This window comes from Nocardia altamirensis NBRC 108246 (assembly GCF_001612685.1).
Taxonomy (GTDB): domain Bacteria; phylum Actinomycetota; class Actinomycetes; order Mycobacteriales; family Mycobacteriaceae; genus Nocardia; species Nocardia altamirensis.
Genome location: NZ_BDAY01000002.1, coordinates 1 through 57,671, shown reverse-complemented (window position 1 = coordinate 57,671; position 57,671 = coordinate 1). Strand labels below are relative to the sequence as shown.

Genomic DNA, 57,671 nt, shown 5'->3' with positions numbered 1-57,671 from the left:
GGGCGACCACGGCACTCGACTACCGCAACGCCTTGTTCTCGGATCTACACGGGCCGCTTGCTTCGGTGCCGCCGCACCCGCCGCACCCGCCGCGCCTGCTCACCGTCGAGCGACTCGTCGCCGTTGACGATGCCGGGGCAACTGTCCGATCGAAGCCGAAACAGCCCGCACCAGCCGCATACCCGCCGACGCACACTCCAATCGGCCGACGCTCGGCAACCTACTGTCGTTGGCATGGCGACCCCTGATTTCATCCACACTATCCGCGCCGCCGCCGGTCCCCAACTGCTGTGGCTCCCCGGCGTCAGCGCGCTGGTCTTCGATGACGACGGCAGGCTGCTGCTCGGGCGCCGCGCCGACACCGGCAACTGGGCGATCATCGCGGGCATGCCCGAACCCGGCGAACAGCCCGCCGCCTGCGCGGTACGCGAGGTCTACGAGGAGACCGCCGTGCGCTGCGTCGCCGAACGCATCGTCCTCGTCCGGGCCATGCCGCCGCACACCTACCCGAACGGCGACATCTGCCAGTTCATGGATATCGCCTTCCGCTGCCGCGCGATCGGCGGCACGGCCGCGGTGAACGACGACGAATCGCTGGAAGTCGCGTGGTTCGACCTGTCGGACCTCCCGCACCTGCCCGAGTCCGACCTGCTGCGCATCCGGCACGCATGCGTGGACGGACCGACCTGGTTCGAACCCGCGCCGTGAACCCTGACGGTGCGCTGAATTCGGACAGGAGTTCGGTATTCTGCAGCGAGTTTCCCCGCGTGCATTCCTGAGCGACATCGTTCTGCCGAACTTCGAGGGGAGTATCCGTGCGTCGGCTCGGTGCGTTGATGATCGTTGCGCTGTGCGCGCTCGGGTCGGCCCCATCGGCCACTGCCGAGCCTGCGATTTCGGCGGTCGCGCCGACCCGTCAGCTGCTGTATCCGGAAAGCAGCTTTTATCCACGCCTGATTCGGCTGCAGCACAGCGGCGCGGCCAACGGCACCATTGTGGCCAGCGTCAACACGCTGCAACAACAGGGCGCAATCGTGGCGAGTACGGACGGCGGCAAGACTTTTCAGCAGCGCGGCACCATTACCGACCCGATGGCGACCAAGGGTGGACAGCTCTGCTGTGCGGCACTCTTCGAGCTGCCGACGGCGATCGGCGAGTTACCGGCGGGGACGCTGCTGTGGGCCGACACGGTGTTCGTCGACCTGTTCGAAGTCGTGCTGCGCCACGTCGAACAACGACTGTGGGCAAGTACCGATCACGGCGCGCACTGGAAGTTCGTGTCCACCATCGCCGAATCCAACAGCGTGTACTCCCCCACCGACTGGGGACCGATCCTGCCGAGCGCGTGGGAGCCGAGCTTGTCGATGGCGGCGGACGGGCAGCTCGTCGCCCACTACTCCGATGAAACCGACAACCTCAGGCACAGCCAGAAATTGGTGCAGGTCCGCTCGCCCGATGCCGTGCACTGGGTGAACCAGACCGACACCGTGGTGAGCGACGTCCGCACGGTCCGGCCAGGCATGGCGAATGTCATCACGCTGCCGGACGGCACCTATTTCATGAGTTACGAGATCTGCAAGACCGACCGGATTCACCAGTGCCTGGCCTATTTTCGCCGCTCCACCGACGGCTGGAACTACGGCGATCCGCGATTCCTCGGCACGATGGTGCGTATCGGCGCCGGCGGCGGCTATACCCAGCACGCACCCTTCCCTGCCTGGAGCCCGGGGCCCGGCCCGAACGGCACCATCCTGCTGTCTGGCCAGATGGTGTCGAGCGTGGACGGCACGATGACGGCGAACACCGGCCGAACCATCCTTGCCAACGACAGCTTGGGCAAGGGCCGCTGGTACGAGATCCCCGCACCTGTCACGATCGACGACATCACCGATGCCCCGTGCAAGAACTACAGCTCGGCGTTGTTGCCCGCACCGGACGGCAGCTCGGTTTTGGAGGCCGCGACCGATCTCGACAGCGACGGGGTCTGCATGGCCTATTACGCGTCGGGCCCGCTGATCGGCCCTGCGGCGCCCGGCAAGTAGCGCCTACTTGGCGATGGTGAAACTGGACCCGTTCTTGGCGAGCGCACCGGGGTGCACCTCACCGTTCGTCGCACCGATCGAGTAACCCACCGTCTTGTAGGCCGACAACGGTTTTCCGTCGAGCTTCACATTGCTGAATTCGACCGGGCTGAACGACGGCAGCGAACTGTTGAGCTGGCCTTCGAGAATGACTTCCGCGGTCTGCACGGGTGCGTCGGTCTTCGCGACGGTGGTCCGCGTCCATTTCTGGGTCTTGTTGGTCAAGGTCATCGTGTAGGCGGCGCCGTCGAAGCTCACCTCGGCCGCGATCTTGTCTCCCGGCGCCGACGAGACGTCTTGATAGATCACCGGATTCGCCGGATACGCTTCCCACAGCGCCATCCGGTACACCTCTTGCGTGCAGGCCGCAGCGCCCTGGGCCGAGCCGGTGCCGAGGACTCCGCACGCTCCCGTCGCGGCGTTGCCGAGGTGCAGATTCGACGTCTGGGCGGCCCGTACCGCGTTGCGGAACCATTCCGGGTTGTTGACGATGGTCGCGCTCGCCAGGTTCACGATCGCCAGGCCGGGCAGCGAGGCGAGCGTGCCTGCCGCGCTCACACACATCGCCTCGGTACCGGTCTGCATCAACGGCAATGCGGGCTTGCCGTCGACCAGCGTCCCGTTCAAACCGACCCAGGCCACGACCCGCTGAATCACGCCGGTGTCGGTGCACGACACCTCAGGCTCGACCCATTCCGCGGAAATACTCTTGAATTTCCCGAAGACCACATACCCCGCCCAGTTGGTGCCGCGAACGGTGGCCGGACCACCGTCCGGCGCCTTACTCGGCGGGGCTTTCGGCGCCATATTCGGTGTGGTTGTCGCCGTCCCGGCATCGGCGTGCGGCGCGTTCTGCGCTATTGCGGACGACGGCGAAATCAGCACTGCCACGAGCGCCCCCACCACCGACGCGGTGATACGCCTTCGAATTCGCGTCCGACTCGGGGATGTCTTCATGACAGCAACAATAGCCGAAAAGCATGGTAGACACGTCGCAACGCGCAGCGGCATTTACGCAGGTAGCAACCACTTTTCGAGAGGTGCAGCGGCAGCTGACCTGCATCACAGCATGATCACCCTTCCGCGTGTCGCTCAGTCACAGCGCGTTCGGTATGCGTGCCCTTACCCAGGCCGCCGCCGACCGAAACTCGGCGTTCGAATCTAATTCATTCTCGATCACTTCGGAGTGGCAGCATCACAGCGCCGAATATTAATGATTTCCTGAATTGGCACTACCGGCTTCGAGGTTCAACCATCGGATACGGAAGGACGGAATCGCCGATGCGGTATGTCATTCCTACGATCGCGGCAGCCGTTTGTGCGGTATTTCTCGGCATGGCTCCCGCACACGCCGTCGCCACGGATTGCCACGCTCCGGACGCGCCCGCCATTTGTGCGAAACCGTCGGCACTCACGAATGCCTACTCCGCCGGTTCGACGCTCTCGATCCCCAAGGCCACGGTCAGAGCGATCGCCATGGGCATCGTGCCGCCCCATCATTTCTGGGCGTTCGACAACATCATCACGCGAGAAAGCAGCTGGAATGTCTTCGCGCGCAATCCGGAAAGCGGGGCCTACGGACTCGGCCAGGCGCTACCGCCGGAGAAAATGAGCACGCACGGGCTCGACTGGCCGTTCAATCCGGTGACACAGATCCGCTGGACCTACGACTACATGAACAAGCGTTACGGCAGCCCGATCGGCGCATGGGAATTCTGGCAGGCCCATCACTGGTACTGACCGACCTACCGTGAATCACCGTCCTGGCACCGGAATTTCCTGCCAGAACCCGCAGCGATGTTCCTTGGCGACATCCGTGGTGGTGAGAGCGTCCGGCTTCAGAACGAGCGATTGATCGCCGGTGTGCCGCGGCCAGTCGGGCAGCCCGCGGCCGTTCGGATCGCCGGTGCGCACGAACGCCGACCAGTACCGAACCATCTTGTCCGACAGGTCACGCTGCGCCTGGCTCGCAGGCGCGCGTTCCGCGCCCATGTCGAACAGATACGGCAGTTCGAACGCGTGCGACGCGCCGAGCGGGAACGGCGTCGGCCCGCCGAAGACCGGGGCGGCGTTGCGGTCGGCGAATTCGTAGGCATAGACCGGACCGGTCCGGATCATGGACTTCGCCGCGTCGGCGATCGGGCACGCGAAGGTGTTGTCGGTCAGCACTGCCGACCAGGCCAGCGCGGGCTGCGGATAGCCGGTCAACGGGTACAGCGCGGCCACCGCGTCGGCGTGCACGCCGAACTCCTGGAGCAGCTGGGGATATCGCTCCGCGGTCACCTGCGGCTCGAGCGCGAACAGGGTGCCCTCGTCGCTGTTGACGCCGATCAATACCGGCACCTTGGCCGCCTTGCCTGCCCGGAACGCGGCGAGCGGCGCCTCAGGCAGCAGGGGTTGCCCGAAGATCGGCCCAGGCAGTTCCGGCCCGGATCCGGTGTACCGCAACGGTGTCGCCGCCACTTGCTCGGCCGGCGCCGCGCGCAAGCATTGCGCGGCCGCCGGTTCGGCACATCCGAGGGTCTGCGCGTATTGCTCGCTGGCGGTGACCGCGGTCTGCCGATCGGCCTGCAGCTGGCACGGCCCGCTCTGCAGGATCGCGCCGTGGAAAAGGCGATCCGAGGCGGGCGACACCAGGTGATCGCACACCGACATCGCACCCGCCGACTCCCCGGCGATGGTCACCTTGGCCGGGTCACCGCCGAAGGCGGCGATGTTGTCGCGCACCCAGCGCAACGCCGCCTGCTGATCGAGCAACCCGAAATTGCCGACCTGGCCGTTGTCGTACGCCAGTGCCGGATGCCCGAGGAAACCGAGCGCGCCGAGCCGGTAGTTGATCGTGACCACCACCATGTCACCGGCGTTCACCAACCGGGTCGGGTCGTACAGGCTGCCGCTGCCACTGATGAATGCGCCGCCGTGAATCCACACCATGACCGGCCGGTGCTGCGCGGCGGTGGTGCGCGGCGTCGACACGTTCAGGAACAGGCAGTCCTCACTGCCGCTGAGCTGCCCCTGCCCGAACGACCGCTGCGGGCACTGCGCTCCAGGCTTCGTCGCGTCGCGCTCCTGCGACCAGATCGCCGGGGCCACCGGTGGTTTCCAGCGCAACTCGCCCACCGGCGGTGCGGCATAAGGAATTCCGGAGAACACCCGCGCACGGTCGGTCAGCGTGCCGCGCACCGGTCCGAATTGCGTATCGACGACAGTCGATTCGGTCGCCGGTCGCTCTGCCGCGCCACCGCACGCGGTCACCGCGCCGATGACCGCAACGACGACGGCGAATACCGCGGCCAGCTGCCGCAGGCGCGCGCCGGGGGTCGTCTTGCCGGAGTCGGGGCGGTCAGTTCTCATCGCGAAATCTCCCTGTCGACCCAACTCCCTCATACCCCCTGGAGTCTACGGGCGGCGTGCCCCTTATCTTCTTTGTCGGCCGGTGGACGTGCGCATGACGACTCTTCCACCTTCCCAACCACACCGCAACCGATCGGTCGCACTTATTGGGATAGGATTGTCGACATGACGAACAGGCTTCCGGTCGCCGATGGCCGCCGCGCGCGCGGTGAACGGTCACGGAGCACAGTGCTCGACACCGTCGTCGCCCTTGCGTCCGTCGACGGCCTCGACGGGCTGAGCATGGGCCAGGTCGCCGCGGCCGCAGGCGTGAGCAAATCCGGCCTGTTCTCGCTCTGGCGCGACAAGGAAGAGCTGCAGTTGGCCGCCGTCGAACGGGCCCGGCAGCAGTGGGCGGAACTGGTGGTGCGGCCCGCCCTGCAAGCGCCGCCCGGAATCCTGCAACTGTGGCGACTGCACGAGTCACGCCTGGCGTTCTACACCGACAAGGTGCTGCCCGGCGGTTGCTTCTTCGTGGCCATCCAATCCGAGTTCGACGACCGGACCGGACTGGTACACGACCTGCTCCGCCAACACGCCAAGGAGTGGGACGAGTACGTGCAGTCGATCATTCGCGGCGCGATCGACGCCGGACAGCTGCGGCCCGACACCGACCCCGGCGTCCTCTCCTACGAAATCGACGCACTCGGCTTCGCCGCGGTGACCCGGGCTCGCCTGCTCGACCCCGACTCCGCGTACGCCCATGCACGCGCGGCCGTGCTCGGCATACTGCGGGCCTGTGCGACCGATCCGTCGATCCTGCCTGCGTCTTGATCCCGCAATCGATCCGCGAACTGTGCACTGCGACAACGACGTCGCCGATCTCAACGGCCCCTTGACAGCTGGTTCCGCACAGGGGGCCGTCAGGGCGTAGTGTTTTCCCCAGAGTTTCCCTGCCGCGACTGGGCAGAAGAGGTGATGCGAACGGTGCAAGCTCGAACAACAGACCCGTTCGTCCATCCGGCACTGTTCTACAGCGACAGCGCGGAGTACCTTGCGGGCACCATCGGATTCATCAGAGCAGGCCTCGCCAACGATGAACCGGTCGCCGTCTCGGTCCCCGGCCCCAATCTCGCGCTGATCCGCGCCGAACTCGGCGCCGATGCCGAACACGTCAAGCTCATGGACATGACGGTCGAGGGCCGCAATCCCGGCCGCATCATCCCCGGCGTGCTGCGCGCCTTCGCCGACACCCACCGGGACGGTCGGGTCAGGATCATCGGCGAACCCATCTGGGCGGGCCGCTCGGACACCGAGTATCCCGCGTGCGTCCAGCACGAAGCGCTGATCAACGCCGCGTTCGCGGGGCGCGAAGTCTCCATCCTGTGCCCGTACGACCTCGACCGGCTCGACCCGATCGTGCTGGCCGACGCGCACGCCACCCATCCGACCCTGATCGACAGCAGTGGCGAACGTGCCAGTGCCGCATACGATCCCGATCACATCGTGGCCACGTACAACCGGCCGTTACCGACACCGCCCGCCGATGCCGAGACCATCACCTTCGATGCCACCGCCCTCGCAGCCACCAGACATCGCGCCGTCGACTACGCGCGCGAGGCAGGCATGACCGAGGAGCGCATCATCGATCTCGAACTGGTCGTCGCGGAGACGACGACCAACTCGGTGGTGCACGGCGGCGGCAGCGGCACCCTCGCACTGTGGGTCGAGGGCGCACAGGTGCGGTGCCAGGTCCGCGACGCGGGCCACATCACCGATCCGCTGGCCGGTCGTCGCCCGCCGGAGCCGTTTCAATTCGGCGGCCGCGGTTTACTTCTGGTCAACCATCTGAGCGATCTGGTCCGCATCTGCACCGGCGTGGACGGCACGACCGTCCAGACGGATCTCCGCCTCTCCTGACGGCGCGGCGACCAATTGCCTTCCGGCAGTTCACTTACCGGTGAAATTGGCCTTGCGTCGCTCGATGAACGACTGAATACCCTCGGCGCCGTCGGCCGTGGCGAAGAGCTTGGTGACGTCGCCGACCAGATGTTCGGCCGCGGCCGCGTTGCCTTCGTCGCGCGCCCGATGCGCGGAGGCGAGGATGGTGCGCACACCCAATGGCGCTGAGTCCTCGGCAATTTCGGTCGCCAGCGTCCGCGCCGCGGCGAGTGCCGTTGCGGCGTCGGGGGTCACCTGCTGCACGAGCCCGATCCGGTAGGCCTCGGCGGCGTCGAACTCGGCGCCGCTCAGCACCCAGCGCATCGCGTTGCCCCAGCCCGCTTCACGCCAAAAGCGCAGTGTCGCACCGCCGAACGGATAGATGCCACGCTTGACCTCCAGCTGACTGAACCGGGTGCCCTCGGCGGCGATCCGGATGTCGGCGGCCAGCAGCAGCTCGATGCCCAGCGTCATGCACCAGCCCTGTGCCACCGCGATCACCGGCTTGGTCCAGCGGTAGTCCAGCCGCCACGGATCGACCCCGTCGTCGGGGTAGGTGATCGCGCCGCCCGCCAGGGCAGGCGCGACGTCGACCAGGTCCAAGCCTGCGGTGAAGTGCTCGCCGTGCCCGAACAGCACGCCGACGCGCAGATCGTCGTCGTTCTCCAACAGCGCGTAGGCGCGCGAGAGCTCGGCGAGCATCTCCAGGGTGAAGGCGTTGCGCTTGTCCGCGCGGTTGAGTCCGATGAGCAGAACGTGTCCGTCGCGTTCGACGGTGACGGTGTCAGCCATGCGGCCCAGTCAACCGCAGAATTATGGTGTATGCAATAACCTAGAGGGATACGACCTGGTCAGCGACGTTCACGAGCTCGTTTCCACTCCGGTCGACGCCCCTGTCAGCTGCCGGAAGACCTCGGCGATGTATTCGATGCGGGCGTCCTCCAGCTCGGGGCGCGGATAGGTGACACGGAAGATCGCCTCGCCGTCGAACATGTGCGCCATCGACGTGGCCAACAAGCGGGCGACCTCGGCGGGCACCAGCGGCGTCAGCGCCGCGATCGCCACGCTCTCGACATCGTCGATCAGCGCGCGGGCGACCGGAGCGAGCCTGGCCCGCAGTTCCGGTTCGGTGCGCGCCGCCACCAGCAGTTCGAACCACACCGCGTTGGTCTCCTCGCGGATCCGATTGCGCCCGCGGTGCAGGATATGGGTGAGATCCAGTGGGCGGTCGTTATTTTCGCGTTGGCGAAGATTGTCGAAGGCTTGCATGTGCCGACGACCGACCTCCTCGGCCGCGGCGACGACCAAATCGGTGCGCGAGTCGAAATGCCGGAAGATGCCGCCCTTGGATACGCCTGCGCGGCGGCTGATCTCGCCGAGCGAGGCATTGTGGTAGCCGACCTCGGCGATCGCCTCGATGGTGGCCTCGACGAGCTTGGCGATGGTGGCCGCACGACGCTGCGCCTGCGTGCGACGTGGCACCGGCGTTGCCTGCCTAGTGGATGCCGACCGTTTGGATTGATCGCTCACCGGGCCTTGGCCTCGAGGAATCGTCCAGTGCGGGTGGTACCGAGAACCGGTGCCGCCGTGCCGTTTCCGAAAACATAAGTGCCGCCGACGAAGACGGCCGAGACAGCGCCGTCGTTGCGATTGACCATGCGGGACAGGTTGTCATACTGGGCGACCGGGCTCTCCGCGTAGTCATCGAGTGAGGCGTCCAGCTTGGCCGGATCGATGACCACCAGGTCGGCGCGGTCGCCTTCGCGCAAATGCCCGGCATCCACCCCGTACCAGTCGGCCAGCTCACCGGTCAGCCGGTGCACGGCGCGCTCCAGCGAGATGAACCCACGACCCGCTTGCTCGGCATCGCGCGCGTGCCGCAGGAACCGCAGCCCGAAGTTGTAGAACGCCATGTTGCGCAGGTGCGCGCCGGCATCGGAGAAACCGAGCTGCACACCGGGATCCGCGCCGAGCTTGGCCAGGAACTCCGGCCGATGGTTGGAAATGGTTGTGCGCCACCGCATTTTGGTGCCGTGCGCAAGCACCAGATCGAGGAATGCGTCCACCGGGTGCAGGCCACCGCGATCGAGACCGACCTGCCCGAAGGTCTTGCCGATCACCGAATCATCCGGGCAGGAGACGATCTCGGCATCGAAGAAGTCGCGGTGCCAGACCCGCACGCCGAACTTGGCTTCGTAGTCCTGGCGGAACCGGCGCCGGTAGTCCTCGTCGCGCAGCAGCGCGTTGCGTTCGATTTCGTCGGCCAGATGCAGCGCCGCCGCGCCGGATCCGAACTCCTCGAAGATCACCAAGTCGATGCCGTCGGCGTACACCTCGAACGGCACCGGCAGGTGCTGCCAGCGGAAATCGCCGCCGAGCGCGTTCAAAGCCCGCGCGATCGGCCCCATGATGTGCACGACCGCAGGGGTCGCCTTGATGTCCGCGGCCGAGAGCAACGTGGTCTTCAACCGCTTGCGGAAGATGCCGAGGGTGCTCAGGGTCATCGCGGCGAGACTGCGCGGCGAGCCGACGTCGGGGCCCGCCTGCAGCACTCGATCGCGACGCCGCAGAATCGCGTTGAGGCGGCGGCGCTCCCTGGCCTTCGCGTAGGTCGACGGCAGCGTCCGCGATCGGCAGGTCTCGCCGTCGAGTTTGTCGAACATCAACTGCTGGGCCGACATTCCGACGAATCCGGCATCGAGGGCCTCGTTCAGCGCCGCCTCCATCGCCGCCATTTCCTGCTGCGTCGGGCGAACCTCCTTGCGGGTGGCCCGATCCAACCCCATCTGTGCGGTCCGGATATCCGAATGACCGAGCAATGCCGCGATATTCGGCCCCAACGGCAGCTGCTCCAGCGCGGCGACATACTCGTGCGCCGAGTTCCACGTCTTGATCTCGTCGATGGCCTCGATGACGTGCTTGCGCGGGATCGCCTCGACCCGCCCGAACAGGTCACCGGCATCGGTGCCCCCGACGTGCACAGTCGACAGCGAACAAGACCCGAGCAGCACCGTCGTGATGCCGTGCCGCACCGACTCGGTGAGCTCCGGCGTCTTGAGCACCTCGATGTCGTAATGGGTGTGGATATCGACCATGCCGGGCACGACCCACTTGCCCGCGGCGTCGATGACCTGCGCGCAGCCGGTCTCGTCGAGCGGCGCGACCGAGACGGCAACGACCCGATCGCCGCGCAATCCCAGGTGACGGATGGCCGATGCCGAGCCCGCGCCGTCGAACCAGCGGCCGGCTTTGATGATCGTGTCGTAGCTCACTCCAATATTGCAACCGATCGGTTGCTAACCGTCAAGACTCGATGGCTATCGATCGAGACCGGCCACGACCCACCCGCATAGCGATTCGATTGCCATAATTCCGGCCAAACCTCGCCTCGGTCGCGACATTTGGCACATACCACTCCCTATCAGCGAAATCTCACACCAGACGGTTGAGAGGAATGTTTTGCCCCACCGTAACTCAACGCTCTTTCGGCAGAAATCTCCGGCTGCCAGATTTTATTTCGGACAACCGTAGGAACAAGGGAGCGCGGATGGTCGCGAGTGATGCACCGGTCACCGACCGTTGCCGCAGTCCGAGGTGGAACCGATGCCCAAACTGGTCGATCACGATATGCGACGGCGGGCCATCACCGCTGCGGTCTGGCGGCTCATCGCCGCGCGCGGGATCGACCGGGTCACCATGCGCGATATCGCCACCGAGGCCGGATTCGCGAACGGCTCACTGTCGCATTACTTTTCCGGCAAGGACGACATACTGCGACTGGCGTTCCAGCATGTCTTCGAAGCCACCAATATCCGGATCGCCGCGCGCCTCGGCCGGGCGACCGGCCTTGCGGCGATCCGCGTCTTCTGCCGGGAAGTGTTGCCCATCACCGACGAAACCCTGCTGGAGGCGCGCATCGCGACCTCGCTGTGGCAGCGCGCGATGTACGACGCGCAGATGTACGACATCAATGCCCGCGCCATGCGGGAATGGCGCGCACTGCTGACCGAATTCTTCGGTCAGGCAAGGCAAGCCGGCGATATCGGCGCCATCGACGTCGGCACGGTTGTCGAGCAATTGCTGAACATGATGATGGGCGCGCAAATCCTCGGCGTGCTCACGCCGGACATCACCACCGCCCGGCGGCAGCTCGACATGCTCGAGTCCTTTCTGGACGCACTCCCCCACCCCGCCTGAACACCACAGGGCGCACGCACCGGAGGGCCACATGCCCACACGCACACCACAAGCTCCCGATCATCCGCTCTCCTTGCCGACCGAGGACGAGATCGCCGAGGTCCGCGCCGTCGTCGCCGCGGCGGGATTGATCGCTGCGACAACCCGTTTCGTCTACGTCGGGCTCGAAGAGCCGGACAAATACGCGGTATACGACCGGCCCGACGACGCACCGCTGGATCGCCGGTTCCGCGTGCTGTTGCACGACACCGAACGCCCGAACGCCCTCGATCTGGTCGTGTCGCTCGGCAGCCGGACGGTGCGCACCTCCCGCACCCTCGACCCGGTCGTCGACGGCCAATTACCCATACTCGACGAGGAATTCGAACTGGTCGAGGCGCTGCTGGTCGACCACCCGGACTGGCTTACCGCGCTGGCGGCACGCGGGCTCGACGTCGCCGAGGTGCGGGTGGCACCGCTGTCCGCGGGCGTCTTCGACTACCCGGACGAGACGGGCCGACGCATTCTGCGCGGCTTGGCCTTTCACCAACAGCACGCGAAGGACCATCCGTGGGCCCACCCGATCGACGGGCTTGTCGCGTTCATCGATGTGCTGAGCCGCGAGGTCCTCCGGGTGCTCGACACCGGTCCGGTCGCCGTGCCGCAGGAATCAGGGAACTTCGACGACCCGGCGGTCACCGGCCCGCCGCGCACCAGCCAGCGGCCGATCGAGATCACCCAGCCCGACGGCCCGAGCTTCACCGTGCACGGCAACCGCGTCGAGTGGGAAAAGTGGTCGGTGCGGGTGGGTTTCGACGCCAGAGAGGGTCTTGTCCTGCACCAGATCGGTTTTCGCGACGGCGACCGGGTGCGGCCGATCCTGCACCGCGCCTCGATCGCGGAAATGGTGGTGCCCTACGGCGACCCGTCGCCCGTGCGATCGTGGCAGAACTACTTCGACACCGGCGAATACCTGGTCGGCCGCTACGCGAACACGCTGGAGCTCGGCTGCGACTGCCTCGGCGATATCACCTATTTCGACACGGTCATCGCCGATGAAGCGGGCAGGCCACGCACCCTGCGCAACGCGATCTGCATGCACGAGGAGGACTTCGGCGTGCTCTGGAAGCACACCGATCTGTGGACCGGGTCGCGCGAGGTCCGCCGCCAGCGCAGGCTGGTGATCTCCTTCTTCACCACCATCGGCAACTACGACTACGGCTTCTTCTGGTACCTGTATCTCGACGGCACCATCGGCTTCGAGGTCAAGGCCACCGGTGTCGTCTTCACCGCCGCCTACCCCGGCGCCGACCACCCGTATTCCTCGCAGATCGCACCGGGTCTCGGCGCGCCGTATCACCAGCACCTGTTCAGCGCGCGCCTGGACATGATGATCGACGGGCACCACAACCGCGTGGAAGAGGTGGAAAGCGCCCGGCTGCCGATCGGCCAGGACAACCTGCACGGCAACGCCTTCACGCTGCGCCGCACCACGTTGGCCAGGGAATCGCAGGCCAAGCGATCGGCGGACAACCGGACGGGACGCACCTGGCACATCAGTAATCCGCAGGTGCGCAACCGGCTCGGCGCCCCCGTCTCGTATGCGCTGTATCCGGAGGGCAAGGAAACGCTGCTCGCCGCCGACGACTCCGCCATCGCCAAGCGGGCCGCGTTCGCCACCAAGCATCTCTGGGTCACCCGCTATGACCCGGAGCAACGGTATGCCGCAGGCGATTTCGTCAATCAGCACCCCGGCGGCGCCGGGCTGCCCGAGTACGCAGCCGCGGATCGGGCCATCGACAACGAAGACGTGGTCGTGTGGCACACCTTCGGCCTCACGCACTTTCCGCGACCGGAGGACTGGCCGATCATGCCGGTCGACTACACCGGCTTCGTGCTCAAACCGGTCGGCTTCTTCGACCGCAATCCCACCCTGGATGTGCCGCGCGCCGACGCCGGGCACGCCGATCCGTCAACCAGTTGCTGCCACGGAGCCTCCGATGACTGAAAAATCCACTGCCACTGGCCGATTACGTGGCTCGATCGGGGTGTCGGGCGTCGTGTTCCTCGTCATCGCGGCGGCCGCGCCGTTGACCGCCCTCAGCGGTGCGTTGCCGCTCATGATCGGTCTCGGCAACGGAGCAGGCGCACCGACCGCCTACCTGGTCGCCGCCGCGGTGCTGCTCGTTTTCAGCGTCGGCTACGCCGCGATGAGCAGCCACGTGAGCGATGCGGGTGCCTTCTATGCCTACGTGCGCCTTGGGCTCGGCACCGAGATCGGTTTGGGCGCAGCAGGATTGGCGCTGTTGACCTATACCGCCATTCAAGCGGGCATCTACGGACTCGCGGCCTCGACCGTCGAGAACCTCGTCGTCCACTACGGTGGCCCCGAACTACCTTGGTACCTCTACGCTTTCGCACTGATCGGCATCGTCGCAGCACTCGGCTACCGCAATATCGAGCTCGGCACCAAAGTGCTCGGTGTACTGCTGATCGCCGAAATCGGCATCGTCGTCGCCCTCGCCGCCGTGGTGCTCGTCCGAGGCGGCGCACACGGCATCGACACCGTCTCCTTCACACCGTCGGCGTTCTTCGACGGGTCTCCCGGCGTGGCACTGATGTTCGCGATCGCCTCGTTCATCGGGTTCGAGGCCACCGCGATCTACGGCGAGGAGACCAGGAACCCACGGCGCACCATCCCGCGCGCCACCTACATTGCGGTCGGCACCATCGGCGGGTTGTACGCGGTGGTCAGCTGGGCGGTCGTGCTCGCGTTCGGCAGCGACGGCGTCGCCGCGGCGGCAGGCGACGATCCCGAGGGATTGACCTTCGCCGCGGCACGCATGTTCCTCGGCGAGACCGCCGCCGACACCATGTCGATCCTGTTGGTGACCAGCCTGTTCGCCGCCGTGCTCGCGATGCACAACGTGGTGTCGCGCTACGGCTACACGCTGGCCCGCGACGGCATCGGCCACCCCGCGTTCGGAGACATTCACCGCCGCCACGGCTCCCCGCACAAGGCTTCGATGGCGCAGACCGGGTCCGCGCTGCTCGTCGTCGCCGTGTTCGCCTGCGCGGGCGCCGACCCGGTCCTGCACCTGTTCACCTGGATGGCAGGGCTTGCCACCGTCGCCATCCTGGTGCTGATGCTGCTCACCAGCATCGCGATCATGGCCTTCTTCCGCCGCACCGGCCTCGACCGCCGCCGCTGGCACACGGTGCTCGCACCCGCGCTCGGCACCGCCGGGTTATTCCTGGTGACGGCCCTGGTCATCGACAATTTCAGCACGCTGGTCGGCGACTCGACCGTGGTCGCCACGATCCTGCTCGCCCTCGTCGCGGCCACGTTCGTGGTCGGTATCGCGATCGCGCTGGCCCGCCGCGCCGGATAGGCACGGGCGACGGCCGATGCACAATTCGACGCGGCGCGCGCCCCAGACAGTGGCGCGCGGCCGGGTCTCGGGACACACTTGATCCCGTGAATCGCATGTCATTCGGCCTGATCGCCGACGGCAGGGGTGGTCCGCGATGACCACGCTTGCCCGCGGCGAGAACCGACCTGCCCCCGCCGATCGGATGACGGTCACCGTCGCCAGCACCGTGGGAGTGGACGTTTCGGCGCTGCTCCTCGGCCCGGACGGGAAAGTTCGCTCCGATGCCGACTTCGTCTTCTTCAACCAGCCGGTCGGGCCGGGAGTCACCTATCGGCACGGCAGCGGCCGCGGCGACATGGTGGACGTGCAGACCAGCGCGCTACCCGCAGGCGTCGACAAGGTGGTGGTCACCGCGAGCCTCGACGGCAGCGGGCCGCCCACCTTCGCGGGGGTCGACTCGCTGCAGGCCACCATCGGATCGGACTCGGGGGCACTGACTTTCCCGATGTCGGGCCTGACCACCGAGACGGCGGTCGTCTGCGTGGAGATCTACCGGCGCGGCGACGCGTGGAAGGTGCGCGCGGTCGGCCAGGGGTACGACAACGGCCTGGCCGGTATCGCGACGGCGTTCGGCGTCAACATCGACGACGAGCCTGCCGCGCCGCCCGCCGCCGCGCCACCTGCGCCGCCTGCCGCCGCGCCGCCTGGATATCCCTCTGCGCCGCCCGCGTACCCCGCCGCGCCACCCGCGTATCCGCCTGCAGCGCAAGGATATTCACCCCAACCCCCGGCATATCCGCCACCGTCACCTCCGTACCAGCAGCAGCCCCCCGCATACCCATCGGCACCCGCCTATTCACCGCCCGCCGCGGCACCATCACCTCAGCAAGGAGCACTGCCGATGCAGAGCGATCTCTTCAACCCGAGCCACGCCGAAGTGAACGGGGTCGGCATCCAGAAACAAGGCAGCAAGATGGTCAAGGTCGCCGTCAACGGCGAGGTCATGGCGCGCGCCGGATCGATGGTCGCCTACCAAGGCGACATGCAGTTCAAGGCGCTCGGCTCGGGCGGCATCGGCCGGGCGATCCAGCAGCGGCTCACCGGCGAGGGCGTTCCGTTGATGAACGTATCCGGCCGTGGCGATCTGTTCCTCGCCGACAGCGCCGCCGACGTGCACCTCATCGATCTCGACGGCACCGACGGCCTCACCATCAACGGCTCCAACGTGCTCGCCTTCGACACCTCGCTGTCCTACAACATCCAGCGGGTCCAGGGCGCCGCAGGCGTCGCGAGCAACGCGGGCCTGTTCAACTGCGTCTTCACCGGACGCGGCCGGATCGCCATCACCACGCACGGCTCGCCGGTGGTGCTCAACGTCGATCAGCCGACCTACGCGGATCCGCAAGCGGCAGTGGCCTGGTCGTCGAGCCTGCAGACCGGGATCAAGCGCAACGATTCGTTCGGCCTCGGCAGGCTGATCGGCCGCAGCACCGGCGAGGGCTTGACGCTGTCGTTCTCGGGTCGCGGCTTTGTCATCGTGCAGCCATCGGAGCTGCCGCCCGGCGGATTGCTCGGCGGCACCGGCGGCGGCCAGCAGGCCGGACAGAACCGCGGCGGATTGTTCGGATAGTTAAGTTTCGCGCGCCGCGATTGACCATACGCGCGGCGTCCGCAATGATCGCACCACCTCGAATTTCTACGGCGTTATGCGATGAGGTACTCCTATCCCCCTGGCATTTCGATACGCAGTGTGGCGGCAAGGCGAAGAGAGGTCGGTAATTTGAAGAACAGCAACCGCTTGAGAAAATGGTCGGCGAGAGTCGTGGTGCTGGTCGCTGCCGCGGCAGCCGGACTCACGATGACGGTCACCGCTCAGGCCGAGCCGCTATGGCCTGGCGGCCCGCTGTGGCCGGGCGGTCCGGAGGTGCCGGTCGGTCCGGACTTCGGCACCCCCGCGCTCGTCAAGCCGCCGCCGCCCGCCCCGGTCCTCGCACCGTGCACCGCCTCGAAGGCGCGGGCGTGCATGCGGCTGTCGACCAAGCAGGTGTGGCTGATGGACAACGGCAAGACCACCTATGGCCCGCAGCCGATCGAGATCGGCAGGCCTGGGTACGAGAGCCATGTCGGAGTCTTCGACGTCGACTTCAAGCGCAGGCACTTCTGGAGCACGATGCACAACGCTCCGATGGAGTTCGCCGTCTTCTTCGACGGTGACATCGCCACCCACATCGGACCGCTGGACTCGATGTCGCACGGCTGCATTCGGATGAACCCCGATGCCGCGGAGCAGACCTTCAACTGGCTCGAGCCCGGCGACATCGTTCAGGTCGTGGAATGAGCTGTTAAGTCCGCCTTCAAACACGGGATGCCCACACGGGCATCCCGTTTTTGTTGCCCGCCTGCGCGTCTGCGCCCCGCGTGACCGGTCCTCTGTCATCCTTCGAGGCAACAAATCCGGGCCTGCCCCGGCAAGCGCGCCAGGAAGCGAGTCGATCGTGCGGGTGGTGGCCGAGATTCTGGTCGGGTTGGTGGCGGCACTGCACGTCTACATCCTGATCATGGAGATGTTCCTCTGGACGACGCCGCGGGTGCGGGCCGCCTTCGGCAGCACCGTCGAATTCGCCGAGCAGACAAAGGTTCTCGCCGCGAATCAGGGCCTGTACAACGGTTTCCTTGCGGCCGGGCTGATCTGGGGTCTGATCGCGTCGGACCCGGTCGGCCGGGCCGCGATGATCTTCTTCACCACCTGCGTCGTCGTCGCGGGTTGCTATGGCGCCGCCACCGCGAGCCGCCGCATCCTGCTGGTCCAGGCGCTGCCCGGCGCGGTGGCGCTGGTCGCGGTGCTGCTCGCAGGCAGTCAGGCGTCCTGACAGCGTGTCTGAATTCCTTGACGGGTATCAGGCACCGCCCTTCTCGGGCGTCGTCGGCTCACGCCACCTGCGTGGCGTGAACGTCGGTTCTCGCGTCGTTCGGGCCGGTTTCACCGGCACCGTGAGGGTGTCGGTCAGTGCCTTCCCGTCGGCGAGCATTGGTAACCCGGCCTCCTGCTTGGGGGTCCGGGGATCGAGGAGAGTCTTCAGGAGGGATCGACGGCCACGCCGCGAGGTTGACCGCTGCGTTGTGGTCACGGTCGGCGCGAAACCCACACCCGCAGGCGAACATCCGATCCGCGAGGGCCAGCCCAGTGTTCACTGCTGTACACGCTGAGCAGCGTTTGCTCGATGGGTACCAGCGGTCGGCGGTGCTGATGGTGCCGCTGCGCCACTGTTGTTTGTAACGCAACATGCGCGCGAACTCAGCCCATCCGGCATCGCTGATCGCGCGTGCGAGATGGTGGTTGCCGAGCATGCCTGCCACATTCAGGTCCTCGATGACCAGCCGGTCGTGGGTGTTGACCAGCCGGTTGATGACCTGATGCAGGAAGTGACGGCGAATATTGGCGATATGGTGATGATGGCGGCCCAGCGCGGCGGCAGCGGCTTTGCGGTTGATGGATCCTTTCTGCTTGCGAGACAACGCTTTCGCCAGCCGTCGCTGCTTGCGCAACCTGCTATTCAGGGGTTTGGGTGGGTTGTCGACCCGTGCTAGTTCGCTGCCGTCGGCGGTGGCGGCGACCAGGAACGCCGAAAGCCCGAGGTCGATCCCCACCCAACCACTGTCATCGTCGGCCGGACGGGGCGCATGGTGGCGAGTGGGGTGCAGGTCGGCGGCCTGGATGGTCACGCTGATCTGCCAGCGACCGGCCTTACAGGTGATGGTGGTGTAGAGGATTTTCGCGCGTCCGTTCGCGAGTAGGCGCCGCAGGCGGCGGGTGTCCTCTCGCACCCGTATGGTTCCCAGACCGGGCAAGGTCACCGATCGAGCAATCCCGTTGTCACCGACACGGATCGCCGTGCGCCCGGATCTGGCGGTTTTGTTGCGTATCCGAAACGACGGTGTGGTGGTGTTCTTCTTCTTGAATCTCGGGAATCCGACCTTCTTGCCTCGGCGTTTGCCGGTGCGGGAGTCGGAGAAGGCAGTCAGGGCGCGGCCGCAGTCGACGGCGGCTTCTTCGAATACCTGCTGGCATACTTCGTTGCGCCATGCCAGGCCGGTCACCTTGATCTCGGCGACCCCGTCCGGATCGACGGTGATCACTCGGCCCGCCGCCTCGGTTTTCTTCCACTCGTTGAAGGCGTTGATGAGGCTGAATCCGGTCCACGGCACTGGCCGATCAGGATCGGTTTTGCGTTGATCGAGCGCGGTTTGCACCAAATGAAGAGACTTGTTGAACGCAAACCGCGCTGCGCCGACATGGCGGACGAGTGCCTGCTGCTGCTCGACGGTGGGGTCGAGACAGTACCGAAAGGCGGTGTGGCGACTCATCACAACAGAGCGTGGCACAAGCCACCGACAACAACGAGCGTCAATGAACTAGAAGTTGGCTCAAATCTCGAACGCCACACAACAACCACCAGAGGGTTCTCGGACGCTCACTGAGGCGTGCCCGCGCCGGTCAGGTAGTAGGTGAGCGCGGGGGCACCGACCCATTGCTCGACGATCTCGACCAGTAAGCCATCAGTGGTCCGGTGGTAGCAGACGCCTGGCTCGGAGGCGGACTCGAGCACCGTCGCCGTCGCTTGCTGCGGGAACCCCGCCTCGGACATGCGCAGCGATTCCGTCTTGGTGTCGTCGGCGAAGAAGCCGACATGATGCAGGCCGGTCTCGGACCAGATCGAGTTCGGAACCTGTTCCAGCAGTTCGAAATACGGCGGGCCCTGCTTGGAGAAGGTCATCATCGGACCGATCGCGGGGGCGCCGAAGGGCGAGACCTGCCGCCCGCAGCGGATCGGTTCCAACCATTCCAGGCCCAAGAGTTCGGTCAGTTCGTCCATCGCCTTGCCCAAATCGGCCACGACCACGCCGAAGTGATATCCGGGAACGAGAATTGGCATCGCTGTCTCCTCACGTTCGGGTGCCGGGATGCACCCGACACCTTTCGCGAACGGTCGTACGGTGGATTGTCAAGAGTGCCCGGCGACGGAACGCAGAACACCGATCGGTCTGATAATCGCGCTAGGACACCGGTCTATCGCAGCTCGCGGGCGGGTCGACGAGCTCACATGGCGCGGGCGGGCGTGGGCGATAACCAGGGGGGAGGCCACCCGCGCCGATCACGGCCTGGTAGGTGGCAACGGCGTCGGTGGGACGGCGAGCCAGCGTCGGATCCTTCAGCACATCGACGGTGTAGAGGCCGAAACGCGGGCTGTAGCTGCCCCACTCGTAGTTGTCGGTGATGCTCCAGTAGTTGTAGCCGACGATGGGCATGCCCTCGGCCTTGGCGCGATGAATCCAGTACAGCGTGTCGAGCAGATGGCAGCTGCGGGTATAGCGACCCTCATGGTTTGCGCAGTCTTTGCTCTGCGCGCCGTCGTCACCGTCCGCGGTCGGCATGCCGTTCTCGACGATGTAGATCGGCATCTCCTTGTTCTTCCCGAAGAGGTTCCAATAACGTTGCAGCGCATAATAGATACCCTCGGTGCGCAGCGGCAGGTTCCACATGCCCGGGTCACCGACCGCGGCGATGGAACGCACGGTGGCGATCGGCTGCGTCTTCGGCGGTTCGAAGCCGAAGTAGTAGTCGAGGCCGATGTAATCGAGCTTGGCGCGGATCTTCTCGATCACGCCGCCGTTGGCCTTGTCGTCCTCACCCGCAACGTAACCCATGTTGCTGGTCACCTTCGCGCCGGGCTGCACGCGGTGGATGAAGTCGTAGATCCGGTTGTGCGCCTCGGCAATCCGGTCTTCCATCAACGCCTGATCGGTGCCGTTGTGCCTGACCTCGTGCATGATGTACGCGACGGGCTCATTGATGGTGACCCACAACGGTTTTCGATAGGCGAAGCGCGTGACGACCTTTTCCATATTGGCCATCCAGTCGTTCACCATGTCCGGATGGTTCCAGCCGTCGGGACACGGGACACCCGCGGCGTCGGTGCGCTTGCACGCCCATCCCGGGTACACCCAGTGATCGAGGGTGAGCATCGGGCTCATGCCCGCCGCGACGATCGTGCCGATCACCTTCTCGTAGAACTCGAAACCCTTGGCGTCCCATTCGAGCCGGTTGTTCGGCTGTAACCGGGCCCACTCGATGCCGATCCGGAACACCTTGACACCGAGCTGCCTGGCCAGCTCGATGTCGGAGGCGTACTGGTGAAAGAAGTCGACCGAGTTGCCGTAGTCCTCGGCGCCGAGCGCATGCGTCTCGGCATACCGTCGCCAATTGCTATCGGGCGCATAGCCTTCCGACTGGAAGCCGGAGGCGGCCACCCCCCACAGGAAGTCGCGCCCGAACGCGAGGTCACCCGCCGCCGGCCCCGGCGGGACGGCGACGGCCACCCCGGGCACCAGCAGCGCAGCCATCGTGGCCGCGAACGCCACCGCGGCCCGGCGAGTGCATGTGCGCATGATCGCCGAACATAACCGGCCGATAGCTGAATTTCTCGCATCGACGGTTCCCGTGGCGAGTCCGAAGCAGAACCGACGGCGACACTGCCGTCAGCCACGCCCGATGCGGTCGATGACCTGAAGCTCGGGTGCGCCGTATGCCGCGTTGCTCGCGCAGGTGGCCTCCTCCTCGGCGCCTGCGGCGGCATCGGCCACTCCGATGTCCTCGGGGGCGAACGCGGCGGCTTTCGCGGCGACGAGCGCGCTGGTGGCGGCGGTCTGCATCGCGACGGCGACGTCGGCGGTGGTGACCGCGTAGTAGGTCGCCTTGGTGGCATGGTTGGCGGCGACGTAGGCGTTCCATGCGGCGTCGCGGGCGTTGGGTGCGGCCGCGGCGGCGCGGGCGGAGCCGTGTGCCCGCGCGGCGTGCTCAATGGCCTTGTCCCGGTTGACAGCTCGAGCGCAGGCGGCGCTGGCACGATAGGCCGCACTGCTCGCGCGAGCGCTGGCTTGCACCCGCAGTTCCCGTGCGCCGGCAACAGGCTCGGGTTCGAGCACCGCGGTCGCCGACCCGCCGGGTAGGAAATGAATGACCTTGCCTACCACGGGACACCGCCGATGCCGGGGAGTGCGTTGGTCGCAAACTTCTTCGATAAACCTGCCATAGCGAGTCTCCTCAATTGTCTGGCGTATCCGGAATCCGAAAAGCCCACGCTCAAAATGCGAACCCCTCGAGTGCCCGATTCGAACCGGACACCGCGAGGGGATACGCGACGCACTAGCCGACAATGCCAAAGGTTAGGAGCCCGATCAGGTTCTCCAACAACGCAGTAACCGCGCCAACCAGATCGAAGAGGCCACTCAACATAATGATTGCTCCCTGGACAGGTGTATGTCATGAGCACGAGCCGGATCGCGGAGAAGGCTAGCGCACCGGCGCCGGGGAGGGCAAAACACCTGTGCCCCTGCGCGACTCCCGGCCGACGGTCCGGCGCGATCGCATCGTCGCAGCTAGAACGGATCCGCCGAAAACGGCCGAAATCCGTTCCATCCGCACGTACTTCGGCAACGAAGACACTATCGACGCATGCCAGGCACAGCCAGCGTTGGACACCCGGCCGGGATGTCCCGCCGACAGGAGTCGGCTACCACCACCGAAGAAGGAGCCAACCCCGCCACCGCCGACGGTGCGGCAGGATTTGCCGAAGCTGCTGGAATCCGAGGTGATCACGCCTGCGGCGTCCCTTGTCGTTTCGCATCGATACCTGTCGACCGACCGCGCATCGAAACATGTCGGCGCCACGGCATATTCGGAACCCGCCGATGCCGCAGATCGGGAAATTCGGGGCTGGGTCGGAGAATTCGAGGCGAACACACTCGATTTCATTTTCGGCGACAAGGCCTCGACAAAGCGCCACACAATGCTGTGACGATGAGGCCCGGGGATCACCCGGACCTCACCGGACTGTGTACAGCGATAGTGAGCCGCAGGGGCGACCACGACCCACTCTGCAAAACTGTCCCGAAATGCGCGGGACGCACCAATATTAACCAGCAGCTCGCTATTCCGTTGCGATTCCGGATGGAATGACCGCCCGACCGTGGCGACACCCGCGAAACGCACTGTTGCGTACGCATTCGACCGGCACGATATCGCCCCTATTTCTCGACAACGGCGTGCCCGGTGAGCGTGTCGTAGGCGGCGCCGGCGGCGATGAGTGCCTGGCGGGTATCGGCCTTGCGGGCCGGGTCGGCGCCGCTCGGCACGCTGCGCCAGTCCACCCAGGCGCCTGCCAGCTCGGCGACCGCCGTGCCGACGCCGTCCACGTCGGGGATCGCCTCGGTGATCCCTTCGATGAGGTAGCGCCGCAAGGTGCGGGCCGCGCGCTCGATCCCCTGGCTGTTCGCCTGTCCCGGGTCCGCGCGGCCGGGCCCGACCGCGGCCCGATGGCGGTGGATCCACTCGTCGACGGCCGCGAGCAGACAGGCGGCCCGCAGCACCGGCGCGGCCGGATGCCGTTCGGGGACAACGTCATGCATCGCGTCCAGCAGTTCGCGGGCAGTCGGCACGGCGCCTGGCCGGTCCCGGTCCGGCCGATCGACGGGCTCTCGCATGGTTGCTGCTCCAGATATTCGGCTTTCGGCAAACGCGCGACCGCGCAGGTGCGCGCAAGGGGCACTGACCGTTGGTGCGGTCACCGCCGGGGGTGAGCGGATCCGTTTGCCCGACTAGAGGGTCGCATGCGCGATGACCGGCCGTCTTGGGCTGGGTTCCAACGCCGTATTCGTAACTTGTTCTCCGACACAGCATTCGATGGCGGCGGCGAGCAACATGATCGGCGCGGGCCCGCCTCGGGGCCGCTACGCAGCTACCGACCCGATCGAGACGACCGTCCCAGCCAAGCCCTCGTCACCGCAGGGCACCGCCCGCAGGGGTACGGCGTGTCGGCTAGCGAGCCGCTATCACCGCTGGATAATCCGATGCGTGACAGCTATAAGTCGCAGGTCGGCGCTGGCGCTCGCGGCAGGGATACCGTTGAGCATGCTGGCTCACAACCATGCCGCCGCGGCGCCTGCGATGCGCTACACGATGACCGCGTTCACCAACGCCAACGAAACCGATTTGTACGTCTACGAATCCACCGACGCGCTCAACTTCACGCCGCTGGCCGAGCCCGCCTACCGGCCACCCAACGGATCGTTGTTGCGCGACCCCAGCATCTTCCGGCACTCCGACGGCGTCTACTACCTCACCCACACCACCGCGTGGGAGGGTCACACCATCGGCTTCGCCAGGAGCACCGATCGGGTGAACTGGAACCACATGTACGACCTCCCCGTTCTCGTCCCCGGCGTGACCAACACCTGGGCCCCGGAATGGTTCGTCGACGCCGGAGGCCAGGTCAACGTGATCGTGTCGCTGGCCGTCGAGGGCCGCTTCACCCCGCACATGATGACGGCAACCACACCAGGCTTGTGGACGTGGAGTCCGCTCACCCCGATTGCCGGGCTCGGCGCCCGTGACGGCGCCGCCTTCGGCTACATCGACACCACGATCATCCCCCGCGACAACCGCTATTTCGCGTTCACCAAGAACGAGGAGACCAAGTTCATCGAGCTCGCCGTCGCAGGTAGTCCACTGGGCCCGTATGCCTTTGTCGAACAAGGCAATTGGGCTAACTGGGGCGCTCCGAGGGAGGGGCAGTGCGTGATCGCCCTGCCCGACGGGAGCTGGCGCATCTACTTCGATGCCTACAACCCCGACACCCTCGGAGCGGGCAAGTACTACTTCAGCGACAGCAACGACGGCTTCCACACCTGGACCGAGCCCCAAGAACTGCCCGGCCTGTCGGGCACGATCCGGCACTGCACGGTCTACCCGGAGCTGCTCCCCGGGTGAATCCGGCGCCGACGCCGAGCCGCTCGGATTGCCGGACCATAACCAAAGAGGCCAAACACCGGACGAATTGACCTGAATCCGTCTTCCGGAGCCGGTCGTCACGGACGATGCTGATAGGTGCATCCGGCACCCGGGCGCTCTGCTCCCTTATCTCGGGTACGCGCAGAACGGCCTGCCGAGCCAGAGGATTACGGCTGGTCGCCGGGGGTCGGGTGCACCTCGACCGTCGTCAGGGAAGGCTACCGTGCCAACGCAACCGGACAACCGAGAGCTGGGGACCGCGCGGCAGCGCGCGCGAACCACGTCCCCGCCGCCTGCCGTCGATACCCGAGCCGTGGTTGTTTGCCGAGCGCACCCGCCGCGCCGCGTCGACCGCGACACGTGACCGTGCAGACCGCCGACGGGCCGAGACCGCGAACCCTGCCGATCGAGTCGGGCGGCGCGCGGCCGATGCTGCCCGACTGGCACGAACTCTCCGCTGCGTTGCGCATGCACGCCGGCGACCGGCCAGGTGATCACCTGATCACGCAGTTGGCGCGCGCTTTGGCGCAGTTGCATCACACCCGCCGCGCCCAGCCCGAGCGGGCGGCCGAAATCGACTACCGCCGAGGGGAAGTCGTCACGGTCATCGACGGGTGGGTGGCCAAGCAGCTGCCCCCGCGGCGCGCGCATGACCGCGGCGCGGCGTCGCTGGGCCGGGCCGTCGACCGCATGGCCGCGGCCCAGATTCTCGCCGATCACCTGCTGATGACCGCCGACGATGCCGCCGAGCAACAGGTGCACGCGGCGTGGTCCCGGCTGGCCGCGCTGGCGAACGACTGGACCGATCTGATTCATGAATTCGGCACGCGCCGACCGCGTTCCATCGAGCGCCGATAAACATGCATCGACTTCACGATGGAATTGACCAGAAGTATCCCGATAATGGTGGCAGTTCCGTGGTATCGACGAGCGGGTCGACGCGAAGCAATCCGATGAATTCGTCTACGGACCCATACCGCGTCAAAATGACCTCGAGCAGGCGACGCGCAGCTTCGTCCGGTTTCATGAGCGGGTTATGCCCATGGGCGCACAACACAAACCGACCCGTAGGTCTTTTTATTGGGCGTTCGTGTACTGATCGACGATCCGTTCATTATGGCCCTCCGCGTGTGGGGTCAGTGCTGATCGGAATTGCCACAAGACCGTCCCACCCTTCGGGGACCTGCACAGACTACCTAGCGCGAGTGTGCAGAACCGTATTCGCGCAGTGTGCGTCGCGCAATTTTCAGACGGAAATATCGCGGCACCGATCCCGTCGAATGTGCCGCACAGCGGCACCCGGAGCAGCAGAATGTGGCCTATGACCGCCCTGGATCAGGAGGCCCTGGATTGGCTTGTCCAATTCGGGGCGCAGGCTCGCAACGACGAGCAGACCCAACAGTTGGTCGACCTCGTCGACGGGAAGATCAATGCGGTCAACGCGCACCTGCCCGGCGACGCCGAACTCGGCGAACAACTGCACGCCGCGACCCGCGCACATTGGCGCAGCTTCCTCGCGATGGTGAGCAGAGAGGTGTTCGAGGTCCATCCGCCCGCCGAAGTGCTCGCGCTGTCGCGCACGGTGGCGCGGCGCGGGTTCGGGATCGACGTGGTGATGCGGACCTACCGGGTCGGGCAGGCCATGCTCTGGCAGTTCATCACCGACTTCCTGAACAAGGCGATCGAGGACGACCAGCTCCGCAGCGCGGTGCTGCTGCTGTTCTGGGATCGGGTGCTGGAGTGGACCGACACCTGCGTCGAGGCATCGGTCGCGGTCTACACCGACGAGCGCGAACAGTGGCAACGTGGCGCGCTCGCACGGCGATTCGGGCTGGCAGGCTCGATCCTGCGCGGCGACACCGTCGACATCGACCAGGCCGAGGCACAGCTCGGGCACTCGCTGCGCAGGCACCAGACCGCGATCGTGCTGTGGGCCGACGAGTCCGCGTCCGTGCCGGAACCGGTGCGCACGCTGGAGAAGCTCGGCACCGACATCGCCGCGCACCTCGATGCCGCGCGGCCGTTGATGCTGTCGTCCGGCGTGCGCGGCATGTGGGTGTGGATCGCCACCGCGGGCGTCCCCGATCTCACGGGGTTGTCCCTCGGTGGACAGCCAGGGCTGCATGCCGCCGTCGGCTCGTCGGCGCCGGGCGCCACCGGGTTCAGGCAAAGCCATCGCGAAGCACTCGCCGCCCAGCGGGTGGCGATCGAAACCGACTATGCCCCAGCGGTTATCCGCTACACCGACGTCGAATTGGTCTGCCTCACCACCGGTGACGGCAGCATCGAGGCGATAAGGGTCATGGCGGCAAGGGAATTGGGCGCGTTGATGAGCGCCGACGAGACCACCGCGCGGTTGCGCGAGACCGTGCTCGCCTACCTGGCGAGCGGCCGTAACGTGCCTGCCACCGCCCAACTGTTGACCGTGCACCCCAACACGGTGCGCTACCGCATCAACCAATCCGAGGAACTGCTCGGTCATTCCATCGAGGAACGAGCCACCTATATCGAATTGGCGTTGCGCTGCGCCCAGACCTACGGCGACAAGATCCTCGCCCCGGAGCGCGTCGCCTGAATCAGCCATCGAGGTCGGCGAGGAACGTCTGCAGCAGTGTCGTGACCACGGTCGGCTGCTCGAGCACGCAGCTGTGCCCGGCCCGTTCGATGATCTCCAGCCGCGCCTTGGGGATCAGCGCCGCGAGCCGCTGCGCGTCCTGGATCGGGGTCACCGTGTCGTCGACACCGACCGCGACCAGGGTCGGCACCGAGATGCCGGTGATCTCCCGATCGGCGGACGCTCGGCCGACCACCCCGAGGATCGCCTTGCGGGTGCCGACGCTGTCGATGCGATCGAGCCGCTGGGCCCATTCGTCCACGACGTCCGCCGCGGCAGGATCGCTCAGGAAGGCGGGGCCGAACAGTAGCCGCGCGAGTTTGCCGCGGACCGCGTCGACGCCGAAAAGTCTTACGGCCCAGGCGAGTCGGGTGTACCTGCCGATCTTGGCCGGATCCTCGGTCCCCGCGCTGGTGTCCAGCAGGGTCAGCGACCGCAACAGTTCGCCGTGCCTGGCGGCGACGCGCTGACCAACGAAACCGCCCATGCCGACGCCGACCCAGTGCACCGGCGCGAGCGCCAATTCGCGGATCACCCCGACGGCGTCGGCGGTCAGCGTGTCCATGTCGTAGCCGTCCGGCGTCGGCTGGGTGCCGCCCTGTCCACGCCAGTCGATGGCGATGCACCGATAGTGCCTGCGCAGCACGTCGATCTGGGCCCGGAACATCCAGCCGCCGAACAGCAGGCTGTGCCCGAAAACGATGACCGGACTGCCCGATCGACCGGTCGGGTCACCGCTGTCGGTATATCCGATCGGCACGCCGTCGACATCGATCGTCCGAATGACCGTGGACAGCATCACCGGTACACCCGCCCCCGACGCGACGTGCGTACTTCCCGAGGACCATCACCCCCAGCGAGTCGAGAAATCTGGTCAACGAAGCAATGGACAACGGGCCTGGGCACGAGATGCTCCTCGGGAGTGGCATCAACCGAACACGGAAGAACGCTTCCTCAGCTTCCCAGGTGGACACCCGATTCGCTTGGCGCAGCCACCAACACGATTGCCGCGGGTTGTCAGCAGGCACAACCCGCGGCTACCCGCTGAAGAGTTCAGAACAACGTCATCGGTCCGGTCGGGGCCGGTTCAGGGAGTGGGTCCAGCTCGGGCACCCTGGCGGCCACCTCGGCGTGGAAGCGGCGCGCCAGCGTGACAGCGTCGGCGTTGTTCGGGGTATGCAGGAAGACCGTGGGCGAACGGCCCTCACGCAACCAGTCGGCGACGATGGCGACCCAGGGTTGCCAGCCGTCGACGGTGCGGTCGGTCGACTCGCGGCCGTGGTAGCGGACGATCGGGTACTCGGTGAGAGCACGGGTGCGTAAGGGGACGCGTGGCTTCTTCGACCACGCCTCCTGTTCGGCGGGGGTGGGCAGTCCGTCGAAAAGCACTGTGGTGTCGAAGGTCAGCCATTCGACGTGCACCCGCGCGAGCACGCGTTCCAGGTAGCGGGTCGCCTGCTCGTTCTCGAAGAACGCCGGGTGGCGGACCTCGACGGCGCAGCGGTACGAGCGCGGCAGCTCGCGCAGGAAACCGGCAAGCGCGCCGAGATCGTTGGGGCCGAACGAGCTCGGCAATTGGATCCACAGGGCATGCGCGCTCGGGCCGAGTGGCTCGATCGCCGACAGGAACGTGCGGAGCTCCTCGTCGGCACCGGTCAGCCTGCGCTCGTGGGTGATCGACTTGTGCAGTTTGGGCAGGAAACGGAACTCCGGGGTGAGCTGCGCCGCCCACGACTCGACCGTGCGCACCGCGGGGATGGCGTAGAAGGTCGTGTTGCCCTCCACCGCGTTGCATCGCGCGGCGTAGGCGGCCAGCCGATCCCCCGACGCCGGTTGCCATTCCTGCCATGCCGCGTGCGTCCACATCGCACAGCCCACGTGAAGCCGCATGCCAGCGACGGTAGTACAACCGGCCGCGGTGCCCCGAAGCGCGGCGGCCGGGAATGAAAGCAACGGCCGCGAGGTAGACAACAGCATGAAACTCGACGACGAAGCGCGCGCCCTCATCGGCGCCGGTGCCGATGCCACGCTGGTCACGATCAACCCGGATGGCAGCCCCCAGGTCAGCGTGGTCTGGGTGGCGCTGCAGTCGACGCCGGACGGCGACGAACTCGTCACCGCTCACCTCGGCGAATACAAGAAGGTGCGCAATGTCCGGCGGGACGGCAGGGTCGCGGTGACGATCCTCGCGCAGGAACCCGGCGAGTTCATGCGCCCGTACCTGTCGGTCACCGGCACCGCGCGCATCGTCGAGGGCGGCGCCCCCGAATTGCTCACGGAGCTGGCCAAGACCCTGGCCAGTCCGACCGTCGACTTCCCGCCCGCCGACGCGCCGCCCGGCCTGCTCACCCGCATCCGGATCGAGAAGGTCGGCGGTATCGGTCCGTGGGCATCCTGATCACGATTCGACGCGACTGACCCCACGAATATTCATTCGTCTCTTAAAGTTTCGGTAAAGCCGCAGTGGGCACACCCGCCGTACGTGGGCTGCCCCGCGTACCGTCACCGATTTCGAGGAGATCGTCCGTCGTGGTTCCTTCAGACAGCTCCCCCCGTCCCAAGCAAGTGTCCTTAGACGCGGCAGGCCGCGTCGGCCCAACGGTCGTCTGGCCCGAACCGAGCCCACTCGCGTCCTGGTGGCAGCAGGTCATGCGATCGGGCGCAGGCGAACGCGGGACCGGCGAGGCCGGGTGAGCTGCTCACCGTAAGACGAACAGCTCGGCGCCGATCGCGGCCGACGCGGCGACGATGTCCGGGAACGCGCGCAGATGCGGTGTCAACGCGAGGTCGTTGAGCATCGACTGCGCGGCGAGGGCTCTGATGCGGGTGCGGGTCGGGTCCCACTCGGGATGCAGGCTGCCGAGCAACCGCACCCATTCGGCGATATAAGACCGGTGCGCCGCCTTGGCGCGGCGGCGGTCTGTCTCGGGGAGGTGCCCGGCCTCCGCGACGAGAGTCTGGATGAGCGTGGGATTTTCGAAGACGAAGCCGCTGTAGCTCGCGATCAGCCGGACGAGCCCGTCGCGCGGATCAGCGGCCTCGTCGATAGCGCGGCGCAGATCGGTACGCAGCCGTTCGTCGCCACGGGCGATGGCGGCGCGGAGGATGTCGGCCTTCCCCGAAAAGTGGTGGTAGACGCTCGGTCCCGCGATGCCGACGGCGGCGCCGATCTCGTCGACACCGACGGCGGCGAAACCGCGTTCGGCGAAAAGCCTTGTCGCTTCGACGATGATCGCTGCATGGCGTGGATGCGTTGCCAGCCCGACAGCGCGGCTCTCGGACGGTACGGGGTACCGCGCCGGTCTCGACATCGGCGCGTCGAGCACCGCAGAGATGAGTTCGCTTAGCAGCTCGGCATACTCGGGTAACGGCAGCCGAAGCCGTTGGAACGAAACGCTGTTGGCCAGCGCAAGAACGCTCCAGGCGAGCAGGTCGGCCGCCGCTGGCTCGAGTTCGGGACGGCGCACGGCGATGATCTCGGCGAGCCGAGCGCCGATCCGCCTGGCCTGCTTGCGAAATGCCGCACGATCGTCGGTCGACAGGTGGCCTGCCTCCCGCCGCCACAGCACCCCGATATCGCGACGCGCCAACACCGCGGCGGCCAGCGTCTCCGCGACGGCTTCGGGCACCGCCGCGTCGAGCGTGGCAGCGAAATCGTCGAGTGCCCCGCCGACCACCGTCGCGAGCAGGCTCTGCTTGCCACGGAAATGCCGATACAGCGCCGACGGCCCGATCGCCACCGCCTCGGCCACCGCACTCATGCCGACGGCGGCATAGCCGTTGCGGTAGAACAGATCCGCGGCCGCGGCGATGATCAGCGCGCGCCGATTCGCCGGCCTGGTGCCGCGGGCCGGACGGACCAGGTCCGGCCCGCTCCGCCGGCCGGTCCTAGATGTTGAATCCACCACCGCAAACCAGCGTCTGCCCGCTCACGTAGTCGGATTCGGGGATACAGAACAGGTACACCGCGCCCGCTGCCTCGGCAGGGGTGCCGCCTCGGCCGAGCGGCACCATCTGCTCCATCGCGGCGAGCAGGTTCGGGTTGACGCCGACCTTGATTTCCTTGCCCTGCACGTCGATTGTGCCGCCGGTGCCCGCGGGCGCCTCGGTGAGCCGCGTCTTGATCAGACCGAACGCGACCGCGTTGACGGTGACGTTGTAGCGCCCCCATTCCTTCGACAGCGCCTTGGTGAGGCCGAGCACGCCCGCCTTGCCCGACGAGTAATTCGCCTGTCCCGCATTGCCTCCGGTGCCTGCCATCGACGAGATATTGACGACCTTGCGGCACGGCACGGGCTCGCCCGCGTCCTTGGCCCGCTTCACCGCCGCAGAGATGACCGGTTGTGCGGCACGCAGGATCCGGAACGGGGCTTTGAGATGCACGTCGAGGATCGCGTCCCACTGCTCGTCGGTCATCTTCTGGATCACCGAATCCCAGGTGTAGCCCGCGTTGTTGACGATGATGTCCAGCCCGCCGAACTCGTCGACGGCGGTCTGCACGAAACGCTCGGCGAACCCGTCCCCGGTGACGCTGCCGACGCACGAGACAGCCTGTCCCCCAGCAGCTTCGATCGCGGCAAGGGTTTCCTTCGCCGGATCGTCGTCGAGGTCGTTCACCACGACCCGAGCGCCCTCACCCGCCAGTTTCAGTGCAATCTCACGCCCGATGCCACGCCCCGACCCGGAGACAATGGCGACCTTGCCATCGAGAGTTCCCATGTGCTTCGCATCCTTCCGAGCAACCAACTAACGCCTATTCACTTATTGAACCCGACCTCCCCGCCACCCGGGCACGAAAGCCGAAGACTGTCGTCGCGGTTGCTGCGTCCGCGAGCTGGCCGGTAGGGTCTGACCAGCGCGCTGTCCAGAGCGATCCGCCCTGGTCAGCGCCGATACACCACGGTTGGCGGCGCGGGGGCCAGTGACCTAGGGGGGTGTGCTGAACTGCCGCCATGGTCGCTTGATTCGATAGCCGCCCTTCGATGGATCGACACGCACAGCTGTCGTACAGAAGGGAACGCAGTGACCACTGGCTTGATCGGCGTCGGGCTTTTCACCATGACCCTCGACGAAGGCCGCCTCCCGACGCACGTCGAGGTGAGTCGAAATATCCACGACCGCTTGAATCCATCCGATCTGTCGGCGGCCGCGATGACCGGCTACTACGTGACGTTGTGGCGGCACGACGCGCAGGCCATCGCCTCGGGCAGATGGACCGAATTGACCGTATCGCCTTCTCGCCGAACAGAACTGATCACGCTGCTCGACACCGGATCGCTCGCCGAGTTCGAGAGCGTCGAACGATCGCTGCGGCAGAGTGACGAATTCGTCGGCCGCGGGCCGATGACCGACTTCGGCACATCCTCGATCATGGTGGCCGCGAGCATCTCTCGCATCGGCAGCATCGAGATCGATCCGCGGTGGGCTGCCACGGCCAACCCCTCGGACATCGCGCACGACATCCTCGACGGTGCGAATCAGATCCGGAAGCAGCGGCCGCGTTTCCACGAAGACGGGTCGTGGGCCGATCGCACCGACGACGAGCTCGAACACGAACTATCCGAATACAAGCGCTACCTGACGAGGAACTCGTAATGGTCAATTTCTCAACGGATCTCAACCAGCTGGTCAAAGCTTCCCGGGCCTGGGATCACGCATCGGATGCGCTCACCGTCGCCGCGCAGCAGGCGCAGAGTATTCACTTCAGTCACCAGGATGTTGTGTGGGGACTGTTCCGGGAAACCTGGGATGCCCAGCTGGCCGCCGCGCGATATATGTACGACAGGCTCGTCGAGGGCCGAGACGAAACCGACTCCATCGCCAAGGTTCTCGACCATGTCGCGAAAGTCTTTCAGGAACAGGACCAGAACTTCGCGAACGTCCTGATCAAGTTGGAAGAGGTTTAGTAATGGGCCTGACCAAATCTCTGGACGATATCAACAGCGTGCTCGACACGTTCTCCGACCAGATCGCGGAGATCAGGGACCAGCCTGCCAAAGTCGACGACGCGTTCCGAAAGGCGGCGATCGCCGCGGCCGAGGTCGAGGGAGCATCCGTCTTCGGCTTGGTCGGTGCGGTGGCAGGCGCTGTCTACGGCTCGATCACCGAAGACGACTTCACCGGGTACATGCAAGACCACAAGGAAGCGATCAAGAAGAAGATCCAGGAGCTGTTGGACAAACTGCAGAGCGCGGTCGACAGTCTGAAAGCGCCCATCGCCTTCCTGCTCACGAGCGAGGCATGGACGACGCTGAAGGGCAAGATCGGCGAGGCCCAGAACAACGAGGTGGTGAACGGTAACCTCACCGGCTATTGGGCCGGAGCGGCAGCGCTCAAGTACACAGCGGCACGGACACTCCAGGACACCACACTGGATTCCGCGAAATCGACCTGCGACAAGATGGCAGACGCGCTGGCCAAGATCTCGGACATCGCTTGGGATTTCTACTCCAAGATCGTCACGGATATCGCGGATCTGCTCATCAAATTCGGGAAGGCTCTTGCCAAGATCGCTACCTTCATCGCCGCTCCGGTCGGGGTCTCCGATGCGATCGATGTCCTCGGAAAAGTCATCAGCAGCACCGTCGACTACACAGACAAGCTCCTGAAGGCGCTCATCGCACAGCGGGAAAGCATTACTAAAATCGACGAATCGAAAACTAACCAGAAGGGGTTCCTCAACAACCGTTGGCCACGTAGTGCTGCCGACGACTTCAACATCAACTCGCCGAGCTCCGAATGGCAAGCGACATGAATTTACCTAAGCTACTGGCGATCTCGGCGCTAGCAGTACTGATATCCGGCTGCGGCCTGTTGCCCCGCACCCAACCCGAACGGCATGCGATACCGACAAGCAACCACACCATCCAGGAGTTGTGCGACTCCACAAGACATTTCTTCGCCACCCGAGCTGGTACCGAAAATCTGAAGATCAGCGCCGGCGCCGGCGGTAAGGCGCTGACCGACAAGATCGATACCGGAAATGGGTGCTTCTACGAGACGGGAGACCCGTCCGCATCGCCATCTCACCTCGGATACGTCTCGCTGTTTCGCATCATCGTCAGCGATAACCCTCCTCTGTCTACCCCCGCGTCGGCCAGCGAGAACTACCCGACCAGGGTCATCACCGTCGACGGCGTGACTGTCAAGGTAGCCACAGAGCCGATGCCGAAGGGGGGCGAATCCGCCACCACGCTGCTCGACGTCTACCTCACAGCCAGTATCGACGGCTGGGAGGGCGAACTCCTCTTCAAGGGAACCGAGAAGGAGACGGTGCGAGATGATCAAACGACCCGAGCGGCTGCGCAAGCGTTGGTGAACATGATCCGCACCCTGAAGGGTTGAAACCCCGCGGCACATCGCCGCACTCACGCCACGAGCCCCCGCATCCAGGACCGGATGCGGGGGCTCGCGGCGCGTTCGATGTCAACCAGCGGGCGGCATGGCCTCCCTGGGAACAGAGCCGGGAACCTCTTCGGCCCTACTGAATACCGGCTGATGGTGTATGTCACTGCTTTCGGCAGGGGTGTACACCGGGATGGGAACGGTGTCGTGGCTGAATAGCCCGGACCCTTGCCCGCTTTCCTGACTCATCCGTCGAGCCTCCTCCGATCGGCCGCGAATAGCCAATCCCCTCTATTCAACCCCCTCCGTCCACCGGGACGCGCATGATCCCGCCGCAACGCCGCCGTGTTCGGTGTTGCGCCCGGGCGCGGCGGGCGGCAATGTCCCCGATCCGGCGCGGACATGTCCCGTTGATCTGCCGTCCGCCTGCCGTTGCCGTACCGGTGTCCGGCACGGTGGTAGCTTCGGAGGTACGAATCATCGTCGGCCTTTCTCGACCGACCATCGAGCTCGGGTCACGTCACCCGGGCAACGCCGATCACGACGAGCGTCGGCGGCCAGACCGGGCGTACCTGCGCCCGCGCAGCCGATCCATTCGAAGAGGACCAATGGCCATCACCGATATCGCCGTGTACGCACACCTGAGCAAGGAAGACATCGAGGCACTCGGCGCGGAGCTCGACACCATCCATCGCGACGTCAGCGAATCCCTCGGCGGCCGCGACGCGGCCTATATCCGGCGCACCATCCGCTTCCAGCGCGCACTCGAGGCAGCCGCCCGGCTGCTCATCGCGGTCAACCGGAACCGGGCAGGCTGGTTGCTCGGTGCGGTGTCGCTTGCCGCGGCGAAGAGCATCGAGAACATGGAGATCGGGCACAACGTCTCGCACGGGCAGTGGGATTGGATGAACGATCCGGAGATCCACTCCAGCACCTGGGAGTGGGACATGGTCGGGCTGTCCACCCAGTGGAAGTACTCGCACAACTTCCGTCACCACCTCTACACCAACGTCCTCGACATGGACGACGACATCGGCTTCGGCGTGATGCGGGTGACCAGGGACCAGCAGTGGCGGGCCGAGCATCTGCTGCAGCCGCTGCAAAACCTGATTCTGGCCACCACTTTCGAGGTGGGCATCGGCCTGCACGGTCTGTACGCGGACCGAGACAGGTTCGAGACGAAGGCCGAGAAGAAGGCCGTGACAATGGCTTTCCTGCGCAAGGCGTCCCGGCAGGCGATCAAGGACTACGTGCTGTTCCCCGCACTGAGTGGAAAGCGTTGGCGCCGTGCGCTGACGGCGAACCTCGCCGCCAATGTCATGCGCAACGCCTGGGCGTACGTGGTCATCTTCTGCGGCCACTTCCCCGACGGCGCCGAGAAATTCACGGAGGCGGCGCTGGAGAACGAGACCAAGTCCGAGTGGTACCTGCGCCAGATGCTCGGCACCGCGAATTTCGATGCCGGACCGACCTTGGCCTTCGCCAGCGGAAATCTGTGTTACCAAATCGAACACCACCTGTTCCCCGATCTCCCGAGCAACCGCTACGCCGAGATCGCGCAACGGGTTCGGGCACTGTGCGACAAGTACGACCTGCCCTACACCAGCGCATCGCTGCTGCGCCAGTACCTGCTCACCATGCGCACCATCCACAAGCTCGCGGTGCCGGACCGGTTCCTGATCGCCACCTCTGACGACGCGCCGGAAACCGCCTCGGAGAAGAAGTTCCAGACTGCGCTCGCGGTCTCCGAGATCTCCGGTGTGACAACGGGTTTGCGGACCGCGCTGCACAACGCCAGGATGCGGCTCGAGCAGGAGGCCGGGCTGGAGGGCGGGCGGCTGCGCCGCACCGCCGCCAAGGTCAAGGCGAATATCCGAGGGTCGCTGCGGGCTCCGGTTCCCAGCGTTTCCGGCTAGCCCGGCGTCACCCGGCGGGACGCGACCGCGCCGCGTCCCTCCGGCGCTTGGACCGCATCCAGCCGAACGTCAATTGCACCGCGTGCTGCCAGTTTTCGTACTCGTCGGCGCGGTGCACCGGGTCCATCTGCGGCCGCCACTGCCCGGCCAGGCGCCAGTTGTTGCGTAAGCCTTCCAGATCCGGCCAGTAGCCGACGGCGAGCCCGGCCGCGTATGCCGCACCGAGCGAGACGGTTTCGGAGACGAACGGGCGCATCACCGGAATGTCGAGGACGTCGGCGACGATCTGCATGAGCAGGTTGTCGGAGGTCATGCCGCCGTCGACGCGCAGCGCACGCGCCTGCAAACCGGAGTCCGCGTTCATCGCGTCCATCACTTCGCGGGTCTGCCACGCGGTCGCCTCCAGGACCGCACGGGCGATGTGCCCCTTGGTGATGTAGGACGTCAGGCCTGCGATGAGTCCGCGGGCGTCGCTGCGCCAGTGCGGCGCGTACAGCCCGGAGAACGCGGGCACGATGTAGCAACCGCCGTTGTCTTCCACTGTGCGAGCGAGGGTTTCGATCTCCGGCGCGCTGGCGACCAGCCCGATGTTGTCGCGCACCCACTGCACCAGCGAGCCGGTGACCGCGATCGGGCCTTCCAGCGCATACACCGGCTGCGGGCCGATCTGGTAGCCGATGGTGGTGAGCAGCCCGTGCTCGGACTGCACCAGCTCTTGGCCGGTGTTCATCATGAGAAAGCCACCGGTGCCGTAGGTGCATTTGGTTTCCCCACGGGCGAAACAGGTTTGGCCGAACAGCGCGGCATGCTGGTCGCCGAGCGCGGCGGCGATCGGGATGGCTGGCACCACGCGGCGAGTGGTGCCGTAGGACGCGGTCGAGGCCTGGATGCGCGGCAGCATCGCGGCGGGAATGCCGAAGAAGCTCAGCAGTTCGTCGTCCCAGGTGAGGGTGGTGAGGTTCATCAGCAGTGTGCGGCTGGCGTTGGTGACGTCGGTGAGATGCAGGCCGCCGTCGACCCCGCCGGTCAGGTTCCAGATCAGCCAGGTCTCCATGGTGCCGAACAGCACCTCGCCGCGTTCGGCCCGATCCCGCAGGCCCGCAATGGTATCGAGCAGCCAGCGCAGCCGCGGCGCGGCGAAGTAGGTAGCGAGCGGCAGCCCGCACAGTTCCCGGATCCGGTGCGCGCCAGGCCTTTCCTCGAACTCGCTGACCAGGTCCTCGGTGCGGGTGTCCTGCCAGACGATGGCGCGCCGGATGGGCAGGCCGGTGTGCCGATCCCATACCACCGTGGTCTCGCGCTGGTTCGCGATGCCAAGGGCGGCAACCTGATCCGCGGTGATGCCGGAGTCGCGCAGCGCCTGCGGCACGATCCGGTCGACGTTGCGCCAGATCTCCATCGCGTCCTGCTCGACCCAGCCGGGACGCGGGTAGTGCTGCTGGTGTTCGCGCTGCGCGACGCCGACCAGGCGGGCGCGCTGATCGAACAGGATGCACCTGGTCGAGGTGGTGCCCTGGTCGATCGCGAGCACATAGCGTTGCGTCATCCGCGTCCTTTCGTGCTACGAGTCGATGAGTCGGTGTCAGGCACCCAAATCTCGGGAGACTGCCCGTGCGGCGTCGCGTACCTGGGTGACCAGTGCAGGCCGGTGTCGTAGTTGCGCATCGCAGAGCCGGTCGACCGGCCCGCTGATGCCGATGGCGCCGACCACGAGTCCGCCGTGTGCGCGGATCGGCGCCGCGATGCCCGCCTCGCCCGGCCGGAATTCCTCGGTCTCCCCTGCCCAGCCTGCCTGGCGCACCGCGGCGAGGGCTCGGTTGAGCGCGACCCGATCGGCGATGGTGCGGCGGGTGAGCGAGGTGAGGTCGCCGCCGCGCACGGCGGCCGCGAGTTCCGCGTCGAAGGCCAGCAGGACCTTGCCGAGCGCGGTGGCGTGCGGTGGCAGCAGTTCGCCGACCGCGAGCGCCTGCTCGGTGTTGTCCGGGCGAAAGACGTGATGAACCACCACGACGGTGCCGTCGACCGGCGTCCCGATCCGCACCGATTCGCCGGTGCGTGCGGCCAGTGCGTCGGCCCAGTTGATCGCCCGGGAGCGCAGTTCGTTGGCATCGAGATAGCTGGTGCCGAGGTGGACCAGTGCGGCGCCGAGCTGATACTTGCCGGTCGCCGGGTCCTGTTCGACGAAGCCGACCCCCTGCAACGTGCGCAGGATGCCGTGCACGGTCGGTTTGGCGAGTCCGAGCGCGCCCGCGATCTCACCGACCCCGAGGCGCCCGGCACCGCGGGCGAGCAGCCGGAGAATGGCCGCCGCTCGCTCGATCGACTGGATCGGACCGGGCATGACCGAAACCTAACGTTTCCATTCGACAATGTCGAACATGTGGTGAACAGGTGGCAACACTCCCGAAGGCCGGTGTGACGTGCGTCATGCCCGCTTACTCGGGCGCCTGACCGTAGCGGCAGCGGCCCCGCCCAACCAGCCCTACCGTTCGGCATTGTCGAACGGGCGCTATGTCCGGTCTGTCGCTCGCGTCGTAACGTCGTGCTCCGCAGGGTCGCGACGGCGACCAACAGGGCGAACGGAGACTCAACGGTGAACTTCGGCTCGATCTTCCTCAGCGAAGCACTCGGCACGGGCGTGCTGATATTGCTTGGCGCTGGCGTGGTCGCGAACGTGTTGCTGACCAAATCCAAGGGATTCGACGGCGGCTGGTTACTGATCAACTTCGGGTGGGGGCTCGGAGTTATGGCAGGCGTCTATGTCGCCTACAAGAGCGGTGGCCATCTCAATCCCGCCTACACCATCGGTGTGCTGTTCAGCGGCGCGGACGAATACGCGCCAGGCATCAGCATTACCGTCGCCACCACCCTCGCCTATGTCTTGGGGCAGCTGGTCGGCGCGTTCGTCGGCGCGAATCTCGCCTACGTCGTCTACAAACGGCACTTCGACGAGGAGACCGACGAGGCAAAGAAGCTCAGCGTGTTCGCGACCGGTCCGGCGATCCGCAGCTCGAGCTGGAACTTTGCCACCGAGCTGATCGCGACCTTCGCCCTGGTGCTCGTGCTGCTGTCGATGGGCCACACCGCGACCGGGCTCGGACCGGTGGCGGCGGCGCTGCTTGTCGTCGGTATCGGCGCCTCGCTCGGCGGTCCCACCGGCTATGCCATCAACCCCGCCCGTGACCTCGGCCCCCGGCTCGCGCACGCGCTGCTGCCGGTCAGCAAGGTGGCAGCGCCGGTGCGGGAACCCGCGACCGCGGGCAGCTATGCGGCCGAACCGCGCCCCGAAGCCGCGACCGCTCAGGTCAACGGCGGCAAGGACTCCGACTGGGGTTACGCCTGGGTGCCCGTCCTCGGACCGCTGGCAGGCGGCGTGCTCGCCGGACTGGCTTCGCAGATCCTCTTCTGAAATCTCTTCTCGTAGTAGTTAGTTCATTCTTCGAAAGGACGGCGCGTGAGCGAGCGTAGCGAGCGAACCGACAAGACAGCGCCCATGGGCATGACGGAACCGAGCGCCAGCGAGGTGCAGTCATGAGCCAGTACGTAGGCGCCATCGACCAGGGCACCACCAGCACTCGCTTCATGGTGTTCGATCACAGCGGCAACGAAATCGCCCGCCACCAGCTCGAGCACCAGCAGATTCTGCCGCAGGCAGGCTGGGTGGAGCACGACCCGACCGAGATCTGGGAGCGGACCCGCGCGGTCATCCAGAGCACGCTCACCAAGGCCGACCTCGACGCGAGTGACCTGGCCGCGGTCGGCGTCACCAACCAGCGCGAGACCACCGTGGTGTGGAACCGCAGGACCGGTCGCCCGTACTGCAACGCGATCGTCTGGCAGGACACCCGCACCGACAAGATCGCCGCCGAGCTCGAGCGCGCCGGACACGGCGACACCATCCGGCACAAGGCCGGATTGCCGCCTGCCACTTACTTTTCCGGCGGCAAGCTGCGCTGGATCCTGGACAACGTGCCCGGCGTTGCCGAGGCCGCCGAGCGCGGCGAGGCGATCTTCGGCACCACCGACAGCTGGCTGCTGTGGAACCTGACCGGCGGGGTCGACGGCGGCGTGCACGTCACCGATCCGACGAACGCCAGCCGCACCATGCTGATGAACCTGGAGACCTCGGACTGGGACGACGAGTTGTTGTCCATCTTCGGGATTCCGCGCGCGATGCTGCCGACGATCGCACCGTCGTCGAACCCGGCGCTGTTCGGAAAGACCAGGGCCGATGGACCTTTCGGCGGCGAGGTGCCGCTGTCCGGTGTGCTCGGCGATCAGCAGGCCGCCACGGTCGGCCAGGTGTGCTTCCGGCCCGGCGAGGCCAAGAACACCTACGGCACCGGAAACTTCTTGCTGCTCAACACCGGTACCGAGATCGTGCGCTCGCAGCACGGGCTGCTCACCACGGTCGCCTACCAGTTCGGCGACGACAAGCCGGTGTACGCGCTGGAGGGTTCGATCGCGGTGACCGGGTCGGCGGTGCAGTGGCTGCGTGACCAGCTCGGCATCATTTCCGGTGCGGCACAAAGCGAAGCGCTGGCGCGGCAGGTCGAGGACAACGGCGGCGTGTACTTCGTGCCCGCGTTCTCCGGGCTGTTCGCGCCGTACTGGCGCTCCGACGCACGCGGCGCGATCGTCGGGCTTTCCCGCTTCAGCACCAACGCCCACCTGGCGCGGGCGACGCTGGAATCCATTTGCTACCAGACCCGCGACGTCGTCGAGGCGATGCAGGCCGACTCCGGTGTGCAGCTCGACGTGCTGCGGGTGGACGGCGGCGTCACCGCCAACGAGCTGTGCATGCAGTTGCAGGCCGACTTCCTCGGCGTGCCGGTGTCGCGCCCGGTGGTCGCGGAGACCACCGCGCTCGGCGCCGCGTATGCGGCAGGCCTTGCGGTCGGATTCTGGAACAGCACAGACGAACTGGTAGCCAACTGGCACGAGGACAAGCGCTGGCATCCCACCGGGACCGAGGAACAGCGCACGAAGGGCTATGCCCGCTGGCAGAAGGCCGTGTCGCGCACGCTCGACTGGATCGACGTCGACGAGTAACCGAGCGCCGCGAATTTCACTGAGCCAGAGCTTGTTTCACCACTAGAGCTTAATTCAGAAGTAGAGGAGATTCACATGTCGGCACGATTAGATCCCACCTACCGCAGCACCGCGGTGAACGCACTGGGCGACACCGAGATCGATGTGCTCGTGATCGGTGGCGGCGTGGTCGGCGCGGGCGCCGCGCTCGACGCCGCCTCGCGCGGCCTCAGCGTCACCCTGGTGGAAGCCAGGGACTTCGCGGCAGGCACCTCCAGCCGCTCGAGCAAGCTCATCCACGGTGGGCTCCGCTACCTCGAGCAGCTCGACTTCTGGCTGGTGCGTGAGGCTTTGAAGGAACGCGGCCTGTTGCTCAACAAGCTGGCGCCGCACCTGGTCCGCCCGGTGTCGTTCCTGATTCCGTTGCAGCACCGGGTGTGGGAACGGGCCTACATCGGGGCGGGCGTCGCGCTGTACGACACGCTCGGCGGCGCCCGCGCCGTGCCCATGCACCGGCACCTGACCCGTACTCGCGCACTGGAATTGACACCAGCACTGCGCGAGGACGCGATGACCGGCGCCATCCGGTACTACGACGCACAGGTCGACGACGCGCGGCACACCATGACGATCGCCCGCACCGCGGCACAGCACGGCGCGACCGTGCTCACCCGCACCAAGGTCACCGGGCTGCTGCGCGACGGTGTTCGGGTGATCGGCGCACACGTCACCGATCTGGAGACCGGCCGCGAACACACCGTGCGGGCCCGCAGGGTGATCAGCGCGACCGGCGTGTGGACCGACGAAATGAACCGGATGACCGGTGTCGACTTCCCGTTCCACGTGCGCATGTCCAAGGGCGTGCACATCCTGGTGCCGCGCGAGCGCCTCGACCTGGACACCGGGCTGATCATGCGGACCGAGAAGAGCGTGCTGTTCGTGATCCCGTGGCACAAGCACTGGATCATCGGCACCACCGACACCGATTGGTCGCTGGACAAGGATCATCCGGCCACCAGCAACGCCGATGTGCAGTACATCCTCGACCACGTCAACGCGGTGCTGCGGCAGCCGCTGACTCGCGACGACATCGTCGGCACCTACGCGGGCCTGCGCCCGCTGCTGTCCGGCGCGTCCAGCGACACCTCGAAGTTGTCGCGGGAACACGCTGTGGCAGAACCGGTTCCCGGCCTGTTCGTGATCGCGGGCGGCAAGTACACCACCTACCGGGTGATGGCCGCCGACGTGGTGGACGCGGCGGTCGAAGGCCTCGGCCGCGCCGTCGCCCCGTCGGTCACCGACAAGCTGCCGCTGCTCGGCGCCGTCGGCTACCAGGAGATGCTCGCCGACCTCGACAGCCTGGCGCAGCGCGTCGGCCTGCCGAAGGCGAGCGTCGAACACCTGCTCGGCCGTTACGGTTCCGCCGCGACCGACCTGTTCGACCTGATCGCCGCTGACCCCGACCTGGCCAAGCCGCTGACCGGGGCCGACGACTACCTCGCTGCCGAAGCGGTGTACGCGGTCACCCATGAGGGCGCCATCCATCTCGACGACGTTCTCACCCGCCGCACCCGCATCTCCATCGAGGCCGCCGACCGCGGCCTGGCCGCCGCCGCGGAGGTCGCCTTCCTCATCGGCTCCCACCTGGGCTGGGACGCCGCCGATGCCGAACGCGAACTCACCCGCTACCGCGACCGGGTGCACGCCGAACTGGCCGCCAACCAGGCCGCCGACGACGAAGCCGCCAACGCGGCCCGCTTGGTCGCCATCGCCTGACCTCGCGTCCGCCGGCGAGCTCGATCCTGTTCTCAGCCCTGCAGTTTCGGCTGAACATCGAGCTCGCCGGACGCCAGGACGGTCAAATATCCCTGCCCCGCAACCGGTTGCATCGGCAGTTCGCGACGGAAGAGCGCGTCGATGAACGGGATGCCACGGTGATAGGCGTACAACGAGGTTTCGCTGCCGACGATGCCCGCGGTGTCGACCAGCAGCGGAATGTCGGCCAGAAAATACTGTGCCGCAAGCTCACACTGCTCGATGGTCGGCTCACTGCCGTCGGCGAGCCGGTGCCGCAAGACATTTCGGGTCGTCTCCAGGCACAGGTCGCGGAAGGCCGCATCGTAGGCGAACAGCTCCGTCGCTTCCCTGAGCAGGTCGACGAACACCGGATTCGCTTCCAGGTACGCCCAATCGACCACGCGCGCGTCCAGGCCCGACAAGCCCGCCGATGCCAGTCCGTCCCGAATCCGGTTGCGCATCTTCAACCCGTTCTCGAGCGCCCGCTTTCGCGCCTTGTGTTCGGGCAACCCGAGCGCTCGCAGCGTGAATACACCCGGCACATCGGGCAGATGGAACTGGACGTAGGCGAACTCACTGACCGCCCACCTCGTCAGCTCCGCGATCCGAGCCCGCTTGAAGTAACTGTTGAACGGGCTGATTCCCAAGAGAACGTGGTCTCTTCGCGCGAAGAGCTCCGCACAGTTGGGCGTCAGCGGCAAAGCAGTGAGCTCCAGCGCCGTCTGCATCAGAGCATGCTGCCAAACCTGCCCACGATCTCGGCCCTGACACACCGCCCGCAGTCCACCGATCGGGTAATCGCAGGTCCGAGGCAGATTTCGACTGCGAACCGGCGGCCGTTGACGGGAAGATTCGCGAAAAGTCAACGTTGACCTCTATGCGGGTTCAGGTTTAACGATGGAGGTATGACTCAGCCAGCTGATTTCTGGAACTCCGTTTATGACAACGACACCGCGCCGTGGGTGATCGGCGGGCCACAACCGGCGATCGTCGCCCTGGAACGGGACGGGTGGATTCGCGGCCGCGTGCTCGATCCCGGTTGCGGCGCAGGCGAACACACGATCCTGTTGACCACACTGGGTTACGACGTGCTCGGCATCGACCTGTCGCCGAGTGCCGTCCAATACGCCAACAGAAATGCTGCGGCACAAGATGTTTCCAGCGCGCGGTTCGAGGTGGCCGACGCGATCGCTCTGGGTGCCGCCGCGACGGAGCCCAGCTACGACACCATCGTCGACAGCGCCCTGTTCCACATCTTCGTCGACGATCCTGACGCCCGCGCCGCCTATGTGCGTAGCTTGCATGCCCTGTGCAAGCCGGGCGGGCTCGTCGACATCCTCGCCCTCTCCGACGTCGAGCCCGGCTTCGGGCCGCGGATCAACGACTCGATCATCCGCGAATCATTCGGCGCCGGTTGGGAACTCGAAGACCTGCAGCCCGCGCGATACCACGGCCGCGTCACCGAGGCCGTCCTCGAAGCGGACGACGACCTGAAACTACCGGCGGGCACCGCCGTCGACCTGGCCGCGTGGCAGGCCCGAATCCGCCGCCTCTAATCCATCCCGCTGTGTCCGTCGGGGGTCGACTCGTCGGTCTCGAGCTCGGCCCCCTTCGGGTGCTCATCGGCATGCGTAGCCTTCGAATGCTCCGCCGCAAAGTCCTCCTCCCCCAATTCGATCTCCGCCGTCGTCCGATCCATCTCCGGTCCACTCATGCCCGCCGAATACCCCGCCTCGGAGGCTCGAATCCGAGCGTGCCCGGGGCGCGCGACGCAAGAAATATGCTCAGGCTCGGACGGATTTGCGGGGGCATTGCGTGTGCCGGATCGACGGCCGAGCGAGTGGTCGACATGATCTAGGGTCGGGGTCATGGAGATGGTGGGTGTGGGAGAAGCGGAGCGGGTTGCGGCCTTGTTGGCGGCAGAGGCGAACGCTGTTGCTTTGTTCGATGAGGTGGTCGCGCGCGGGATGATCGCGCCGGGGGCCAGGGAATCGGTGGTCAGTGATGCGGTGCGCGACCTGGCCGCCGAGATGTTCGGGACGCGGCGGTTTTGGCACAAGCGGATCGTGCGATCCGGGATCAACACGCTCGAGCCGTACAGCGCCAACCCACCGGACCGGGTGATCGGCGAGGACGACATCTGCTTCCTGGACTTCGGGCCGATCTTCGCGGAGTGGGAAGCCGATTTCGGGCGGACCTTCGTGCTCGGCGACGATCCGGCCAAGCTGGCACTGCGCGATGCGCTCGAACCGCTGTGGGAGCAGGGGCGCACGCACTTCGATGCGCATCCCGACATCACCGGCGAGGAGCTCTACCACTGGGTTTCGGCGCAGGCGAGCGAGCAGGGCTGGGAGTTCACCGCCGAGATCGCAGGCCATCTGGTCGGCGAGTTCCCGCACAAGCAGATCTCCGGCACCGAGATCACCACCTACGTCGCGGCGGGCTCGACAACGCCGATGCGCCGCATGGATCCCAAAGGCCGTGCCTGCCATTGGATTCTGGAGATCCACCTGGTGGACCGGGCGAACAACATCGGCGGGTTCTTCGAGCAGCTGCTCGACGTGCGGCCCGCCGCGTAGCGCATACGCCTCGTCCAGAAACGTGCCGCCGTTCCTGGACGGGGCACTATCCCAGGGCGGCAACCAGTTCCGACAGCGGCACCGAGCCCGGTGGCCGCCCTTCGCGCGCAACGACTTCGGCGAAGTGCTGGATCCGCTCGTTGACCGGCGTCGGCACCCCATGTCTGCGGCCGAGCAGCACGATCTCGCCGTTCAGATAATCGGTTTCGATACTGCCCGTGCCCCTGGCCAGGCTCTGCCACGACGAGCTGACCGAACGCCGGACGCCGACGCGAAGGACATCGCCACGCCGCGCACCGTCCTCGACGGCGGTCACAAACGAAATTCCCGCCGCGGTGAGGACTTTCATGCCCTCGATGCGGGCACGATCGAGGATCTCGGTGACATCGTCGGTCGGCCGGACGAGCGCGTCGACGGCGTTGCCGAGGTTCATCAGCAGCTTGTGATACTTCCACCGCATGATGTCGGCGCGCGGTTCCGCATGGCATCCCGCCGAACGGAACGCGGCCGCAACAGCTTCCGCCGTGTCGTCGACGCCTGCCGGATATCTGCCGATGTCGAGGATGGCAGGCACCGGCCACGCCCGTGCCTCCACCACCCCCGGCTCCAGATGCGTGGTCGGGAACATCACGCAGACTCCGTACACATTCGAGAACATCCGCAGTGCGGCGGGCTCGTTGGCGACACCGTTCTGCAGGCACACGATCGGGGTCGCCCGATCCACAGCCACCGTCAGATCGCGCAGTGCCGCTTCGGTATTCATGCTTTTCACGGCCAACAGGACCACATCGCCTGCCGCGCCGACGAGCTGGTCGGGACCGGAAACGGCGGGAATGGTCTCCATCGCCGCCCCCGCGCCGGTGACCACGCGCAACCCTCGGTCACGGATCGCGTCCAGGTGCGGGCCGCGGGCGATCAGCACGACCTCATGCCCCGCACGGTGCAGGAACGCACCGAGACTGCCACCGACCGCGCCGGCCCCGTACACGATGAAACGTTTGACATCCACCTGATCGAGCCTGCCCGTTCCGGCGAATCCGCGCCCGTCGACGGTCGTCAGGCGACGGCCTCCTCGCCGCATTTCCCCGCGGAGTGCGGCACGCTGAGCCCGTGTCCAGGTGCGTTGATCCCTGGCACGTCCGCGCCCAACGCGATGATCTGATGCAACACGTTGTGATAGGACCAGGCTTCGGCGACGCGTCCGTCCCGGAAACGCACCTCCCCGACGTAGGCGGCGTGGTAGTTGCGTTCGCTCTCCAACGCGGTGAGTTCGCCCTCCGCGTCGACGAACCAGGCGTGTGGGGTGGCGAACGGGCGCACTCGGATGCGGGACAGGCTCCCCTCGTGCCACAGCACGTCACTCGACCAGCGGACGCTCTGGCACAGGTCCTCGCGGCCGACGATGCGATCGGGCAGGCCTGGCAGCTGCCACGGCATATGGATCCGCACGTCGTCGGTGACCAAGTCCTGGATCTGCTCGTGATCGTGCAGGAACAGCAGTTCGTAGAAGCGTTCGATGACGGCGCATTCGTCCGCGGCGTCGATCAGGCCTGCGGTGGACCGATCGGACCGAACGCCGACACGTCTCCGGCCTTGCGGAGCGGTTGTCATGCCGATGATCATCACAAGCCTTCCCTGTCGTACCGGTAGATCGTTCAATCTTGAGTCAGCAAATCATGAGCAAACAAGCACCGTCAATGCCGACTTTCGCTAAGAACGCGACAACGCGGGTGGTGTGGGTCACCCGGGAGGTGCGGCGAGCACGCCGCCGTCGTCACCCGGCAGCAATGCTTCAGCATGCAGACGCTGCGGCCGCCGGACGCGCTCGAGCGGACCGGCAGCGTAATCGTGCCGGACCCGGAACTACCGCAACGCTTTTCGGCGAGCCGATGGCTGCCGGGTAGCCGAGTCGAGCCTCGGGCGCGATCGACCCGCTCCTGCGGCCCGGTAAACTCGCTGAGCGGGACCGAAAGTCGAGGGTGCGCGGCGGGAAGCGCACGGCGAACACAGGAGAAATCATGTCGAGTCGCCGCTTCCGATCCAGTGCTGCCGGGATCGCTGTCCTGGTCATGGCGCTGGTGGTTGTTGCCGGTTGTTCATCGGAGTCGAAGAAACCAGGGTCACACGACCCGATGCCCGCCCCGATCTCCATCACGCCCGCACAGGGCGCCAAGAGCGTCGATCCCCTCGCACCGGTCCAGGTGAACGCGGGCGACGGCATGCTGACCTCGGTCGTCATGACCAACGAGCAAGGCAAGCCGATCGACGGGATCCTGACCCCGGACAAGACGGCGTGGAAACCCACCGAGTCGCTCGGCTACGGCCACACGTACACGATCACCGCGGAAGGACTCACCATCACGGGTCGCAGCGGCCCGCTGACCTCGACGTTCTCGACGCTGACGCCGAACAACCAGACCAAGGTCTACTTCGAGACCACCGGCGGCGGCCTGCTCGACGGCGGCACCTTCGGGGTCGGCGCGGTCGTCGTCGCCCACTTCGACGAGGACGTCCCCGATCGAGCGCTCGCCGAGAAGCGGCTGTCGGTGACCACGACGCCGCCGCTGGAGGGTTCGTGGTACTGGCTGGACAACCGGCGCGCGCACTGGCGGCCCAAGGAGTACTACCCGGCGGGCACGAAGGTGAACGTCAAGGCCAACATCTACGCGGTAGACCTCGGGAAGGGGCTCTACGGCCAGGAGGATTCGAAGGCCTCGTTCACCATCGGCGCATCGCACGTCTCGGTCGCCGACGACAACACCCATCAGGTCCAGGTGTTCGAGAACGGCAATCTGATCCGCACCATGCCGACCTCGATGGGGATGGGCGGCAGTGAAACCGTCGGCGGCAAGACCATCACCTTCTGGACCCAGCCCGGTGTCTACACGGTGATGAGCAAGGCCAATCCGGTGATCATGGACTCCTCCACCTTCGGCCTGCCGATCAACTCGCGGCTCGGCTACAAAGAAACCATCAACTGGGCGACCCGGATCAGCACCGACGGCATCTACCTGCACGAGCTGGCCTCCACCGTGTGGGCGCAGGGCAACACCAACACCTCGCACGGCTGCCTGAACCTCAGCCCCGAGAACGCGCGCTGGTTCTACGATTTCGCCGTCACCGGCGATGTGGTGGAGATCAAGCACACCGGCGGTGCGCCGCTCGAGGTATGGCAGAACGGCGACTGGGGCGTGCCGTGGAACGAATGGGTGCAGGGCAGCGCGTTGCACTAGGTCCAGTTCCTGGCGACTGGACCACGACAACGGCGGTGCCAGGCTCGTAGCGTCGACCTGTGGACGAGAACCTTGCCATCGACCGTGCCGAGCTGCCCGCGCTGCTGGATGCCGTGCGCGCGTCGGCGATGGAGGTGCTGGCAGGCATCGAGTCGCGGCCGGTCGCGCGAGCGCCGAAAGCGGTAGGGGCCGAAGAGTTTCCGGAGCAGGGTGTCGGGCTGCGCCAGGCGCTCGCGCGCTTCGAGGAGCGCTGGGCGCCCGGCTTCTCCGGCAGTGCTGGTCCGCGGTACTTCGGCTTCGTCACCGGCGGCGCCACCCCGGCATCGATCGCCGGTGACTGGCTGACCGCTGCGTTCGATCAGAACGCGATGTCCAGCGAGGATTCCACGGCCAGTGAGCTGGAGCAGCTGACGGTGGGCTGGATCGGGCGGCTGTTCGGATTGTCCGAGCACACCGGCGCTTTCGTCAGCGGGGCGACGATGTCGAACTTCGTCGGCCTTGCGATCGGGCGTGAATGGCTAGGCGAACAGCTCGGCGTCTCGGTGGCGCAGGACGGTGTCGGCGCGCTCGGCCCCGTCCGCGTGCTGTCGGGGACGCCGCACTCGAGCATCGTCAAGTCGGTGTCCATGCTCGGAATGGGCCGCACCAGTGTGCGTCCTGTGCCGACGCTGCGCGGCAGGGAGGCCGTCGACGTGGACGCGCTCGCCGCGGCGCTCGACGTCCTCGACGGGCGTCCCGCCATCGTCGTCGCCAATGCCGGGACGGTGAACACCGTCGACTTCGACGACCTGCGCGCGATTGCCGCACTGCGCCAGCGCTATCCGTTCTGGCTGCACGTCGACGGTGCGTTCGGCGCTTTCGCCGCGCTCGCCCCGTCGCACGCCGAGCTCGTCGACGGTCTCGCCGAAGCGGATTCGGTCTGCGTCGACCTGCACAAGTGGCTCAACGTGCCCTACGACGCGGCAGTCCAATTCACTCGGCGCCGAGACCTCCAGCTGCGCGTCTTCCTGAACGCGGCCGCCTATCTGACTGCCCCCGTTGGCACCCCGGATTTCGGCCACCTGGTGCCCGAGAACTCCCGCCGACTCCGCGCCTTGACGGCCTGGTTCTCGCTAACCGCGTACGGCCGCACCGGCCACCGAGATATCGTGCAGCGCAACATCTCCGCCGCCCGTCGCCTCGCCGACCAACTCACGACCGGACCACTCCGCCTGGTCGCCCCGGTCCGGCTCAACGTCGCCTGCTTCACCCTCACCGACCGCCCCACCCTTGAACGCATCGATGCCATGGTCGCCGCCGTGGCCGACGGCGGCGAAACCTTCATCACCCCACCGGTCTACGCCGGTGTCCCCGCACTGCGCGCCGCCTTCAGCAACTGGCGAACCACCGACTCCGACGTCGACCGCGCAGCCAAGGCAATCATCGCCGCAGCAAACGAAATCCCCTGATCCACAGCATCGTTCAGGCGTGCACGCAAGGGTTTCCCGCTCGGCGTAGCCGAGTTGGGTGACCGGCGGGCCGGATCCACGCGATCAGCTTGCCGGTTCCGTGGCAGGGGGCGGGTGGAAGCCGGGTCCTGGGCGTGGGTCGACGTCGCGCGGGTCCAGTTCGGCGTGGCAGTGGTCGCAGACCAGCAGTGGTGTCATGGCGTGGCCGCAGGTGCGGTGTTCGAGGATGAGCGGTGGGCCGTCCGGGTCGGCCAGGTGGCGGTCGCCCCAGCTCATCAACGCGAGGATGGTGGGGTAGAGCTCGCGACCCGCGGCGGTGAGGTGGTAGTCGACGCGGCCGCCGCCCTCGTCGGTGCGGGTGAGGATGTCGGCGTCGATCAGCATGCGCAAGCGGCTGGTGAGCAGGTTGCGGTTGGAGATGCCGATGTTGCGGGCAAAGTCGCTGAACCGGCGCACACCGAAGAAGGCCTCGGCAATGATCAGGATCGTCCATCGGTCGCCGAGCAACTCGACGACACGGGTCACCGAATCATCGGCCGGGCGTCGAATGGTCATGCGGGACATCTTCGCATCCGTTCAGTTCGTCCAAACCCGGCCGAGTTACCTCTATCGGTATTTCATCCCTACCGATAGTATTGAAATAATACCGACTGAGATCGGTCCGGCGGATGAGGTAGGAATCCGATGCCAACAGCAGAACAGTCGATTGCCGACTATGTGCGTCTGCTCGACCCCGCGGTGCGGGCGAATCCCTATCCCCTGTTCGCGCGAATACGTGAATTCGGACCGTTCCGGATCGGCAACGCGCCGGTCGTCATCGTGCCGACGCACGCCGGATGCACAGCCGTACTTCGCGATCCGCGCAGCAGCGTCGACCGCTCACTCGCGCGGCTGCAACTGGGCTCGATGCCGATCTACGACGCCGCGAAAACCACTGCGGAACAGGCCAAACCATCGTTCCTGTTCCTCGATCCGCCGGACCATACGCGGCTGCGGCGGCTGGTGTCGAAGGCCTTCACGCCGCGCGTGGTGCGCCGGCTCGAGCCACGGATCACCGAGATCGTCGACGACATCCTCGACCGGCGTGCGGCGGCAGGCACTTTCGACGCCGTCACCGACCTCGCCTATCCGCTGCCGGTGACCGTCATCTGCGAGCTGCTCGGCGTGCCACTGGAAGACGAAGCGCAGCTGAGCCAGTGGTCGTCGGTGCTGGCCCGTTCGCTGGATCCGACCTCACGCGACGCCGCCCAGTTCCGCATCGATCCCGACGAATTACAGCGCGCCGGTACCGAGCTCAGCGTCTACTTCGAGCAGCTGACCGAACGCCGCCGCGCCACACCGGGACCCGACCTGCTCTCCGAGTTACTCGCGGCCGAGGACGCAGGCGACAAGCTCAGCCACGACGAGTTGATCTCCACCTGCGCACTGCTGCTCGTCGCCGGCCACGAGACCACCGTCAACCTCATCGCCAACGCGACGCTTGCCCTGCTCCGCCGCCCCGACGAGCTCGCTGCATTGCGCGCGAATCCCGAACGGGCACAGGGCGTCATCGAGGAAACCCTGCGCTTCGACCCGCCGGTGCAACTGATTCCGCGGATCGCCGCCGACGAGATGGTGGTCGACGGCATGGCCATCGAACGTGGCAAACTGGTGGTGCTGCTGGTCGCCGCCGCGCACCGCGACCCCGCCGTGTTCCCCGACCCCGACCGCTTCGATCCGACCCGAGACAACCGTCATCTGGCGTTCGGCCTCGGCGCGCACTTCTGCCTCGGCGCACCACTGGCCCGTGTGGAGGCGCGGATCGCGCTCACTCGTTTCGCCCAGCGCGTCGAATCACCACGGCTGCCAACGGATCCGCCCGCCTATCGCGAGCACATGAACCTACGCGGGCCTGCGCACCTCCCACTAGAGTTCGCCGCGATCCTGCCGCGCTAGCTCGAAGGACGTCGGCGCCAAGGCAGGATGCAGGTCGAATCAGCAAGGACGTCAGGTGATTCGACGCAGGGCGCCAGCTCAGCCGTCGTAGGACACGTGCGGCGTCCACTCGTCGAGGGATCGGGTCGCGGCTGAGTACAACGCCTCAGCGACCAGGTCCCTGGTGAACGCGCCCGAGCCGAGCACACCGTTGATCTGCACCGCCACGGCTCGAAAACCCTTGGGCGCCAACGTGGTATCCAGGCTGGTGACCAGGTTGCGGACCGCCGCCTTCTGCACGCCGAGCGAGGCGGCCTTGTTCCACGGCTTGTCCGCCGCGGCACTTCCGGTGACCAGCACTCGCGCACCATCGGCGAAGAACGGCAACGCCCCCTGCACCGCGGGCAACAGCGCGGCGGCGCCGATGGTGAAGTCCTCGATCAGCTCCGGCACCGACAACTCCAACGGATCGGCCTCGCGGAACATGCTCGGGTTGAAGTGCAGCACGTCGATCCGGCCGAGCTGCTCGCCGACCTCGGTCACCAACCGGGTGATGTCGGCGGGATCGGACAGATCGACCCCGCCGCCGTCGGCGGTGTGTCCCTCGCCACGGAGCTCAGCGACGAGCGGCTCGGCTTCCGCCGCCAGCCTGGTCGCCAGGAATACGGCATAACCGTCCCCGGCGAAGAGGCGAGCAACGGCCAATCCGACACCGGGACCGGCGCCGAGTACGAGAAGCACGGGAGCAGACATGGCCACGAGCCTAGAGCCGCGACGGTGCCTATGCGGTTCGGCGCTGGCTCTGGTTCACGGTGACATAACCCGCTCTACGCGGGGTATCACCCGCGCGTGCGTACTCTCGAATGAGGCGTAGCAGGGACTAGAGGGCAAGGAACGATCCGTGAGGCGAGTGCCGAGGAAGGCGCGTAGGGCAGAGTCGGCCGCGCCGATCGATGACGACACCGTCGAGTTAGCGCAGGTCACCGACCCGCCCGCCCGGCACCGGCGGCGCGAGAGCAGGCCACCGACACCACCCGAGGCCGATACCGCCGAACGTCGCCGCGCAGGCGCAAGGCCACGCCGCGCTGCCGCTGAATCACCCAGCCCTGCGACGAAACCGCGCGGCGCTGCCAGGAAATCTCGGGAGTCCCGCACAAGATCACACCCCGCCGCGGCAACGTCGCATCGGGCAGGCCGGGTGGCGAAGATCGCGGTTCGCGTGGTCGTCTCGGCCACCGCGCTCGCGGTGCTGTCCGGCACCGGGTTCGCCTGGTCCGAGAAGATCGACTTCAATCGCGGCTTCACCCGCACCGACGTCATCGACTCGGACGCGCCGCGCTCGCTCGGCGGCGACGTGAACGTCCTGCTGATCGGACTGGACACCCGCAAGGATCAGAACGGCAACAACCTGGAGAAGGAGATCCTCGACCAGCTGCACGCAGGCGACGGCGACGAGGGCGGCTACAACGCGAATTCGCTGATCCTGCTGCACATTCCGGCGGATATGAAGCGAATCGTCGCGTTCTCCATCCCGCGCGACGACTACGTCGCGGTATCCGGCATTCCCGGCTACGAGAAGGTCAAGATCAAGGAAGCCTACGGCCTGGCGAAGGCCAACGCCCAGGACAAGCTGGCCGCGAAAGGGGTGACGGACCAAGCCACCCTGGAGCGCCAAGGCCGGGAAGCGGGCCGAACGTCCATCGTGAAGACCGTCCGCAATCTGGTCGGCGTCCCGATCGACCGCTTCGCCGAGGTCTCCCTCGCCGGGTTCTATCACCTGGCCACCGCGCTCGGCGGCGTCGACGTCTGCCTCAACAAGGCCGTCGACGACAGCTTCTACTCCGGCGCCAAGTTCCCCGCCGGGCCGCAGCATCTGGACGGCGCGCAGGCGCTGGCCTTCGTCCGCCAGCGGCACGGCCTGGAGAACGGCGACCTGGATCGGACGCACCGGCAGCAGGCGTTCCTCACCTCGGTGGGCAAGTCGCTCAAGGATTCCGGCACGCTGACCAACCTGGGCAAGCTCTCCCAGCTGATCGAGGTGGCGCACAAGGACGTGGTGCTCTCCGAAGGCTGGGACCTGATCGATTTCGCCACCGACCTCGGCGCGGCCGGGTCCATCGGCATCGAGTTCCGGACGCTGCCGGTGCTGCGCTACGACAACGTCAACGGCCAGGACGTCAACATCATCGATCCGGCGGCCATCAAGAAGGAAGTACGCACCGCGTTCGGTGTCGAGGCGCCGAGCAGCACGCCGGCCAAACCGACCAGCATCGTCGATGTGCAGAACGCGGGCAGTCTGACGGGCGCGGCCGCGAAACTCGCCACCGTGCTGAACGGCAAGGGCTACGGCAAAGGCACGGTCGACAACCGCGTCGACGCCAGCGGCACCCCGGTCACCATCAGCACCACCACGATCACCTACGGCACCGGTGCCGACACCGATGCCACCGCGCTGGCCGAGGCGCTCGGCGGATTGACCGCCACCGCCTCGCCGAACGTCCAGCCCGGGCATATCCAGGTGGTCCTCGGCAGTGACTTCATCATGCCCACCGAGCTGACGTCGGACACCACGTCGACCACCACCACGACAACGCCGACGACCACTCCGGCTGAGCCTGCCCCGGATTCGGGGAAGCCGTTCACCACGACGATCGGCAGCACGATCCCCTGCGTGAACTGAGCGCACACGCCCGCAGGTCGGATCTCCTTGCGACGTGCGTGGTCGGTGCCTACTCTTCGACGACCGCCTTGATCCTGTTCAGCGTCTCCCGCATCCCGTTGACGTTCGTCTTACGGCGCGCACGACCGGCAAGCAACCAATACCCCCGCAGCACCGGGTTGGCGTGCAGCTGAAACGATTCGGTGACGTCGGTCCCGCCGTCGACCGGCTCGAATTGGTAGCGCCAGGTATTCACCTGGACTCCGCCCGGGCCGAACACGGTGAACGCGAATTCGCGCCCCGGCTCGCAGGCGATGATCCGGCACACCGTCCAATACTTCAGACCCCAGCCGTTCCGGTTGACGTGCCCGCGAAACTTCACCCCGACAGCGGGTTCGGTTGCCCCACCCAACCATTCGGCCGCAAAGGTCTCCGGGCTGAACCGCCCGGTGTTCGTGATATCGCTGACCAGGCCCCAGATCTGCTCAGCTGGCGCGGCCATCCGGACTGTCACACTGTCCTGCATGCCCGCACGCTAGCAGCCCAAGCGACCGAATGGGTCGCGTGATTCCGGCCGAACGATCGAACGGGATCGGATCGTCACCCGGGAATCAGGCGGGTTTGGGTAGTGGGAGGACGGCGTCGAACGCCCGATCCCAGGAGTCCGGGTCGTCCAGGAGCGCGCCGGGCGGTAGCGCCCAGCAGGCGGCGAGCAGGTCGTAGCCGAGGTGGGCGATGGCGGCGTGGACGGGCCAGTGTTCGCTGGTCCATGCCGGATCTTCGGTGGCGGAATCGATTCCGCTGCGGGCGACGCCGACCAGTTCGAATTGCAGCTGTTGGATCAGGACGACCGCGGGCGCGCCTGCCGGTTCGGTGCGCAGCAGCTCGACCAATGCGTGGGCGCCGGTCCGGACGCGCTGCTCGATCCAGCGGAAGGTGCGCCGGTGCGCGTGCGGTGCGACCACATGCTGGGCGAGCACCGCGACGACAACACCGATGACGGTCTCGACGAACCGATCTCGGATCAGTGGCCCCACCGCGCCGTCGGGAGTCGCACCGACCGCGAGCAATGCAACCGGGGTGAGGAAGACCGCAGCGATCGCGTAGTTGCGCGGCACGAACATCTCCATGCCGAACAACAGCGCGGCCACCAGCACGATGAGGGTGTAGCCGGTCGGCGCGAGCTGGTGCACGGCCGCGAAGAACGCCAAACCGACGACGGTTCCGACGAATCGATGGATGCCACGGACCTTGCCGAGGATCCGGTCCGGTCCGGTCTGCAAGACCATCAGCGCGGTGAACACTGCCCAGTGCGGCCGGTCCTGGCCGAGCAGTGCGCTGATACCGCCGGCGACCAGGCAGGCGAGACCAACCCGGTAGGCGCTGATCATGGCGTGCGAGTCGAACGAGAATGCACGCCGGAGCCGGAAGCGAATGCCAGGGCGGACGAACGAGATCAGCGGGTCGACAGCCAGGTCGTTGGTGTCGTCGTAGGCGGGGCCCGCCAGCCGATGCCTGGCCGCGACCAGCGCGGCAAGCAAATCCGAATCCGGCATCCGGCTGGGCAGCCGAGCGTCGTAGACCGCCGCCCACGCCCCCGCGATCGCGCCGCCCGCCTGATGCCGCAAGTCGATAGCGGGCAGGCCCGCGGCCCGCGCCGAAAGGAAGGTGTCGACCGTATCGATCGCGGCCGCCACGGCGACCCGCTCGGGCTTGCGGCGGTCGCGCAGCACCCCGGCCATGGAGACGACGATCGACGAGACCACACCGAACGCCGTGCAGGCCAACAGCACTTCCGTTGCAATGCCCGCCTCGGCGGCCATCATCGCGCCACCGCAGGCGATCACGAAAAGCAGCGCGCCCGGCGGCCCGAGCCGCAGCGCGCCGATCACGTACACCCCGAACACGGCAACCGCCGTCAGCATGCCGACCGTCAACAGCGAAGCGCCGAGCCCGCCGGAGATCGTGTGACCGAGCAGCGCGCCCGCAGCGCAGGAGGCGAGCAACGCCACCCCTGCGGTGAGCACCACTCCCGCACGCACGCGATAGGCCCTCCGCTCCCCGTACATCACCGCGAAAGCACCGAACAACACGAACAACGCGTAGTTCGGATGCCCCGCCGCCACCACGACCCCGGCGGGCACCGCGAAGGCAATCGCCGTCCGCAGGCCAGTGCTCCAACGCCGGCCAACGGGCGGCAGCGCAAACAGCAGTGAGCCGAGCTTTCCCTTCGGCGGGAGCGGGTCGGAGACCGACGGGGGCATCTACGTCCTTTCAAGTCGCGAAACATTCCCGAGTTGTCGAGCAAACCGGGCCATCGAACACGGCCTGCCCACCGAACGCCGCCGAGCATCGAGCGAACACGACCTGCCCACCGAACGCTC

53 protein-coding genes are annotated in these 57,671 nt (G+C 66.5%); 29 read left to right on the top strand and 24 right to left on the bottom strand.

Features of this window, described 5'->3' with window-relative positions:
• Positions 1-234: 234 nt before the first annotated feature.
• The gene (locus tag NA11_RS00270; RefSeq protein WP_069159637.1) at positions 235-708 is read left to right on the top strand and encodes an NUDIX hydrolase; all 474 of its coding nucleotides are present in this window, start codon (positions 235-237) and stop codon (positions 706-708) included.
• A gap of 107 nt (positions 709-815) precedes the next feature.
• Positions 816-2,042, top strand: a complete 1,227-nt coding sequence (locus NA11_RS00265; RefSeq protein ID WP_084653813.1) for a hypothetical protein — start codon at positions 816-818, stop codon at positions 2,040-2,042.
• A 3-nt stretch (positions 2,043-2,045) separates the two neighbouring features.
• Here the strand turns inward: NA11_RS00265 and NA11_RS00260 are convergent, their stop codons facing one another.
• Complete coding sequence (locus tag NA11_RS00260) at positions 2,046-3,038, bottom strand: G1 family glutamic endopeptidase (RefSeq protein ID WP_167837515.1); 993 nt, start codon at positions 3,036-3,038, stop codon at positions 2,046-2,048.
• Between the two features lie 324 nt (positions 3,039-3,362).
• Here NA11_RS00260 and NA11_RS00255 point away from each other — a divergent pair, with 324 nt between their 5' ends.
• A complete protein-coding gene (locus NA11_RS00255) occupies positions 3,363-3,821 on the top strand; it encodes an aggregation-promoting factor C-terminal-like domain-containing protein (protein WP_245745630.1) in 459 nt (152 codons plus the stop codon).
• A 15-nt stretch (positions 3,822-3,836) separates the two neighbouring features.
• Here the strand turns inward: NA11_RS00255 and NA11_RS00250 are convergent, their stop codons facing one another.
• The gene (locus NA11_RS00250; protein ID WP_069159634.1) at positions 3,837-5,435 is read right to left on the bottom strand and encodes a carboxylesterase/lipase family protein; all 1,599 of its coding nucleotides are present in this window, start codon (positions 5,433-5,435) and stop codon (positions 3,837-3,839) included.
• 165 nt (positions 5,436-5,600) lie between these two features.
• On the opposite strand from NA11_RS00250, the gene NA11_RS00245 reads away from it, so the two are divergent.
• The gene (locus tag NA11_RS00245; protein ID WP_069159633.1) at positions 5,601-6,248 is read left to right on the top strand and encodes a TetR/AcrR family transcriptional regulator; all 648 of its coding nucleotides are present in this window, start codon (positions 5,601-5,603) and stop codon (positions 6,246-6,248) included.
• Positions 6,249-6,401: 153 nt separating this feature from the next.
• Entirely contained in the window at positions 6,402-7,334 is a 933-nt protein-coding gene (locus tag NA11_RS00240) for a sensor histidine kinase (RefSeq protein ID WP_245745628.1), read from the top strand.
• Between the two features lie 30 nt (positions 7,335-7,364).
• Here NA11_RS00240 and NA11_RS00235 read toward each other — a convergent pair whose 3' ends face one another.
• The 3 genes from NA11_RS00235 to NA11_RS00225 all read right to left on the bottom strand — a co-directional run bounded on the left by NA11_RS00235 (position 7,365) and on the right by NA11_RS00225 (position 10,627).
• Entirely contained in the window at positions 7,365-8,147 is a 783-nt protein-coding gene (locus NA11_RS00235; RefSeq protein WP_069159631.1) for a crotonase/enoyl-CoA hydratase family protein, read from the bottom strand.
• A gap of 69 nt (positions 8,148-8,216) precedes the next feature.
• Positions 8,217-8,837, bottom strand: a complete 621-nt coding sequence (locus NA11_RS00230) for a TetR/AcrR family transcriptional regulator (RefSeq protein ID WP_084653810.1) — start codon at positions 8,835-8,837, stop codon at positions 8,217-8,219.
• A gap of 44 nt (positions 8,838-8,881) precedes the next feature.
• Positions 8,882-10,627, bottom strand: coding sequence for an N-acyl-D-amino-acid deacylase family protein (locus tag NA11_RS00225; RefSeq protein WP_069159629.1), 1,746 nt, complete (start codon positions 10,625-10,627; stop codon positions 8,882-8,884).
• Positions 10,628-10,958: 331 nt separating this feature from the next.
• On the opposite strand from NA11_RS00225, the gene NA11_RS00220 reads away from it, so the two are divergent.
• The 6 genes from NA11_RS00220 to NA11_RS46490 all read left to right on the top strand — a co-directional run bounded on the left by NA11_RS00220 (position 10,959) and on the right by NA11_RS46490 (position 17,775).
• Positions 10,959-11,552, top strand: coding sequence for a TetR/AcrR family transcriptional regulator (locus NA11_RS00220; protein WP_069159686.1), 594 nt, complete (start codon positions 10,959-10,961; stop codon positions 11,550-11,552).
• Between the two features lie 31 nt (positions 11,553-11,583).
• Positions 11,584-13,539, top strand: coding sequence for a primary-amine oxidase (locus NA11_RS00215; RefSeq protein ID WP_069159628.1), 1,956 nt, complete (start codon positions 11,584-11,586; stop codon positions 13,537-13,539).
• Positions 13,532-14,923, top strand: a complete 1,392-nt coding sequence (locus tag NA11_RS00210; RefSeq protein ID WP_069159627.1) for an APC family permease — start codon at positions 13,532-13,534, stop codon at positions 14,921-14,923. The genes NA11_RS00215 and NA11_RS00210 overlap by 8 nt, the downstream gene beginning before the upstream one ends.
• A gap of 136 nt (positions 14,924-15,059) precedes the next feature.
• Positions 15,060-16,535 carry an AIM24 family protein gene (locus NA11_RS00205; RefSeq protein WP_069159626.1) on the top strand — a complete coding sequence of 492 codons (1,476 nt, stop codon included), beginning with the start codon at positions 15,060-15,062 and terminating at the stop codon, positions 16,533-16,535.
• Positions 16,536-16,727: 192 nt separating this feature from the next.
• On the top strand, positions 16,728-17,243 hold the full coding sequence (locus tag NA11_RS00200; RefSeq protein WP_245745626.1) for a L,D-transpeptidase: 516 nt from the start codon (positions 16,728-16,730) through the stop codon (positions 17,241-17,243).
• Between the two features lie 166 nt (positions 17,244-17,409).
• Positions 17,410-17,775, top strand: coding sequence for a DUF1304 domain-containing protein (locus NA11_RS46490; RefSeq protein ID WP_245745624.1), 366 nt, complete (start codon positions 17,410-17,412; stop codon positions 17,773-17,775).
• 58 nt (positions 17,776-17,833) lie between these two features.
• Here NA11_RS46490 and NA11_RS00190 read toward each other — a convergent pair whose 3' ends face one another.
• From NA11_RS00190 to NA11_RS00165, 5 genes are all read right to left on the bottom strand, one after another.
• Complete coding sequence (locus tag NA11_RS00190) at positions 17,834-19,270, bottom strand: RNA-guided endonuclease TnpB family protein (protein ID WP_069159623.1); 1,437 nt, start codon at positions 19,268-19,270, stop codon at positions 17,834-17,836.
• A 107-nt stretch (positions 19,271-19,377) separates the two neighbouring features.
• A complete protein-coding gene (locus tag NA11_RS00185; protein ID WP_069159622.1) occupies positions 19,378-19,839 on the bottom strand; it encodes a VOC family protein in 462 nt (153 codons plus the stop codon).
• Positions 19,840-19,960: 121 nt separating this feature from the next.
• Positions 19,961-21,352 carry a family 1 glycosylhydrolase gene (locus NA11_RS00180; RefSeq protein WP_069159621.1) on the bottom strand — a complete coding sequence of 464 codons (1,392 nt, stop codon included), beginning with the start codon at positions 21,350-21,352 and terminating at the stop codon, positions 19,961-19,963.
• A 90-nt stretch (positions 21,353-21,442) separates the two neighbouring features.
• On the bottom strand, positions 21,443-21,937 hold the full coding sequence (locus tag NA11_RS00175; RefSeq protein WP_069159620.1) for a hypothetical protein: 495 nt from the start codon (positions 21,935-21,937) through the stop codon (positions 21,443-21,445).
• A 1,053-nt stretch (positions 21,938-22,990) separates the two neighbouring features.
• Positions 22,991-23,446 carry a hypothetical protein gene (locus NA11_RS00165; protein ID WP_141717288.1) on the bottom strand — a complete coding sequence of 152 codons (456 nt, stop codon included), beginning with the start codon at positions 23,444-23,446 and terminating at the stop codon, positions 22,991-22,993.
• Between the two features lie 370 nt (positions 23,447-23,816).
• Between NA11_RS00165 and NA11_RS00160 the strand changes: the two genes are divergently transcribed.
• The 3 genes from NA11_RS00160 (at position 23,817) to NA11_RS00150 (ending at position 27,327) form a co-directional block, all read left to right on the top strand.
• The gene (locus tag NA11_RS00160) at positions 23,817-24,731 is read left to right on the top strand and encodes a glycoside hydrolase family 43 protein (protein ID WP_245745623.1); all 915 of its coding nucleotides are present in this window, start codon (positions 23,817-23,819) and stop codon (positions 24,729-24,731) included.
• Positions 24,732-25,112: 381 nt separating this feature from the next.
• On the top strand, positions 25,113-25,610 hold the full coding sequence (locus tag NA11_RS00155) for a DUF4254 domain-containing protein (protein WP_245745622.1): 498 nt from the start codon (positions 25,113-25,115) through the stop codon (positions 25,608-25,610).
• 463 nt (positions 25,611-26,073) lie between these two features.
• The gene (locus NA11_RS00150) at positions 26,074-27,327 is read left to right on the top strand and encodes a PucR family transcriptional regulator (RefSeq protein ID WP_141717287.1); all 1,254 of its coding nucleotides are present in this window, start codon (positions 26,074-26,076) and stop codon (positions 27,325-27,327) included.
• 1 nt (position 27,328) lies between these two features.
• Here the strand turns inward: NA11_RS00150 and NA11_RS00145 are convergent, their stop codons facing one another.
• Both NA11_RS00145 and NA11_RS00140 read right to left on the bottom strand, forming a co-directional pair.
• The gene (locus NA11_RS00145; RefSeq protein ID WP_069159615.1) at positions 27,329-28,165 is read right to left on the bottom strand and encodes an alpha/beta fold hydrolase; all 837 of its coding nucleotides are present in this window, start codon (positions 28,163-28,165) and stop codon (positions 27,329-27,331) included.
• 254 nt (positions 28,166-28,419) lie between these two features.
• Positions 28,420-29,256 carry a DUF72 domain-containing protein gene (locus tag NA11_RS00140; protein WP_069159614.1) on the bottom strand — a complete coding sequence of 279 codons (837 nt, stop codon included), beginning with the start codon at positions 29,254-29,256 and terminating at the stop codon, positions 28,420-28,422.
• A gap of 85 nt (positions 29,257-29,341) precedes the next feature.
• Here NA11_RS00140 and NA11_RS00135 point away from each other — a divergent pair, with 85 nt between their 5' ends.
• Positions 29,342-29,764, top strand: a complete 423-nt coding sequence (locus tag NA11_RS00135; RefSeq protein WP_069159684.1) for a PPOX class F420-dependent oxidoreductase — start codon at positions 29,342-29,344, stop codon at positions 29,762-29,764.
• Positions 29,765-30,065: 301 nt separating this feature from the next.
• Here NA11_RS00135 and NA11_RS00130 read toward each other — a convergent pair whose 3' ends face one another.
• Both NA11_RS00130 and NA11_RS00125 read right to left on the bottom strand, forming a co-directional pair.
• A complete protein-coding gene (locus tag NA11_RS00130; RefSeq protein ID WP_084653808.1) occupies positions 30,066-31,271 on the bottom strand; it encodes a TetR/AcrR family transcriptional regulator in 1,206 nt (401 codons plus the stop codon).
• Positions 31,255-32,085 (bottom strand): SDR family NAD(P)-dependent oxidoreductase, encoded by an 831-nt coding sequence (locus tag NA11_RS00125; RefSeq protein ID WP_069159613.1) that lies wholly within the window; start codon positions 32,083-32,085, stop codon positions 31,255-31,257. The genes NA11_RS00130 and NA11_RS00125 overlap by 17 nt, the downstream gene beginning before the upstream one ends.
• A gap of 303 nt (positions 32,086-32,388) precedes the next feature.
• On the opposite strand from NA11_RS00125, the gene NA11_RS00120 reads away from it, so the two are divergent.
• The 5 genes from NA11_RS00120 (at position 32,389) to NA11_RS00100 (ending at position 36,626) form a co-directional block, all read left to right on the top strand.
• On the top strand, positions 32,389-32,961 hold the full coding sequence (locus NA11_RS00120; protein ID WP_069159612.1) for a hypothetical protein: 573 nt from the start codon (positions 32,389-32,391) through the stop codon (positions 32,959-32,961).
• The gene (locus tag NA11_RS00115; RefSeq protein ID WP_069159611.1) at positions 32,961-33,272 is read left to right on the top strand and encodes a hypothetical protein; all 312 of its coding nucleotides are present in this window, start codon (positions 32,961-32,963) and stop codon (positions 33,270-33,272) included. Before NA11_RS00120 ends, NA11_RS00115 begins: the two co-directional genes overlap by 1 nt.
• Positions 33,273-33,274: 2 nt before the next feature.
• Entirely contained in the window at positions 33,275-34,120 is an 846-nt protein-coding gene (locus NA11_RS00110) for a hypothetical protein (protein ID WP_069159610.1), read from the top strand.
• Positions 34,105-34,710 carry a hypothetical protein gene (locus NA11_RS00105; protein WP_141717286.1) on the top strand — a complete coding sequence of 202 codons (606 nt, stop codon included), beginning with the start codon at positions 34,105-34,107 and terminating at the stop codon, positions 34,708-34,710. The genes NA11_RS00110 and NA11_RS00105 overlap by 16 nt, the downstream gene beginning before the upstream one ends.
• Positions 34,711-35,318: 608 nt before the next feature.
• On the top strand, positions 35,319-36,626 hold the full coding sequence (locus NA11_RS00100) for a fatty acid desaturase family protein (protein ID WP_069159608.1): 1,308 nt from the start codon (positions 35,319-35,321) through the stop codon (positions 36,624-36,626).
• Positions 36,627-36,633: 7 nt separating this feature from the next.
• Here the strand turns inward: NA11_RS00100 and glpK (NA11_RS00095) are convergent, their stop codons facing one another.
• Positions 36,634-38,172, bottom strand: coding sequence for a glycerol kinase GlpK (gene glpK, locus NA11_RS00095; protein ID WP_069159607.1), 1,539 nt, complete (start codon positions 38,170-38,172; stop codon positions 36,634-36,636).
• Positions 38,173-38,208: 36 nt separating this feature from the next.
• Positions 38,209-38,967, bottom strand: a complete 759-nt coding sequence (locus tag NA11_RS00090; RefSeq protein ID WP_069159606.1) for an IclR family transcriptional regulator — start codon at positions 38,965-38,967, stop codon at positions 38,209-38,211.
• Positions 38,968-39,219: 252 nt separating this feature from the next.
• Here NA11_RS00090 and NA11_RS00085 point away from each other — a divergent pair, with 252 nt between their 5' ends.
• The 3 genes from NA11_RS00085 (at position 39,220) to glpD (ending at position 43,433) form a co-directional block, all read left to right on the top strand.
• Positions 39,220-40,035: an MIP/aquaporin family protein gene (locus tag NA11_RS00085; protein WP_069159682.1), complete on the top strand. Its 816-nt coding sequence runs from the start codon at positions 39,220-39,222 to the stop codon at positions 40,033-40,035.
• A 122-nt stretch (positions 40,036-40,157) separates the two neighbouring features.
• Positions 40,158-41,678 carry a glycerol kinase GlpK gene (glpK, locus tag NA11_RS00080; RefSeq protein ID WP_069159605.1) on the top strand — a complete coding sequence of 507 codons (1,521 nt, stop codon included), beginning with the start codon at positions 40,158-40,160 and terminating at the stop codon, positions 41,676-41,678.
• A gap of 75 nt (positions 41,679-41,753) precedes the next feature.
• Positions 41,754-43,433, top strand: coding sequence for a glycerol-3-phosphate dehydrogenase (gene glpD, locus NA11_RS00075; protein ID WP_069159604.1), 1,680 nt, complete (start codon positions 41,754-41,756; stop codon positions 43,431-43,433).
• 32 nt (positions 43,434-43,465) lie between these two features.
• On the opposite strand, the gene NA11_RS00070 is transcribed toward glpD, so the two are convergent.
• Positions 43,466-44,182, bottom strand: a complete 717-nt coding sequence (locus NA11_RS00070; protein ID WP_069159603.1) for a tRNA-dependent cyclodipeptide synthase — start codon at positions 44,180-44,182, stop codon at positions 43,466-43,468.
• A gap of 177 nt (positions 44,183-44,359) precedes the next feature.
• Between NA11_RS00070 and NA11_RS00065 the strand changes: the two genes are divergently transcribed.
• Positions 44,360-45,010: a class I SAM-dependent methyltransferase gene (locus NA11_RS00065; protein WP_069159602.1), complete on the top strand. Its 651-nt coding sequence runs from the start codon at positions 44,360-44,362 to the stop codon at positions 45,008-45,010.
• Here the strand turns inward: NA11_RS00065 and NA11_RS45400 are convergent.
• A complete protein-coding gene (locus tag NA11_RS45400) occupies positions 45,007-45,168 on the bottom strand; it encodes a hypothetical protein (protein WP_167837513.1) in 162 nt (53 codons plus the stop codon). The genes NA11_RS00065 and NA11_RS45400 overlap by 4 nt on opposite strands.
• Before the next feature lie 163 nt (positions 45,169-45,331).
• Here NA11_RS45400 and NA11_RS00060 point away from each other — a divergent pair, with 163 nt between their 5' ends.
• Positions 45,332-46,033, top strand: a complete 702-nt coding sequence (locus NA11_RS00060; protein WP_439957031.1) for a M24 family metallopeptidase — start codon at positions 45,332-45,334, stop codon at positions 46,031-46,033.
• A 46-nt stretch (positions 46,034-46,079) separates the two neighbouring features.
• Here the strand turns inward: NA11_RS00060 and NA11_RS00055 are convergent, their stop codons facing one another.
• Both NA11_RS00055 and NA11_RS00050 read right to left on the bottom strand, forming a co-directional pair.
• A complete protein-coding gene (locus NA11_RS00055; RefSeq protein WP_069159681.1) occupies positions 46,080-47,042 on the bottom strand; it encodes a ketopantoate reductase family protein in 963 nt (320 codons plus the stop codon).
• A 47-nt stretch (positions 47,043-47,089) separates the two neighbouring features.
• On the bottom strand, positions 47,090-47,644 hold the full coding sequence (locus NA11_RS00050) for a nuclear transport factor 2 family protein (RefSeq protein ID WP_167837512.1): 555 nt from the start codon (positions 47,642-47,644) through the stop codon (positions 47,090-47,092).
• Between the two features lie 407 nt (positions 47,645-48,051).
• Between NA11_RS00050 and NA11_RS00045 the strand changes: the two genes are divergently transcribed.
• Both NA11_RS00045 and NA11_RS00040 read left to right on the top strand, forming a co-directional pair.
• On the top strand, positions 48,052-49,266 hold the full coding sequence (locus NA11_RS00045) for a L,D-transpeptidase (RefSeq protein WP_069159680.1): 1,215 nt from the start codon (positions 48,052-48,054) through the stop codon (positions 49,264-49,266).
• A gap of 59 nt (positions 49,267-49,325) precedes the next feature.
• A complete protein-coding gene (locus NA11_RS00040) occupies positions 49,326-50,714 on the top strand; it encodes a pyridoxal phosphate-dependent decarboxylase family protein (protein WP_069159599.1) in 1,389 nt (462 codons plus the stop codon).
• Positions 50,715-50,798: 84 nt separating this feature from the next.
• Here NA11_RS00040 and NA11_RS00035 read toward each other — a convergent pair whose 3' ends face one another.
• A complete protein-coding gene (locus NA11_RS00035; protein ID WP_084653804.1) occupies positions 50,799-51,269 on the bottom strand; it encodes a winged helix-turn-helix transcriptional regulator in 471 nt (156 codons plus the stop codon).
• Between the two features lie 129 nt (positions 51,270-51,398).
• Between NA11_RS00035 and NA11_RS00030 the strand changes: the two genes are divergently transcribed.
• Positions 51,399-52,649 carry a cytochrome P450 gene (locus NA11_RS00030; RefSeq protein ID WP_069159597.1) on the top strand — a complete coding sequence of 417 codons (1,251 nt, stop codon included), beginning with the start codon at positions 51,399-51,401 and terminating at the stop codon, positions 52,647-52,649.
• Positions 52,650-52,727: 78 nt separating this feature from the next.
• On the opposite strand, the gene NA11_RS00025 is transcribed toward NA11_RS00030, so the two are convergent.
• On the bottom strand, positions 52,728-53,381 hold the full coding sequence (locus NA11_RS00025) for an SDR family NAD(P)-dependent oxidoreductase (protein WP_069159679.1): 654 nt from the start codon (positions 53,379-53,381) through the stop codon (positions 52,728-52,730).
• 445 nt (positions 53,382-53,826) lie between these two features.
• Between NA11_RS00025 and NA11_RS00020 the strand changes: the two genes are divergently transcribed.
• On the top strand, positions 53,827-55,308 hold the full coding sequence (locus tag NA11_RS00020) for an LCP family protein (protein WP_439957030.1): 1,482 nt from the start codon (positions 53,827-53,829) through the stop codon (positions 55,306-55,308).
• 49 nt (positions 55,309-55,357) lie between these two features.
• Here the strand turns inward: NA11_RS00020 and NA11_RS00015 are convergent, their stop codons facing one another.
• Both NA11_RS00015 and NA11_RS00010 read right to left on the bottom strand, forming a co-directional pair.
• Entirely contained in the window at positions 55,358-55,813 is a 456-nt protein-coding gene (locus NA11_RS00015; RefSeq protein WP_069159596.1) for an SRPBCC family protein, read from the bottom strand.
• Between the two features lie 85 nt (positions 55,814-55,898).
• On the bottom strand, positions 55,899-57,551 hold the full coding sequence (locus NA11_RS00010) for an FUSC family protein (protein ID WP_069159595.1): 1,653 nt from the start codon (positions 57,549-57,551) through the stop codon (positions 55,899-55,901).
• Positions 57,552-57,671 lie beyond the last annotated feature (120 nt).

Excerpts from the sequence above, each read along its gene's own strand:
- NA11_RS00110 (WP_069159610.1), top strand. The coding sequence starts at position 33,275 with ATGGGCCTGACCAAATCTCTGGACGATATCAACAGCGTGCTCGACACG.
- NA11_RS00030 (WP_069159597.1), top strand. The coding sequence starts at position 51,399 with ATGCCAACAGCAGAACAGTCGATTGCCGACTATGTGCGTCTGCTCGAC.
- NA11_RS00070 (WP_069159603.1), bottom strand. The coding sequence starts at position 44,182 with ATGCAGACGGCGCTGGAGCTCACTGCTTTGCCGCTGACGCCCAACTGT.
- NA11_RS00215 (WP_069159628.1), top strand. The coding sequence starts at position 11,584 with ATGCCCACACGCACACCACAAGCTCCCGATCATCCGCTCTCCTTGCCG.
- NA11_RS00010 (WP_069159595.1), bottom strand. The coding sequence starts at position 57,551 with ATGCCCCCGTCGGTCTCCGACCCGCTCCCGCCGAAGGGAAAGCTCGGC.
- NA11_RS00210 (WP_069159627.1), top strand. The coding sequence starts at position 13,532 with ATGACTGAAAAATCCACTGCCACTGGCCGATTACGTGGCTCGATCGGG.
- NA11_RS00035 (WP_084653804.1), bottom strand. The coding sequence starts at position 51,269 with ATGACCATTCGACGCCCGGCCGATGATTCGGTGACCCGTGTCGTCGAG.
- glpK (WP_069159607.1), bottom strand. The coding sequence starts at position 38,172 with ATGACGCAACGCTATGTGCTCGCGATCGACCAGGGCACCACCTCGACC.
- NA11_RS00245 (WP_069159633.1), top strand. The coding sequence starts at position 5,601 with ATGACGAACAGGCTTCCGGTCGCCGATGGCCGCCGCGCGCGCGGTGAA.
- NA11_RS00015 (WP_069159596.1), bottom strand. The coding sequence starts at position 55,813 with ATGCAGGACAGTGTGACAGTCCGGATGGCCGCGCCAGCTGAGCAGATC.
- NA11_RS00065 (WP_069159602.1), top strand. The coding sequence starts at position 44,360 with ATGACTCAGCCAGCTGATTTCTGGAACTCCGTTTATGACAACGACACC.
- NA11_RS00100 (WP_069159608.1), top strand. The coding sequence starts at position 35,319 with ATGGCCATCACCGATATCGCCGTGTACGCACACCTGAGCAAGGAAGAC.
- NA11_RS00220 (WP_069159686.1), top strand. The coding sequence starts at position 10,959 with ATGCCCAAACTGGTCGATCACGATATGCGACGGCGGGCCATCACCGCT.
- NA11_RS00090 (WP_069159606.1), bottom strand. The coding sequence starts at position 38,967 with ATGCCCGGTCCGATCCAGTCGATCGAGCGAGCGGCGGCCATTCTCCGG.
- NA11_RS00150 (WP_141717287.1), top strand. The coding sequence starts at position 26,074 with ATGACCGCCCTGGATCAGGAGGCCCTGGATTGGCTTGTCCAATTCGGG.
- NA11_RS00180 (WP_069159621.1), bottom strand. The coding sequence starts at position 21,352 with ATGCGCACATGCACTCGCCGGGCCGCGGTGGCGTTCGCGGCCACGATG.
- NA11_RS00115 (WP_069159611.1), top strand. The coding sequence starts at position 32,961 with ATGGTCAATTTCTCAACGGATCTCAACCAGCTGGTCAAAGCTTCCCGG.
- NA11_RS00145 (WP_069159615.1), bottom strand. The coding sequence starts at position 28,165 with ATGCTGTCCACGGTCATTCGGACGATCGATGTCGACGGCGTGCCGATC.
- NA11_RS00250 (WP_069159634.1), bottom strand. The coding sequence starts at position 5,435 with ATGAGAACTGACCGCCCCGACTCCGGCAAGACGACCCCCGGCGCGCGC.
- NA11_RS00025 (WP_069159679.1), bottom strand. The coding sequence starts at position 53,381 with ATGTCTGCTCCCGTGCTTCTCGTACTCGGCGCCGGTCCCGGTGTCGGA.
- NA11_RS00235 (WP_069159631.1), bottom strand. The coding sequence starts at position 8,147 with ATGGCTGACACCGTCACCGTCGAACGCGACGGACACGTTCTGCTCATC.
- NA11_RS00105 (WP_141717286.1), top strand. The coding sequence starts at position 34,105 with ATGGCAAGCGACATGAATTTACCTAAGCTACTGGCGATCTCGGCGCTA.
- NA11_RS00045 (WP_069159680.1), top strand. The coding sequence starts at position 48,052 with ATGTCGAGTCGCCGCTTCCGATCCAGTGCTGCCGGGATCGCTGTCCTG.
- NA11_RS45400 (WP_167837513.1), bottom strand. The coding sequence starts at position 45,168 with ATGAGTGGACCGGAGATGGATCGGACGACGGCGGAGATCGAATTGGGG.
- NA11_RS00185 (WP_069159622.1), bottom strand. The coding sequence starts at position 19,839 with ATGCCAATTCTCGTTCCCGGATATCACTTCGGCGTGGTCGTGGCCGAT.
- NA11_RS00255 (WP_245745630.1), top strand. The coding sequence starts at position 3,363 with ATGCGGTATGTCATTCCTACGATCGCGGCAGCCGTTTGTGCGGTATTT.
- NA11_RS00260 (WP_167837515.1), bottom strand. The coding sequence starts at position 3,038 with ATGAAGACATCCCCGAGTCGGACGCGAATTCGAAGGCGTATCACCGCG.
- NA11_RS00205 (WP_069159626.1), top strand. The coding sequence starts at position 15,060 with ATGACCACGCTTGCCCGCGGCGAGAACCGACCTGCCCCCGCCGATCGG.
- NA11_RS00125 (WP_069159613.1), bottom strand. The coding sequence starts at position 32,085 with ATGGGAACTCTCGATGGCAAGGTCGCCATTGTCTCCGGGTCGGGGCGT.
- NA11_RS00050 (WP_167837512.1), bottom strand. The coding sequence starts at position 47,644 with ATGACAACCGCTCCGCAAGGCCGGAGACGTGTCGGCGTTCGGTCCGAT.
- NA11_RS00165 (WP_141717288.1), bottom strand. The coding sequence starts at position 23,446 with ATGCGAGAGCCCGTCGATCGGCCGGACCGGGACCGGCCAGGCGCCGTG.
- NA11_RS00270 (WP_069159637.1), top strand. The coding sequence starts at position 235 with ATGGCGACCCCTGATTTCATCCACACTATCCGCGCCGCCGCCGGTCCC.
- NA11_RS00190 (WP_069159623.1), bottom strand. The coding sequence starts at position 19,270 with ATGAGTCGCCACACCGCCTTTCGGTACTGTCTCGACCCCACCGTCGAG.
- glpK (WP_069159605.1), top strand. The coding sequence starts at position 40,158 with ATGAGCCAGTACGTAGGCGCCATCGACCAGGGCACCACCAGCACTCGC.
- glpD (WP_069159604.1), top strand. The coding sequence starts at position 41,754 with ATGTCGGCACGATTAGATCCCACCTACCGCAGCACCGCGGTGAACGCA.
- NA11_RS00140 (WP_069159614.1), bottom strand. The coding sequence starts at position 29,256 with ATGCGGCTTCACGTGGGCTGTGCGATGTGGACGCACGCGGCATGGCAG.
- NA11_RS00135 (WP_069159684.1), top strand. The coding sequence starts at position 29,342 with ATGAAACTCGACGACGAAGCGCGCGCCCTCATCGGCGCCGGTGCCGAT.